Source organism: Flavobacterium sp. ACN6, assembly GCF_002304005.1.
In the GTDB taxonomy this organism is placed as follows: Bacteria; Bacteroidota; Bacteroidia; order Flavobacteriales; family Flavobacteriaceae; genus Flavobacterium.
Window position 1 is genome coordinate 57,672 of the sequence record NZ_MRCQ01000014.1, and the last position, 57,671, is coordinate 115,342.

A 57,671-nucleotide genomic window follows, 5' to 3' on the forward strand; every position below is an offset into this window, starting at 1 on the left:
GTTGCCGCCTCGAGATGGCTGATGTTCTTTGGCTTAAGGCCAATGATAGACTCGTGGGCAGCGTGATACTGCGCGTAACTTCCCTGCCCCTTAAAAATCTCAGGGGTATAATAAACTTCATCACCGATTTTGAAATTTTGTACTCCTGGGCCGACCTCTACTATCTCACCCGATACATCATGGCCTGTTATTACAGGCAGCTGCAATTCATTTTTATAATCCCCGCGGCGTACCTGAAAATCCAAAGGATTGATAGAAGTTGCATGAACTTTGACTAAAACTTCCCTGAATCCGGGCTTTGGGGTTGGTACTTCTACAATTTCGAAATTCTCAACAGGACCGAACTCATTTAAAATTGCTGCTTTCATATGATAATTAGTTATTTAGGGAAATACCTATTTGTTGTTTTAATTTTTATAAATTTTATTGGATGTACTGCCTCCTAAAGCAATCTTTTGATCTGTACAATACATCTAACGGTATCTACTGCCAGCGGCATATTGGGCGCTGGCAATGTCTAAATAATTACTGAACCTCGATATTGACATTTCAATCTTTTTTTTAAGAATGAATCTGATATTTATGCACAAACCTCCTCACCAAATATCACTACGGTTCTCATAACCATTGTAGGAATTCGAAAATGTTTCATTGACTACTGCTTATATACTTTAGAAAATTTCCTTTTTACATAAAGCCATTATCTAACTATCTATTAAAAAAATTCGAAAAAGATGTTTCCGTTTTTGGAATTACGCTGATCTTAACTCAAGATATACTCTTTTAAATGGCGCTTCTTATTGCAATGCCTTTATTATTTGACCGCGAAGAATCATCTAAACTATACTTAGATTTATAAAGTAAAGTTCGGTTTATAACAGCCAATTAACGATGATATAAATCAAAAAAAAAGGTAGATATATCTCTACAAATTATGTCTCTGTAATACTTTAATTTTATAGCCGAAATTAGCGATTATCCAATTCGTTTGCAGTATTACCGCTATAAGCATAACCTCCGTGATCACAGTGCATTATTTAGTACAAACTCTGGATCTCAAAGCTTTGGAAGGGGGAATACACGCTTTGTAAGGTATAAAATGAAAATCTTTTACAGTTCTGCAGTGTTCTATCACCAGGTTTAAATTTAGCGGGCAGCTACCGAATCAATGCAGTCCATATTAACCCTTATTTCTAATAAACACAAAAAAAATGAAAACAATAAATTTTTTATTTATTATAGTTTTAGCTGTCTCCTTTACTAGTTCTGCCCAGGAGATTAGCTGCAACAACCAGATGGAGTTCACATCTGAAAGCCTATTGAGCAGCGTTGGAATGACACATGTAAAAAAGCTTAAAGAAAGTTTCATGATTTTTGAAGACCTGATAAAAAATAAACATCCTGACTTGTTTTTAAAAAATACCGATAAGGACTTTAAGGCTTTTGGCAGTCCTATGGACAAATCGACAGTGGAACATATTAGTTATAGTAAGATCTGCATAGACAGCATAAACACTGCTGATAAAGGTATCTCCAGTATATTTTTTAGCGAGGCTGGTAAGCCAGCCAACAAGATGGTTTTAAGAATAAATCAAAAATTCAAGTATCTTTCATGGGACAATTCAAAACCAGTTTTAAAAAACGATTACCTGAAAGCAGATATAGTAAAAATACCATTAGCTATCCTTATTGACTGGCCTTTCATTAATGGTGAAATCAATGGGGTAAAAGGACGCTGGATGTTTGATACTGGGAACAGCGGAACACTCGCGCTTCACTCTAAAAAAGTATCAGGTGTTGAATCAAAAGTCACAGGTTCGGGATTTGTCGGCAGTGGACAAAAATTTGAAGTTCTTGAGTATCCACTTATTAATCAGATCAAGGTCGGCGGCAACACATATAGTTCTTTAAAAAAAGTAAGGGGTAATAATTATGACTTTCTTGAGCAGATTACCACCGAAGTTATAGGCCAGGTAGGTTTTAATTTTTTTAGGGCCTATGATATGAAAGTGGACTATCTGCGATGTGAACTTACTTTTTATAAACAGAAAGTGCATGTTGACAATTGGAAAGATATCAGAAAACATAAAAATTATATTACATCACTACCCTACTTTACGAGAAGTCTTGACAGCCATCCGATGATTAAAATAAAATATCATGGAATTGATTTTCTGGTAGTTTTTGATTCGGGCGGTGGAAAAGGAACTTTTACCATAGAGGATCAGCAGTTTGAAAAGTTGAAAAACGAAAGGGCTGTCGAAGATTTTTATGACCAGCCGGGTATGCTCTACAATTGGAATAATATTAAAGTCGATGACCATTTAACCATTAACCTCTATGGACTGGACAAAGAAGATAACAGCCCCGCTCATAAGCCTTTACAAATTACCGAAAAGAATACGCTTACTTTCGCCCATTCTTTTTTATCCCAGTATATTACGATATGGGATACTAAAAATAAAGTGATTCACGTACTTGCAAAAAAGTGATTTCGAAATGCTGAGGCACCTATTAGCAAGTTTTAAAAAATTTTACAAAATGATAATTCTAATGCTTTTTATAACTCATATCTTTCACCAATGAAATCATTTATCGATTACCTATTGAAGTTTGGTAACTTAAACAAACAGCAGACAGACCTGATAATGAGCAAAGCAAATCTGATAGAATTGCACAAAGACGAATATTTCTCAGAAGCCGGAAAGGTTCCAAGGCAGGTTGGATTTCTTATTGAAGGGGTTGTCCGCTTCTGTTATTACAATAACAAGGGACAAGAGGTTACCCACCATTTCATAAATGAAAATAATTTTGTTTCAGACCAGCAAAAATTTGAGGCACAGGTTGTGGCTTCCGAATATATACAGGCAGTTAGCAACTGCAAATTACTTGTTTTTTCAAAGAAAGATTGGGATGATATTGGAAACACCATTGTTGGCTGGGACACTATTACGGGACTGATCGTGAAAAATTGTTTGTTAAAAACCATTGAGCGCAGGAGCCCGCTAGTTTCTGAGGATGCAACAACCCGTTATTTATCGTTTATTGAAAATTTCCCTAATCTTGTCAATCGCGTTCCTCTTTCTTATATCGCTTCTTATCTGGGCATTACCCAGCAATCATTGAGCAGGATAAGGAAAAATATCCGTTGAAATCGCTTTTTACCATATGGTAAATGATTTCTTTTTTCTTCTGCTGACCTTTGTATCATTATTTTAAAGTAAAAAAAATGGACAAAAAAGTTGTTTTAATAACAGGTACAAATAGTGGCTTTGGATGGCTTACAGCCAACAGCGTTTCAGCTTTGGGACATAAAGTTTATGCTGCGATGAGAGATACAGAAGGAAAAAATGCTGCTAAAGCAAAAGCCTTATCACAAATAGAAAATGTAACTGTTCTGGATGTGTCGCTAACGGATCAAAAAAGTGTGCAAAATGCTATTGACACGATTATTGCAAAAGAAGGTACAATACATGTATTGGTAAATAATGCCGGTGCAGCAATGTTTGGTGTGGCCGAAACTGCTGCTGCTGCTGATCTGCAGCGACTGTTTGACATTAATGTTATCGCCCCATGGAGATTGATGAAAGCGGCCTTGCCTTATATGCGCAAGCAATCAGAAGGCCTGATCATTAATGTTTCGAGTGGATGGGGCAGATTTGCTGCTCCTTTTACGGTCGCATATGGTGCTTCTAAATTTGCCTTGGAAGGTCTAAGCGAAGGTTTACATTATGAAGTAAGGCCGCTAGGAGTTGACGTTGCCATTATTCAACCGGGCGCTTTCCCTACCGAAATGTCCCAAAAAATTCAGACAGGCTCTGACGTATCAATTGCTGCAGATTATAAAGCCATAGCAGGTGTTCCAGAAAAAATATTCTCCGCCATTGGCAAAATGTTTGAAACTACCAACCCAGATCCACAAGAAGTTGCCGATGCTATAGTACACCTGATCAACACACCAAAAGGCCAAAGGCCATTACGTACAGTTGTTGACCGCCCCACAGGGGAAATTACCAAAAGGGCCAACGATGCCGTACAAGTTGAATTTGAAAATGTATTAAAAGCCTTTGGAATGGAAGACCTCTTAACATAAATCAAGTGCAGTAACTGAATCTCAAAAAAAGCGCCGAAACTTACATCTCGGCGCTTTTTAATTTTCTTTCGCATCAATACATCCACGGATCGTGGTCCTTTACGCTCTTTTTATATACGATAAATCAGAAGCAGTACTAAACGCTATAATTCATAGTGGCATTCTATAGTTTATCGTAGCCTTTAAATTTTTTACTGACTATACGCATCCTTTGTGGATTTCGCTGTATATAGGCACGTACAAATGGGCAGAATGGAAGTAATTCTATTTTGTTTTTATCAAGGTAATGCAGTGTCTTCTCGGTTACCGCGCTGGCTGCCCCTGTTCCAGATAATTCCAGATCTGTTTTGGTATGCACCAGTGCTGTCTGGCTGCCAAATTCTCCATAATTGATAAATGCATATTTACCGTTTACCTCAATTTCAAAACGCGCTTTACTTCGTTTTTCAGCAACGGGATATCTTCAAAAATTGTTTTCATTAGCTGCTATTATAATTGCATTGTTTTCTACTCAGGATATTAGACTATTACAGTTCATCCAATAAATCTGCCAGATCCAGCTGTTTAGTATACATTTCTACAGAACCATTCTCTCTTCTTGGCCATTGTTCCATTGGCCTGTCCCAGTATAGCTCGACCCCATTCCCATCCGGGTCATCAAGGTAAAGCGCATAGGAAACACCATGATCAGCACATCCTGTTAAAGGGTATTGACTGGTTTTCAGCCTGCTGTATATTACAGCCAAATCCCTTTTAGTAGGATATAGTATAGCGGTATGCAATAGGCCTACCGCATTTTTATCAGCTTGAGGGCTGCCTTTACTATACCACGTATTTAAGGCAATATGGTGATGGTAACCGCCTGCCGATATAAAAGCAGCCTCATCGCCGTACTGTCCTGTAATCTCAAAGCCCAGCAAACCGCAGTAAAAATCTGTTGAACGTTTCAGGTCAGAAACTTTTAAATGAACATGCCCTATGCTTGTTTGGGCGGGTATTGTATATTGTAGATCCATTTTAATCATTTTGAAATTGGACTTTTTAAATCCTTCCATTAAAGGGACGTCTTTAATTCGGCCAGATACTGGTGAATCTGGCTTATTGCCATCGAACCTTCCCCGACAGCAGAGGCAACTCTTTTTACAGAACCTTTCCTAACATCACCAACAGCATAGAAACCCGGTATGCTGGTCTCAAGGGACTGTGGGTTCCTTTGCTTATAGATGGAGCACTGTGTCATTGCCTGCTCCGTAACATCTGAACCTGTGAAAATGAATCCCTTGTCATCCATCGATACCATTCCATTTAACCATTCCGTACAGGGTTTTGCCCCTATAAAAGTGAATAAATTGGAAATCCCTATGGTTTGCTTACTGCCATTTGTGTCCAGCACGATAGATTCTAGGTAATGCGCTCCGTTAAGAGCCGTGATATTACTATTTTTGTGCACGATAATATTAGGCGTTGTATTAATTCTTTGTACAAGGTAATCGCTCATTTTGTCTCCCAGGTCATTACTGCGGATAATCACATGAACCTGTTGGGCATGGTCTGCTAAAAATAATGCGGCCTGGCCTGCCGAATTTCCACCTCCTACAACACCTGCCAATTCGTTTTTACACGCTGAAGCATTCATTCCAGTGGCGGAGTAGAAAACCCCGCTGCCTTCAAACTTGTCGATGTTTTCTACCGGCAGGCGCCTGTAATTTGCACCCGTAGCTGCGATTATGGATTTTGCAGTGATGTTTTTGCCATTTGATGCACATAATGTGAAATGGCGTCCATTATATTCAACTTTCTCAGCCTTTTGAGGAATAGATATGGTACAACCAAATTTCTGTGCCTGAATATAGGCCTTATTGGCAAGGTCATTTCCAGAGATACCCGTTGGGAATCCTAAATAATTTTCAATCTTTGAGCTTTTTCCTGCCTGTCCACCCGGCGCGTTCCCATCAATTGTAATAACCGTCAGGCCCTCCGAAGCAGCGTAAACACTAGCTGCTAATCCTGATGGGCCGGCACCGACCACCAGTACATCAAATATTTCGTTCTCAAATTCAATTAGTACACCCGTTTGTCTGGCAAGTTGTGCTATAGTAGGCTTTTTCGAGATCTCGCCGGTAATACTTACAAGGATAGGTAAATCATTGTTCCCGAGACCGAAATTTGCCAGCAGCTGCTGTGCTTCGGAAGATGAATCCGTATCCTGGAAAGTATGCCAGATGTGGTTTTTTTCCATAAAATCGCGCAATGCGTAAGTCTCTTTAGATTTTTCCTGGCCTATCACCTGTATTCCACCATTGAACTCCTTTAGCATTGTTTCCTGCCTCTGGATAAAGGCACTTAAAAGGACATCACATATATCACTGTGCTTTGATATAATCTCTTTAAGGTTTGCACGTGGAATTCGAAGGACTGTACTGCCTTTTGCGGCATATCCGCTAAATGGTATGCTCCTCTCTGATAACATACTGTTATCTCCTGTAAATTCATTTATGCCATGGGACGCCAAAACTTGGTTTTCATGAACGGGATCTTTTATGGATATTGCCCCGTCTAAAATGACATAAAAGTCGTAGGTGCTATCACCAGCTTCAAAAAGTGCGGTTTCATTGTCAAAGAATAATACAGTACCAAATTCTTTGAGTGTGCTTATTTGTTTCTGGGTCAAAACCGGAAATCTTGGATCGGTCATCGCTCTTTACTTTTGTTATTATAAGTTAGGTTCTCTTTTTGGAATATATCAATATTATTTTCTTATGCCACAGGTTAAACTTTACCTTTTTGATGCTTAAGGGTACCATATTTTCCGGCATAAAAATCACGGTATGCCTCTGCTATACCTGAGGAGCTGTTCATTACAAATGGGCCTTCCGCTGCAATAGGCTCCGTATACTCCTCACCCCCGAATAAAAGTAAATCAGTAGCCTGATCTTCATTATTTTGAAGGGTTATCTCGCCTGCCGTCCTGTCAAATTCGATAAATTCTCCTGCCTGAAACTCCAGATCATTAAGTACCGTTTTCCGGCTTGGCAAGAAAGCAGCCACCTCAATTTTATCACCCAGGGAAATTGTAAAATCCGTCCCCGCCTCAAGGTGGATGTGATATAAAAACTGCTCTGAATAATTTGGAATTCTGGAGTTAAGATCCTCATAAGCACCAACAATTACCTTCAACCATCCCTTATCTTCCGCAAACTTCTGCTGCGGGACTTCGCTGCTCTGTATGGCTAAATATTCCGGATCCTCAGATTTTATATTGGAAGGAAGATTGATCCAAAATTGAAAGGCATGCATAAGGTTATTCACTGATTGGGAGTCAGCATTTAACGTTTCATCATGAAGTATCCCATTTCCTGCTTTCATCCACTGAATTCCACCGGAATGAACCCTTTGGTGGTTGCCCCTGCTGTCAAAATGCTCAACCTCGCCATCAAGCACGTAAGTAAGGGTGGCAATGCCACGGTGCGGATGTGCACCTGTTCCGCTGTTTTTTACCCCGTCACTAAGTTTTGGGACTATATGGTCCAAGAATATAAAAGGCCCTACCTTGTCAGCGTATCTATTGGCAAGCATCCGGTAAATTGTAATATTTCCAATATCTGCCTTTTGTCCTTTTGTCGAAAAGCTTGTCTTTTTTTTCACAGGTTGTATCTCTTAATTGATTTATAATAGGACTAATAGGATAACTGCTTAAAGTTTCGATTGTGCAGACCGCAGCTATTCACTGCGGACTCAAGAACAAAGCAACATCCCCTAAAGATTACTGCTATATTAAATATATTTCGCAGCGGTACTTACTCTGCTGCTGGGTACTGGTGCAGCTAATAATTGCAGCTCCCAAGCAAATGCCACCCCGGTGGCCCCTCCATGATCCAAAAGCACTGGACCAAGTTGGTTTGCCGTTTCGGTACGGGCCCAATCGCGCTGCCATTCAGATACAACAGCCATCCAGGTAATAGGGGTAATCCCGTGCTGTAGCATACGGCGTACTGCCATATCGTGCGCCTCAGCAGAAACCGAACCACAGGCATCAGTTACAACGTAAACATCATAGCCTTCCGCGACCGCCTGAATAGCAGGCATAGCCACACATACTTCAGTCCACAAACCTGCAATTAACAATTGCTTGCGTCCAGTTTTTGCTACTACATCAGTAACATTTGGGTCTTGCCAAGTGTTGATCAGTGTTCGGTTAATTGGCTTTTGTTCCGGGAATACCTCCTGAATCTGCTTAATCAGTAACCCGCCGCGCTCTTCAATAACCGTTGTTAGAATTGCTGGGACGTTGAAAATTTTAGCGGCTTTCGATAACCCTGCTGCAGCATTAATGATCATTGCAGGTTCATGGCTGTTCAGGTTCGTAAACTGAAATGGCTGGTGATCGATCAACACAACGATACTGTCTTCAGGACGCAGCAGTGCTTCAAGCCCTGTTTTAAAACTTTTTTGCATGTGATTGTTTAATATTTATGGTTAATAATATAAGATGCCCACTACTCCCCTGGGCGCAATGGCGCGGTCATATGATTGGGAATGATCCTCAAAAAGTCATAGCAATCTATACAAAGTTCCATCTTTGCACGAAAAAAAACGATGACAAATGATAAATAAAGTTATATACAAATGTCTACTTTATGTAGACCAGAAGTTTAATCGCCTGTCGCTATAGTTTAATCTGGGCGCTCACAAACCCATACAAAATGTTTTCTCCCGCGCTTACCTGCTCGAGATAATTGCCGCAGTCAAACCAGCTCATCCCCGCCAGTAAGGTTATATGCCTGTTGGGCTGGCAGATAAATGTGCCAGACAGCTGGCTGCCGATATACCGGGACGCGGCATCACTGGGTTTAAAAATAGGGATCATGATCGGCCTGTAAATCCCATCACCCGTACTGTAGCGCCATAGGAAGGCGTAATCGCAGACAAAGGTTACTGACTTCGAAAAATGCACCGTGACACTGGGATGAATATCCATAAGATTGCTTGGCCCCAAAGGCACCGCAAGGCCGAAATAAGCACCCGGCGAGAAAAGGGGATTAAAGGTCTGATGGCTATTGTCAGCACGGCTTTGGTCGCCGCTTATCAGGTCAGCCTTAAGCCCAGCCTCGGGACTGAATTTAAATCCAGAAAAACGGTACGAAGCAGCCACGCCGGTGCTCCAGGCTGCTATTGTCCGCTCACCTACCGAGCCGAACTGGTACCCAGCTTCCAGGTCATAGCTCCAGTTGCGCATACTGCCAAAAATACGGGCGATAAGGCTGTGCCTTTTTTCTTTTCCCGCACCATCATTAAAGAGGGCCCTGGCATTGTAAAAGCCCAGATAATAAAAATTAAGGTTCAGTTTTGTCTCGGGTAGATGGATCTCTGCAAAGGTACCCCAAAGCCGCATGCCGGGGGACGATGTGTCGTCAAAAATACCGGTCTTGTCTACTACGGTATGCAGATAAAACACATCAGTGGCAATATTTCCTTTTTTATAAATTGCTTTTACACCGTCAAAGGATCTGCGGATATTGGGGGCATCCCGGAGCGAAACAATCCGTTGCGAGCCGTAGGCAACTTCTTGCCGTCCTGCCCTTAACCTTAGGGGAGAATTGGGAAAAAAACTGTAATCGATGAAAAACTGGTGCGGTTCCAGAGGATTCTCCTGCACTGGTACTTTAATGTCCGTGCTATTGGCCTGGCCACCCTGCAGTTCCGCAAAAATCCGCAGCGTCCTTGAGAGGTGAAGGTCCGAATGGAAGAGCCACCTGTTCAGCGTGTAGCCGTCTTTATCCTTCGGAGCTGCGCCCCAGTTCTCATTTTGGATAATCAGGTATTGTGTCCTGAAATCACCGCCAAAGCTAAGGTATCCGCCGCTTCCGATCCTTGTATATTTTACCTTATCATATAGGTCCCTGACGCTATCCTTTACAAGAACAACGTAATCTTCATCGTAGCGAAATTGCTGGAACACTGGAAAATCCTGCCCGGCTGCGAATTGGCTGCAGCACAGCCAGATCATCAGGACAATATGAGGTAACGGTCTTTTTTTACTATTCAACAGCCGGCAGGCAGTAGAGCCAAAGTATACACTTGGCCATGTTTTTTTCAGAATTGCTCTCATCAAAGGATTTTAGGGGAGAAATTGTTTATTATTGTACGCTACTAACAGGATAGCCCAGATCAATAGTTAAACTCTTTTATAGCATTTTCTTTACCAGCGGGCTGACTTTTGTACCGATCAGTTCTATAGACTGCATTAACTGCTGGTGCGTCAGCCCTGCATTATCCATCTGGAAAGTAAACCTGTCGATACCTCCTAGGGCTTTACTGTGCCTTACGAGTTTTTTTGCTACCTGCTCAGGCCCGCCAAGGACAAGTGCACCCCTTGGAGCGGCCAGCACATCAAAGTGCTCACGGGTTACCGCCGGCCAGCCCCGCTCGCGGCCCAGCTTGGTCCAAAGTTCTTTAAAGCCCGGATAATAATCAGCGACGGCTTTCTCATCGGTATCTGCAACATAACCCGGAGAATGCAGCCCCACCCTTAGCTGTCCAGGGGCAAAACCTGCACTGCGGCCTGCTTCACGGTAGAGATCCAGCAGTGGGCGAAAACGTTCCGTTTCCCCGCCAATCACGGCAACCATCAATGGCAATCCCAATGAACCTGCGCGGACAAAAGACTCTGGTGTACCCCCCACGCCAAGCCATACCGGGAGTTTTTCCTGCAGACTCCTAGGATAAATTGGATGCTTGTCAAGAGCTGGTCTGAACTGCCCTGACCAGGTAACATATTCGTTCTCGCGTATCTTTAGAAGCAAATCAAGTTTTTCCTTAAACAGTGCATCATAGTCCTTTAGATCAAATCCAAAAAGCGGATAGGCATCTATGGCTGAGCCACGGCCCACTACGATTTCTGCTCGCCCTCTGGAAATCAGGTCAAGGGTGGCAAATCTCTGGTACACCCTGACAGGGTCGTCGGTACTGAGCACCTTGACAGCGCTGCCCAAAAGGATACGCTTAGTTCTGGCTGCTGCAGCAGCCAGGATGACCTCTGGTGCAGAATCGAGAAATTCTTTTTTGTGGTGCTCGCCGATTCCGAACACATCAAGTCCTGCCTGATCGGCCCTGACAATACGTTCCAGCAGCTGTTCCATCGCATCGACGCTGCTCAGACTATTCTCGCCATACATGGCTGAGGCAAAACTGTCAATTCCTATTTCCATCTTGTTAATTATTTTTAGTTATGTGTTTTTAAGAAAGCAGCTCTGGTTGCGGCCCCGCCAGCCGGCTTGTATTTATCTTCGGCAGCGTTACATCTGCAGCGTTGTCAGGGCGGCAGGATAATGCGTTCCTGTTTTCAATCTTCTCTGGCCTGTTCTATTCATTCTTTACGGCTCGATACGAAATTCTTCCAGATCTGACGCTCTTCAAGGTGTTCGCTCCCCGGCATCATCAGTGCTGCAGCTGCCTTGGAATGAGCAGCTAGTGAACCCCCTTTGAAAACCAGCAGGTTTCTGGTGCTATAGCGGACGCCATTTACCTAGAGGCAGTCCCTTAGGATAAACACCGCACTCTCCCCATACCCATCGAGGGTGCATGTTTATAGAATAAGAAAGAATTGGTATTAACACTGCTGCTCAACGTGCAGCAATCCCTATCCTAAGCTGTTAGAAAGTATCCGCATAAGAAAGAAGTGGTTAGCTCTGCCTGCCTTGTTGGCAGGACTATATCAAGCATAGGGCGATAAGTACGGATCATGTATACTCTTTAAAACGGTTGATAAAAGCTAAAGGGCGATTACAAAAGCCTGCAAGGCAGCCATCTGGCCATCCCTGAAACGCCAGACATCGCAATAGCTGTAAGTGAGAGGTATTCCCTCCGCGTCCTTGATTGTGATTTTCCCTATTGCTACGACATTGTCGTTATCTCCTATTAGTTGCTGCACGTCAAAAACAGGAGGCTCCCTATAGGTTGCTTCAAGATAGTCACGCACTGCTGCCTTCCCCTCCAGCACCCTCTCCCCGATGAATTCCCATACCAGATCCTCTGAGCAAAAAGCCAGAAAACCCTCATGATCCCCTTTTGCTATCTTATCGTTTGCTTCCAAAAGCATTGCTTTATTATCCATAATAGGTCATTTAAATATTTTATGTAAAAGATACTGAAAAAGCACCCTATCTCCCGACCAGTTGCCAGACTTGCAAAGCGCAGTGCTACATGCCATGTTGTCCCGAGCCTCGGCACAACGAACATCCATTGTGCTGCTGAAAAGATATAGATTACTAGCTACACACTTCATGGACCATCCCTCAAATGCGGTGGACCGCCAATCCTGCTGCTCCCTGGCAAAACAAAATCAACCGTGAAGCTTCCCATATCGCCTTTTTATGCCTGCTTTCGTCCAAAGTTTTTCAACAGCCATAGGAAATCGTTACCAGCCCAATCTAATTATAAACACTTCCCAATGCCGGCAGAGTATAGTCCGTACCAGTCAGCCTTCTTTTTTCAACTAATACAGTTGCGGCAAACCACTCGCCGGGAATTTTCAGCAACATAAGCAGGGCCGGCGATACGTAAATCTGCTGGTTCTTATTTACCGGCATACTCGAAGCCCTTGCCCTTCGATCTAAACCCGATCAAAGCTAATAAAAGGCAAAATTACAGAGGTAGACAATTGATAAAAAAAACCGTTGATTTTTATCAACGGCTCTAGATTAATATTGTATTAAATGAGATAAAATAGTTGCTGCAGTACAGGCCGGATCAAACAGCTCAGATCAGGATAAGGTCATTTACACGGTCCATGCCCAATTATTTTTGCCCATAGTAGCTTCCAAAATATTTTATCGGCGACCAATTCGGAATAGGTTCAGGAAGTTGTGGTGCCAGGTCACTATAGGTGCCGGCCCCGTAGACAACCCTTCCACCCACTACAGTTAAAAGGGATGTAATATTTTTAATTTCCTGCGATGGTACCTCGAAGTAATCTGCGCTCAGTAGGGTAAAATCAGCAAGGCTGCCCGGTGCAATTCTGCCCTTATCCTGCTCCTGGGATTCAAACCATGCTGCTCCGGTGGTATATAACCTCAAAGCTTCTTCACGGGTCAGGCGGTTATCTTCTGCTAAGACAACTGAACCAGAAACCGATTTGCCGGTTACCATCCAGCTGAGCCCAGTCCATGGGTTGGCAGGTGAAACGCGGAATCCGTCTGAAGTCATTGACAATGGCACGCCGCTGTTTACTAATGCACGCAGCCTTGGGGTGTACAACGCCTTCTCCCTGCCGTGTGTTTTAGCGAATGCGTCTCCATGGAAAGCCATTTTAGTATCCAGCGCGATGCCGCCGCCCAATCTTTTTACCCTTTCAATGTTTTCGGGTGAGATAGTTTCAGCATGCTCTATGCTCCAACGCATACCATCAAGTGGAGTAGAAAGGATAACTTTCTCAAGCGCATCCAAAAAAGTGGTCATATTTTCGTTATAAGTTACGTGCATCCTGAAAGGAATTCTTTTTTGGATCAGCTTGCGAAGGTCTTCTTGTGCATACTTCATCATGACTTGCTTTGGAATGATAACCGCTGGTTCATCAAAATTCTCGTGGTCATGCAGTTCAGCCCTTAGGAGCTCACCGGTTCCTTCGTATTCATGGCCATGCTCCATTGAAGGATGCAGGTTCTGTCCCGCACTGATAGGTGCTATCTTCGTGACACGGTTAATTTCATTATCTACCCAATTGCTATTGGGGTTCAAGTCTAAGCCCAGGTCCACAAAAGGGAAGCGTACATTCAGTCTGTCCTGCTCAATAAGGGTTCTCAAAGGAGCATGGCCTTCAGGATAGCCTATAATACTGGCACACTCTATCACCGAAGTCACTCCAAACCTATTGAGGTAATTGAAAACATATTCCAGTGAACTCACTTCCTCTTCAGGCGTTGGTCCGGGCGTCATGCCCTCTAATGCAATAAACATAAAGGTATTTCCCGTAATTACCCCGGTATAATTTCCTTTTTTGTCTTGGTGTATAGTTGTGCCTTCGGGCATCTGAAATTTAGCTGTTCCTACGCCCAGCTCTTTCATCGCCGGCTTATTAAGAAACCCCCAATTGTAGGCGTAATGGATCAACAGTGGCCTGTTTGGCACTGCCTTGCTCAGCTCTGCGGGGGTTGGCATCCTGTTCTCAGCAAATTGATAAGGAGACCATCCGCCTGTTACCCTGACCCATTGCCCCTCCGGGGTCCTGGCTGCCTGCTCTTTTAGCATCTCCAGTGCACGCTTGAGCGTAGGCACACCATCCCATCGGACTTTGTGGGTAAAATTCCTTTCGTTCAGCGGGTGAATATGCGAATCCTCAATTCCGGGAATAAGCCTGCTGCCTTGAGCATCGATAACCTTTGTCTGGGAATCTTTCATAGCGAGGATTTCGACATCATTGCCAACAGCGTAAATCCTTCCGCCCTTTACAGCAAGCGCAGTGGCCTCAGGCTGTGCGGCGGCCTGTGTGGTGATTTTTGCATGGAATACTATCATGTCCGCCCCGGCAAGCCTGTTGCCAATCTGGGCATGGAGTCCAAGAGAGAACACAGTCAGGCCCAGTAATGTAATTCTTTTTTTCATAAGTTTTCTTAAAGATTAAATAACTATTTGCACTGTGCACCATTGCGTAATATCAGTGGTGCAATACTCTGTAAAATTGCGACCTATGCGGCCAATCCAACGATGATATTTCATAAAAAAAACCGTTGATTTTTATCAACGGTTTTATAATTATGGCTGGGCAAAACAAAACAAAGAACTATCGTACCGACTGTTTCCTGACCCTGCTTAATGTTTCTTTAGTGATTCCCAGATACGACGCAATCTGGTGCTGCGGGAAGCGGTTAACAAACTGAGGATGATTGGCTGTAAATTCCTCGTAACGTTTCTCCGCACTGCAGCCAATAGATAAATTTACCCTTTTCTGGTTTGCAATAGCATGCCGGTCGTCCATAATACGGAACATCTCTGAAATACAAGGGATCCTGACTGCCAGATCCAAAAAATCCTGTCTGGTAATCATAAGCAGCTGGGTGTCTTCCCAGGCTTCTATACAATATTTTGACGGTGTCATCAGTGTAAAGCTTTCTCTTTCATCGGCCCAGTAATCCTCCACAAAAAAGTTTACGGTCTGCTCTACCCCCTTTGCATCAAAACAACACTGCCGCATCGCACCTTTAACAATAAAGCCGGTGTAACGATTCACATCGCCTTCCTGCAGGAAAAATTGCCGTTTTCTAAGTTTTTTTGGTGTAAAGGCATTTTTAATAAGTTCCTGTTCCTCGATGGTAAGCGAGCAATTGGCATAACGGCATATGTAATTGAAAAGATTCTCGAACATGGTCATTGTTTTTTTGCGTAGGTAAAATTAGCATAAATTTTATTAATCTCCACCTCAAGTGGATTGGTCGCATATATTTTTAAGAATAATTCCATCGATAGATATTGATTTTCTTTATCAATTATCATCGTTGAAGCTGGACTGTAAAATGGATTTTGGCTTTACTTTTTTATATCTACAATTTGACACAGAAACACAAAAAAAGGTAATTCTACTTCTATAAAATTTCTTACTGTTAGTGTCCAGGTTTTTTGGCAAATCGTGGCACAGCGCGTTTTGAAAAATCAGAAACCTTTTAAAATCATGGTTTAAGAAGTTAGGCTTAAAAGTGGAGGGTATACTTTTTTGCCGCTAAAAATTAAGGCTGTTTTTCTAAAATTTAGTACAAAATTTTAAAGCATATGTGTGGATCAAGAATGGGATTCGGAGTTCGAGCCCCTCTGTGTGCAACAGAGAAATAAGCTCACTAGAAGACGGGCACTTTATTTTGCATTATAAATTTGGCAGATTGGTTGTCCTTATTGGGCATTTGTAATTTTGGGGATTGGCGGCCAAATAAATAATTTAAGAAACGAAATGAACCAACATATCAAGTTCAGAAATTTCACAGCTAATAACTGTACTGAAACTGGTATCAATTTTGAAATGACTATAGTTTCGGTTAAAACGTTTTATATATTATACCTCCATTTCTATTTTCGCAATACAATTTAGGATTCCATAGACTATTGTCCTTATTCTTTCTCTAACATCTGGCGCTTTACGCGGCTAAGGGTATCCTTTGTTATACCTAGGTACGACGCTATAATGTGCTGCGGAAAACGCTCAAGGAAATTGGGATAAGCCACCATAAATTCAGAATATCGTTTTTCTGCTCCTGCGCTTATCGACGAGGTAAGCCTCTTCATATTTGCAACAGTATTCCTATCATCCATTACCCTGACCATCTCGGCAAAAGCAGGGCACCTGCCTATTAGCTCTAAAACATCAGTTCTCGTAATCAGCAATAGTTCTGTATCTTCCCATGCATCAATAGTGTACAGCGATGGTTTTGATGTTGTATAGCTTTCGCGATCTCCTACCCACCAATTCTCAATGAATAACTGTACAATGTATTCTGTACCCTTATCATCAAGAGTATACTGACGCATTGCGCCGCTAAGGATAAACCCGTAATATTTGCATATATCCCCTTCCTGCAAGAAATATTGTCTTTTGCGCAGGCGCTTACGGGTAAAATAACTTTCTACAATCTTAAAATCGCTTTCCGTAATGCCATTAGGCAGATAACTGTTTATATAGTCAAATAGTTGTTTCATAAATTTCTTTTCTCAAGACAAAATTAAACTTTTTTTCTTTGTATCTAAAATTTGTCTGTAAGCAAACTCCGCCTTACTGCTCTTTAAAATACAGCACACAAACAAAAACCTATCTTAATCAAAACCATGATTACTTAGTCGTTGCTGCACAACTGAAAGACAACTTGGTTTGAGGGAGAAAATTAATATAGTTCTCCCCTAAGCCAGTGCAGGTCTATAAGGACACCTAATATATTGCTCATAATAAGTAGTGTTTGCCTATTTCGTATACTTGTAGACATTTGTATACTTTATTTATCGTCAAAGATCATTTTTAGTTTCTAAGGCAATCATGAACTTTGTTTAATAATCCTAATGGCTTTCTATCAAAGTATAATTGCAAGAAAGAATACACTGCGCATGAAAACTTTTACTTCATATACGTATCATTCTAAAAATATAGTGATAAAAAAGTAAACATACTTTTCGATAAAGAGACAATAGACAGATTCAGGAAATAGTAGCATTTACCGTATCATCCGTCTTGATACGGGTAAAATTTTGCGTTTTCCTATGATGAAAAATTGAAGCTTCGATTGTCCTGTTCAAGAGTAACTTCGTTCTTAATGATATGGAATTCTAGAAAGGAGAATTGATCGAATTGGACAGGAGCATACTGTCGCGGCTGATAATGACGAGTGTTATTGCCGCGGGAAGACAAATGCTGCCGGCGGTCGGACTACCATCCAATTTTACCATCATAAATAAATAAATAAATAAATAAATAAATAAACCAAAGAACGATACATATGGAAATAGGAATAGACAGTTTTGCCTCAGCCATGTATGGAAGCGATAACCTGAGCAGCGTAGATGTCATGCACCAGCTGCTGGAACGTATCGTCAGGGCCGATCAGGCCGGGCTGGATTTTTTCGGTGTTGGTGAGCACCATAGAGAGGGTTTTCTGGATTCTGCGCCAGAGGTCATCCTGGCCGCCGCGGCCGCCAAGACTAAGCGAATCCTGCTGGGGAGCGCGGTGAAAGTGCTAAGCACGGATGATCCAGTGCGTGTGTACCAGAGCTTTGCCACCCTGGACCTTATATCCAGAGGCCGTGCCGAACTGGTAGTAGGCCGAGGCTCTTCAATTGAAGCCTACCCGCTTTTTGGCTTTGATTTAAAGGACTATGATGCCCTATTTGCAGAAAAGCTGGAATTACTACTTCAAGTACGCGATAACGAATTTACGACATGGTCAGGCAAATTCAGGCCCGCAATGGACAACCAACCTGTTTACCCTAGAGCACTGCAGCAAAAAATGCCTGTGTGGCTGGGGGTTGGCGGTACCCCTGAATCTTTTGTGCGTGCAGGTTCATTGGGATTGCCATTGATGGTGGCGGTGATTGGCGGGGAAACCGAACGTTTCCGCCCCCTTGTAGACCTGTACCGCGAAGCGGGACGTATCGCAGGCTTTGCAGCGGAAGATCTCAAGGTCGGACTGCATTCGCCCGGTTACGTAGCCCATAGTTCTGAGCAGGCTATAGCAGATTATTACCCCGGTTATGCCAAATTATGGACTAAGCTGGGAAAAGACCGTGGATGGCCGCCAGTGACCAGATCGAGCTTTGATGCTTTAATTGCACCTAAAGGCGTATTGGCATTAGGTGGTCCGGAAGAGGTTGTTGAAAAATTACTTAGGCATAGCAAGGCACTCGGTGGTATTGACCGGTTTGCCTTTCAGATGGATAACGCAGGGCTGTCCCATCAGCAATTGCTGCAGGCTACTGAATTGATCGGAACAAAAGTTATTCCGCTGCTAAAGCAAGCATTGCAGCCCATAAATAATGAGACAGCCTGAAGTTTATAAACAAATAATAATAAATAAATATTATGGAAGTAGCTATAATAGAACGCGAAACTGCTGGTTATGCAATAGCACGTGAGAATAAGAAACGAGCTGGTGCAATGACATATTCCATTGCAGGAGAAGAATTGATAATCATTGACCATACTGAAGTGGAACCGGAATACAAGGGAAAAAGTGTCGGCAAAGCAATGCTATACAAAATTGTGGAGATGGCAAGGGGTAAGAACATAAAAATAATACCATTGTGTCCCTTTGCCGCAGCGATGTTTAAAAGCCAGGATGATATTAAGGATGTATTAAAATAACTATGCAATTATGTAAATTATGGAAACTATAAAAGAATATAAAAAAGGGGATTTCTTAGTAATCTGGAAACCAAAACTGTGCATCCATGCTGGTATTTGCGTAAAGACCCTGCCACAGGTGTACAACCCGAAGGCAACACCTTGGATTGAATGTGATAATGCCTCGATAGAGGACTTGAAGCGTCAGATCGAAAACTGTCCGTCGGGCGCATTGTCTTATAAGGAATCCTAAATCAAAAATTTACCCAGCACCCGATACTGGAAATGAATGATGGCACAAAACAATTTATTTGGTCTTTCACACTACTTCCCCTGCACGTCCCCAGAACATTCCTGCGGGTTACTGTTGTAAGTCACCAAACCGCTGTTATTTCTAATGCATAGCTATTTGTCGATTAAATTTTTAGTCAAATGTCATTTTCTAACATTTGGGGGAAAATTAACTTTGAATTTAAGATCCAAGTGCCTTTCAATGCATTACTGGACTACATAAAATTAATTTTTAATCGTAAATTATGAGAAAACTAATTATTATCCTAACAGCTGTAATCAGTATTGCAAATGGCAGAGCACAATCCAATGAACAAGCGGCAGGTGCCGATATGATAGTGTTTAATGCAAAAATCACCACTGGAAGCCTAACCAAACCCGAAGCTTCAGCACTTGCAGTAAGGCGTGGTAAAATTTATGCTGTGGGAACGGACGTTGAGATATTGGAATTAAAAAACAACAGCACCAAGGTTATCGATGCTGATGGTAAACGTCTGATACCGGGTATCAATGATGCCCACATCCATATATTGAATGAGAGGAGCTATAACTACAATGTCAGATGGGATGGCGTTCCGACATTGAAACGAGCATTGGAAATGTTAAGTGAGCAGGCTAAACGAACTCCTGAAGGGCAATGGGTAAAAGTCATTGGTGGCTGGTCACCGTACCAGTTTAAAGAAAATCGATTACCAACAATCGAAGAAATCCGCAAGGCCGTTCCAAACAGGCCTGCGATTGTACAGTATGCGTACAACCGGGCATTTTTAAATGAATTGGCCATGAAAGCTTTTGGAATGGGTACCGATCGCTTTCCAGCATTGCCTGGCACGGTTTTCGAAAAAGACAAGAAAGGCAATTTCACGGGGATTGTCGATGGGTTTACCTTTACGTTTATCGCACTGGAATCCATGGTGCCGCAGCCTTCAAGTGATGAGCAGCTTAGTTCAATTACAAATACGATAAACAGCCTGAACCGCTTTGGAGTGACTTCAGCTCTTGATGGGGCCGCTTTGGTCGGCTATCCTTATGGACATACTCAAATTCAGCAACTGGCCAAGGAAAAACGTTTAAATGTAAGAATGCCATTCATTGATCTTCAATTTGGTGATTCCAACAACGCTAGTCTGGTAGATGCAGAAATTAACGCGGTAACAAAAAAATCCCCTATAAGTCCGGGAGAGAACCTGCACCCGACCATGGCGCATGGTCATGAATATGAAGGTGCCGGCGAATTGCTTCGAGTGGAGCTGCACGACCATGAGAATTTCGACAGACCTGCAGTAGTTATCGATAAGGAAATAATGCACCGTTACATCAAAGAAGACATTACCAAACTTGTTGAGAAAGGAATTCCTTTTCGCATGCATATTAGTTACGATGAAAATATTACGCCTTTTCTTGACGAACTCGAAGCTATCAATAAAAACACACCTTTGGATGGTTTACGCTGGAGCATTGAGCATGCCGAAACAATATCTCTTGCGAATGCTGCCAGGGTAAAAAAACTTGGCGGCGGTATTGCACTGGATACGAAAATGGCCATGCACGGCGACGGGTTTATCAAAACCTACGGAGTGCAGAAAGCATTACAAACCCCAAAATTACGCGAGTTGTATGACAGCGGTGTTCCACTTACAATGACCACCGATGCCTTTAGGGTAGCTTCCTTTAACCCTTGGATTGGTATAAGCTGGATGACGACAGGAAAATCGGTAGCAGGCACTGAAATACTTGCAAAAAATAATCGGTTAACAAGGGAAGAAGCATTACAATTATTTACAGTCGCGCCGACCTGGTTTGAAGACCAAGAGAGAGAAATGGGAAAAATAATTCCGGGACATTTCGCAGATTTCGTCATACTTAACAAAGATTATTTTACCATTGCGGATGACGAAATACAAACCATTTCCTCTTTATTAACCGTAGTGGATGGCAGAGTGGTATTCGGCGCAGATCAATACAGCAGCCTGTCTCCGAAATTACCTGAAACATTACCTGTCTGGTCACCATTCAACTATTTCGGCGGGTATTATCAAGCCAAGAATTAAAATGTACGATTAAGAGTCCATACACATTCCTAACTAACTGATTAGCTAATTTTTGGCCAACTTTCATGAAAGACAATACTAATCAAAATTAGTACTGTCTTTCGACTGCAAAATTCGATATATGAAAACATTTAAATTAACTTTTTTTCTGGTTATGACAACGCTGTGCATTACGGCACAAAATTGGAAAAGCGACCCAGAACATTCGAGATTGGGTTTTAGAATAGAACATATGCTAATCTCAGAGGTAAACGGCATCTTTAAAAACTTTGAGATAGACATTAAAGCAGCAAAGCCGGATTTTAGTGATGCTACTATAGAATTAAGGGCTGAAACCGCCTCTATTGATACAGAGGTAGAAGCGCGTGATAAACATCTGAAAGATAAGGATTTCTTTGATGCGGAAAACTATCCTACTATCCAGTTTAAAAGCAAATCCCTGACAAGAATCATTGACAATAAATATTCCGTTACCGGAGTTTTAACGATGCATAATATAAGCAAGCAGGTTACCGTAGTACTGGTACACAATGGTAACCTAAACAATCCAATAACAAAAAAAAGAACGGCAGGCTTTCAAATTACCGGTACGATCCATCGTTCTGATTTCAAAATAGGCAGCAAGTTTCCTGCGTCATTGGTCGGAAATGACGTTTTTATCATCGTAGATACTGAATTACAGCTGCAGTAAGCTGCAATGTAGCTGTAGCGGATACCTATTTTGCCGCAAAAAATTAAGGCGGTTTCTTAAAGATATTATTCCTATAAAGTTTTGCTGCAGAAACTTAGTACACAACTGATGGATTTAATATCAATTCTTCCACAAAAACTACGGCTTTTTCTAAAAATACTGCACAAGTTTTAAGTTTTGTGGCAGAATCGTGGCACAATGTGTTTGGAGTGGATACCTTTTTTGCCACAAAAACTTAAGGCTGTTTTCTAAAAATATTTTACAGGCTGAAGTTTCGTGGCAGAATCGTGGCATACTAATATTCTAAAATAGAAAACGAGTTATGGTAGCCGATCCAACTGTTAGGTTCGAATCTGCAGCTAATCATTAATATTTAATTACAGGTGCAGTAAGTCACTATCCAGCATTCATTCGTATTAAGCAGTCATCAGGTACAAATAAGGTACAAGATTAAAACCTGCAAAATTAATGCAGTTAATGAGAAAGAAAAACCACTTTACAACACCCCCTTGATTTTATGAAGTCCCTTAATTATATAATGCTCTCCATCAGGCAGTAAGGTCTGCCCTTTGGTAATCCAGGAAACACCAAAGGCAATTACAGCAATGGATTCAAAAATAAAAACAAAAGGGAACTTTTCAAATTTCCATTCCGCAATAAAATAGATCCCCATAATAAGCAGACAGGCAATAATCACCCAGCCGCATATCTTAAAAACAATATTGCGCTTTCCCTTCTGGGTCAGGGATCCATCAGCTGATCGAATCGGAATTTTTTCATCTTTCTTTACAAAAAATACCAGCGACATTACAGCCAGACAGCATAAAAAAACTGCGGCCAAAACAAAATGCTGCCACCTTCCCGAAATAAAATCAAATACTCCACCAGTGCCGGTATGCACACTGTACTTACACTCCAGGCAGTCTTTCACAGTAGGCACAAAGGCAACTCCCATACCGCAGATCCCTGCAGTGAAAGTCAATAACTGTTCCTTCCAGTCGTAGCCTTTATAGGTAATAAGCAGTGTTCCTAAAACGCACAGCACTACCACTAATATGTCACCGCGGTCTGTATAATAATAATCACTAATGGAGGGTTCAAAACCGTAATAATCAGAAGGCCGTCTGGGAAATACCGACAAAACCACCGGAAGAAGCAGACCGCTGAATCCAATAAGATTTCGCAGTGTCAGGTACGAGAATACCAAATCATTATGCTGTTCCTTAAATTTATCAGAGGAATCATCTGCATCGGGGGTATCGACTTTGGCCATAGTTCAGCTATTTTAAGTTACAGAATATGAAATTTGAAAACAATAAAAAAAAGAGCCAATAACTTAAGTATAAGCATCATTGGCCCTTTGTAAAAAAAATCATAACGATCACTAAGATACACAATATTAACAAGATACAGCGTTTAAACGCAAAAAATATTACCTTACTCCCCACTATTTAAAATTGTGATTTAAATCTCTTATCAACCTCCTGCCGCATCTCATTTACAGTCTTAATCCGCCCTGCCTTAATCCAGTCCAGCAATTCAGATCGCAGAAAATACAGCTTCTTGCCCTGCTTGCTGACCGGAATCTCGTTTCTGCATACCTTGGAGTAAATGGTAGCCACCGAAAGCTTCAATAGTTTAGATGCCTCGATAATACTCATCAGCCCTGCATCTGCAGGCTCAGCGCTTTGTTTTTGCTGTATCTCTTTCAAAAGCCGCTCCATATTCTCCATCCGCATGGAAAGCGTCCCCAGGATATTAGGAAGATCTTCAAAGGTAAAGGGTTTCATAACAGTTCAATATTACGCAGTTCAAAATCAAAAAAATAAATCCGGCTGCCTCTTGTCTTTTTAAAAGAAGGCTCATAACGCAGGTAGCCGTATTCATGCAGTTCATGCATGCATTTATGGTAGGTGTATTTGGAGGATATCTTGGCAATCGGTGCAAGTTCCTGCCGGAATACTTCAACAGGATTGATAAAACCCTTAAGGGATCGATACCGAAGCAGTGCCGCATAAATGGCAATATGGGTACTGCTGATCCGGTAATCCTGTTCAATCACCGAAAAGAAATCCGATAAGGGTTTTATACTTTCCATAAGTGTCACATGGATTGGGATTTCACCTTTCTTTTTTTACTTTCCTTCTGCCCCGCGGCTTCAGGCTCACCGTCCAGATCTTTCGCCTGCTTTTTGGATACCGATTTCTCCTGCCCCTGCTGCAGCTTCTCCTCTTTGCTTTCACGGTGGTTAATGCGCTGCATATTTGTATCATACACATTAACGGTTTTAAAACGCGGATTGGCTTCCACATAGTGTTTACTCTCGACACCAGACACCACAAAAGTAACGGACTGCAGGTTTCCTTTTTTCAATGAATTTAAAAGATCTTCCTTGAATTTCGGGGTCTCCAGCTCTTTGATCGAATGTTTAGACAAAGCGGCTTCTAAATCAAATCCATAGTTCTGGTGGTAATGGTTCATCTTGAAGTTCCCATTAGGCTCAGCGTCCTTGAAATCCAATTGAACATAGGAATTATACACCTCTCCCTGCTTGTTTTTGAGATCTTTGTTCACCGCTCTTCCATCCAAAAGGTTAAAGGCTTCTTTCATGGTAAAGGTATTGTCCTTACTGACATAAAAAATCTGCTCGGGTGCATGCGCCGCGCCTTCTTTCTGCAGTACAGCCTTATAGGAATTAAAGAAATACAAATCACTCTGGTCTGACTTTTTAAAAGACAGCTCCGAAGACAAAGTCCCGTTGTCAAATTTCGCTTCATGCGGGATGGTAAATTCCTTTTCTCCTTTTTCCATTTTCTCTTTCAATACCCCCTGCAGTGTTTCTCCAAAGCCGGTGTATTTAATCTGATCGGCTAAAAATTCTAAATTTTTCTGATTCATAACGTTTGTATTTAAATTGTTTTCTACTATTTCACTGCTGTCCCGCAAAAGCCTTGCATAGGACGTAAGATCCAATACCAATACCTCATTGGAGGTGGTAATACCGCTCTCTATAACTATTTTTAAATCACCTCTCATAGAAGCAATCGGCATCCATTGATACTGCTCCACAGCATTCGACTTCTCTAAACAGCATTCTCTTGCTTTCAATGGCGTTTCAAAAAACTCAAGGGTCCCAAAATCCGATATCTGATGCAGCGGAAAAACGGTATACTGATACCCTATGGTCTGCTTGTCTGCAGCAATAGCTGCCAGTATTTCTAAGTCACTACTATTTACAATCATGATAGAACTAAAAAGGCTCAGTGCTGAATTCCCCTATAGGAATAACTTTATCGGTCAGACTATTACTAACATTGAGCTCCAAATGACGACCGCCGTTCTTCTCAATGAGCTGCAGTGTCAAATACTTATTCTCCGGGATGGTAAATTTCTCCAGTGCATAAACTTTAATGACTTTAGACTCATAAGGAATCACCAAATCAGATGCACTGTCATACAGCGGCTCCAGTTCAATTTCCTGCGAGGCGGTGCGTTTTGATTTTCTCTGGTCCCTGATAAAAAAACGAAACTGATCAACATCATAGTTAATCTTGGATTTATTCTCCAATACAACGCGCAGATACAATACATCCCCATTAATAAAAATACCGTTGACCTCCAGACTGATCTGATACTTTGACTTTTTTAAACCGCTGGTCTTTTTCTTTTTCAATACCGCAAGGGAAGCCAGCTGTTCTATCTGCTTTTGATTATCGTTCTCCAAGGAAAACAATACCTCTTTACTCGCTGCCAGCACATTTACTGCCTTTATATTTAAATCGGGGCAGTCTTCATTATAGTTCAGCAAAAAGACATATAATTTGGCGTCTGCGGTTACAACCGTGAGATTGGTATGCAAAAAATACTGCTTCGCGGCTTTAACCAGCAGTATGTTCTCCACGCCGCCCGCTTTCTGCACCAACACATCGGCACTTCCCTTATCGATGCTTTTAATTGGATAAGGAAAAACGATGCTGGTCGTCTTAGAATATCCAATCTGGAGGTTCTGGTACTGGTCTTCATTAAAAACACCCTCCCTGGCTTCACCCTGTGGGCGAGCTGACACAAAAACCAGCAGTAAACCCCATACAAACAAATGATTCATTCTTTTCAACAATTTCATAGCAGCTCTTTTTAAGATTTTTAAAAATTTAATTCTTTTGTTTTTCATCGTATAAAAGCACCTGGTATCCTGCTTTGACCACCACTTTTATGAGTTTTACCTTTTTACTCATCAGACTCTTGGCCGCCTCGATTCCCATTCCCGCTGCCTGCGCTCCCCACGAGTCTGAAATCCCGGAAAGCCCCACCGACTGTATCGAGCGGTCAGCAGAGGCTTTGGCGACATCCCTGCCCAAAGCTCCTGGAATGTAAATCCCATTAATGCCGTCCCTGTCATAAAGGGCAAGGGCAACAGCAAAAATGGAATTCCTGAATTGGATGTTAGCAATTTTAACCTCAAGTCTTTCCCCTTTTAACATGGCTGTTCCAAAAAGAAAAGTGTTTTTCGGGATTACAGTTCCCTGCAGCACAATATCATGGGTCAGTCTTAATTTCACCACCGATCCGTTAACAAGGGTCTGGGTCTGATGAACGACCGCCTCAAGAGCATTCTGCATTTCTTCAGGGGATGGCTCTTCATCCAGCGCATAAAAGGCATTCGATTTTAAAGAATGGACAGCATTAGCATGCTCCTGAAGTGAGCTGACCGTATGCTCCTGTTTGTTTTTCTGGACCGAGTATATCTTCCCTTTCGTGCTCTCTGAAGACTGCTTGAGCCTTTGCTCTACCCGCGAAGGATGTTGAATGTCCAGTATATTCTCCAGCATGCCTCCAAGCTGCTGCAGTTCGGGATCAGGTTCCTGCACCGAACCCAGAGAAGACATCATTTTTTCCAAGTTCTTGATCTCTGGACTCTCAGAGCTGTAATGTTCAAACTCCCGCATATCCTGCCCGTAACTATTTCCCGAAGCAGGCGCACTGATTGCCTTTTGAAGCGCTTGCAGTTTAGCATACACCTTCTGCTCCTTTCTGTCCTGAAGAGCTATTGGATTCAGACCTGAAGTCCCAGTACCAAAACGACGCGCCTGCAAATCAACAGACGTAAAATCCAAAGAATCAACAAGCCCCACCCGTAAATAATTAGGATCTTTTTTAATCTGTTCCTGGCGCTTAATGGAATCCACTGCTGCCTGATCGTAATAACTCATTTTATCCAGCGCAGCATCTTCCTGAAACTTGGGAATGGGAAGCTTAAAATTGAAGCCGCCGTGCAGCTGCTTTTCATCAAACTGTGCCTCTGCCCTGCCTCCTCCGAGTATGTAAAATAAAAAAGTAATAAAAGGCAGTGTAATCACGGGAAGCACCAAAAGCAGTTTGCGCTTTCTGGCTTCCTGTATAGAAATTGTTTTTTCCATGATAGTATTATTTTGAATTGATCGATTTAATTTTTAATATAACCGTTTTATAACCGCCTGAAGAACCAGCTTCAGAGAACGATATATAAACAGTACAGAGAAAGAAACTCCCAGACAGCACTACAAACAAAACCAGCAGCCAAAGCAGTGTCCTTCTGGAAAATCCTTCTGTCCAACTTCCTAACTGTTCTGCCCATCTTTTTTGAGCAGCAGCATACCAGGAAGAACTAACCACAGCCTTACGCTCTTCCTGCTTGTTAAACATTGAGTTCATATCCTATCATTTTACTTTCTGTTCTCCACCCCTAAATCCCTATTCTCCAAAGTCGTCCAGCGCTCAATTAAAAACCCGTGCGGGTTATTATCGCTTCTTGATACATTACGCAGGCTTCCCTGCGTGATCAGGCTTCTTTTTAAAATGCTGGTGGTTCGAATAATATGCTGGCGGGCATAACAGCTGAAACGATACGGATATTCCCCGATATCAACCGCCACACTGTCAATTTGAACGGTCTGGCTGATATTCCCTGATATAATTCCCGAATAAAAACCGTTTTCTTTCAGATCATCATACACCCGCTTAGCGCTGTCATCTGCCAGATAAAGGGCTTTGGTTACATTGGTTTTAATGACCTTGTCATCAGGATCAAGACTGAAAAAAAGCTTGTGAAAGGTTTTCACATGATCCCGCGCTTCCACCGCTACATTATCCTTCCGCTCTGAACCATACGCTTCTAAAGCTTTGCCATTGGCCAGTATATACACCTTATCCTGCATCAGGGTTACCGATTCAAAGCTTTTATAAAGCGTAAAACAGCAGATCACAACACATCCTAAAACTACCAGCAGGGTAAAGCCCCTGATATATCTAAAAGCAGTATCTATATTTTTCATTTTGGTAAACATGAGCCGTGTTTTTTAAATTGAATTTATTTGGAATTTCCCCTGAGCTTATCGCTTTTATAATCTCCCTGCTCCTTAAAATAAGGACTGCTTCCAGCGGTAGAGGCCATGCTTTGATTCATCCTCGCATCAGCATCTCCCATCATATCTTTAACCATTCCGGCTCCCTGTGCGGTTTTAGAAACCACTGATGCAGCCGAACCGGCAAACAAAGTGGTTACTTTCTGTCCCAATGCACTGCCTCCTCCAGCATGCACTATGTAATTGGCTACCGAAGGCACTGTGAAGTATCCTATAATGCCGATTATCATAAAAATCAAAAATGCAGTATCGGTCCTGCTGAAAAAAGTATCACCCGTGCTCTGCACCTGTGATAAATCCAGTTTGAGCATGAGCTCCTGAATCTTTCCAATAATGCTTCCAAAGATATTGGCCACGGGAAGCCAGAGGTAAATATTGATATACCGGGCCAGCCATACGGTAAGGGTATGCTGAAAGCCGTCAAATACCGCCAGTCCAAATACGAGCGGTCCCAAAATGGAAAGCACCACAAGCTGGAATGTCCGAAGCGTATCAATACACAAGGCCGCAGCTTCGAACAAAACCCGAAGCACCTCACTTAGCCATTCCTTAACGGAATTTCTAAAATTATAAGAAGCTTTCTCCATCGCAAACTTCACATCATTGCCAATTCCTGCCAGCATACTTTCATCCGATGGATCTTCATCATGGGTATATTTGTACCACCTGTCGCGATCTCCTGTTCCGGTGACCCCTACATACATTTTCCACGGATCGGTCTGCTTGACGGCCTTTTCCTTTTCTTTCAAAAGCACCGCCACTGCATTATTGGATCCCGCCACCATAGCACCAGTTGCCGTTACAGTGGGTTTCATCACCCCGTTAATCAAAGCCAGCACAGAAGGAAAAATCAGGATACAGAACCCGATTGCAAAAGGACGGAACAAGGGATAAAAATCTATCGGCTCTGCATTGGCAATATGACGCCAGACACGAGAAGCGATATACCAGATCGTTCCAAATCCCGCTATACCCTGCCCCACTGCAATAAGGTTACTGCATAAAGGCATCATCTCCTCATAGAGCTGGTCTAATACCGAGTGCAGGCTCTGCATCTCCTCCCCAAGTCCCTGCCCCCGCATCAGACAAGGCACCAGCAATAAGACAAGCAGGAACAAAAATCTCTTTAAAAAAGTATAACGATCCATCCCTTTAGTTTTTTAATTCCTGAAAAGATCTCGAAGCATAAACCTCTGCTGTCTCCTTGGCTCTCTGGAGCACCAGCACGCTGGATTCCCGATTGAAAGTGCGAAGGAATAACAGTTTGTCCTGCATCTGCAGATAAATGTTATCCACGGCCTGGAGCCTCTCATCATCTGACATCCGGAGCTTGTCGGCGGTGACCACCATCAGAAGCTCATCAAGATTGCGCAGGCTCTGGCTTAAAAGATTCGCATATACCTTTTCAAAATAATTGATCTCCTGCACTGAAAAACTCCCTGACTTAAAACGCCTGAGTCCACTTTTACTTTCCCTTGTCAATTGAATCTGAAAATCTGCTATCTCTGCCACTCTTTTATAATTCTTCACCGCAGGGCTGACCTGCATTAGGGCATCTAAAAAAGTTTTATGCAGACTGAAATTACCTTCGGACATATCCTTAACGGCTTTGTATCCTCCCGAGAGCAGCTCATAGCCTTTTTTCATATCACTTAAAATCTTTTTAAACTGCGACAGCTTTTCAATGTTTAAAAGCAGCTGCTGGATCTCCGCGGACTGTGCCCCTGCCCTGTTGGTAAAACATCCAAAACCAATAAGCATCATAATCATCACTATCTTTTTCATCTCTTTCCCTTTATAATCCGTAAATACCATTCAAATCCCTGGAATCTTTTTGATCTCCTGCTTTTGAAATCCAAAGCAGTCTGGCTTCCTTACTAAAAGCAATACAGAAATTATAATCCGCAAGCATCATTTCATAAAGCGCATCAATACGCGCTAAGCGCTCATTATCCTTAAGTTCCACTTTGGAATCGCTTGTCATGACCAGCAGTGCATCAAGTGTCCTGCTGCAATTCTCAAGCAGTCTTTCAAATGACCGCGCAATGTACTCCAGTTCACTGCCGTGAAACAGGTCACTGCCCTTAAGATCGGTATAGGTCTTTCTGCAGGCTTTTATAATCTGAAACTGCAAAGCAATAATCTCGGCTGTCTTCCAATACTGCTGAACTTTAGGGTTAATCTTCATAAGAGAAGTAAAATAATCTCCGTGCAGTTTCACTTCCCCTCTCTTGGCATCACCAATAAAATGCAGCCCTTTGGATACCGCCGAGTATCCTTTAGTGGCATAATCCATATACACCTGAAGCGCCCCAATCTGAAGCAGCAGTTCCTTTCGCTGCTTGGCCTGCGATAAAACGGCCTGCTGCAAAAACAGCAGTACCATCAAAACTAAAATCACTTTTTTCATGCTATTTCCCCTGTATTATGGAATTCCGTAAAATTGTTTGACCTGATTTACATCAGCAGCAGTCTTTGCCCTTTGCAGGCTCAGCAGTACATGCTGCTGGTTGAACAAAATCAAATCATCGTAGTTCGAATCAATCTGATCTGCGGCTTTGTTTATAATCTCCAGCCTTTTGAGATCACTCATCTGGGTGGTAAAAGAATCGAGTATCAAAAAGATCTGATCGATATTCTTCAAACTTTCTTCCAGTATGCCCGAGTACACCTTTTCCATATACTGAATCTCATTACCGCTAAAGTGAGGATCCTGCTGAAAAAGCTTCCAGGCTCTCTCGTATTCGGCAACCAGCCGGGTCTGCTTCTGGGTAATTTCTTTTATCCTCTGGTAGTAGGTTATAATTGATTTTACCTTCGAAAGTTCTTCATAATAGCCCCTGTACAGCTCTTTCTGCTTCTGGGTCCAGTCTGAGATTTCATCGAGCTTTAATTTAGAGAGCACATTCTCCACCTGCTTCTGGGCATTCTGAAGCCAGATGGTTTTATTCTGCAGTTTCTGAATCCGAAGATCAATAGCCTTGATTACTTTTTTGGTTACCGTTTTTACGATTTCCAAAATGGGAATCACCGCCTTACTATTGGCTGGTCTTGCCGGAGTACCAGCCAGCAGCAGACAGACCAAACTGATAACAAATTTCCTTTTCATATTCACTTCCTTTTTTTTAAAAAAAACTCCTTACTTACCATTTCTCATCTCATCAGCCAGTGCTGCGATGCCTTTTTTAATATCACCGCCAAACTTCGAAGCATAGGCATTCATCTTCACTTTCTCGCTTTCCTCAGTGGTATAGGCCAGATATTCTTCGAGTGACACTTCAACACGGTACACCTTGGATAACATACTGCCCAACGAAATAAATACTTCCTTGTATTTCTTATCGGGATCATTGGCCTTGTTAACCGATAACACCAATGCTTTTTCTTTTTCGGTAAGCCCCAATAGCTCCTGGATCTGGTCAAACTTATTCTGGTATTTGCTCTGATCCAGAAGGATCTTGCAGTCGCTGTTATTGATGATAGCCTGCTTGACTACAGGGGAAGAAATAATATCTTCCACCTCCTGGGTTACCACTATAGCCTCCCCAAAGAACTTACGCACGGTCTTAAATAAATACTTGATGTAATCGGACATACCCTCCTTAGCAATAGCCTTCCAAGCCTCTTCAATTAAGATCATTTTACGAATGCCTTTGAGCTTTCGCATCTTGCTGATAAACACCTCCATGATGATAATGGTCACCACGGGAAAAAGAATTGGATGATCCTTGATATTATCAAGTTCAAACACAAGAAACCTTTCCTGCAGCAGATCCAGATTCTCCGTGGCATTTAAAAGGTAGTCAAACTCTCCTCCTTTGTAATACGGACGCAGTACATAAAGAAAGTTGCTCATATCAAAGTCCTTTTCCTTTACCTTATCATCCGATAAAATCGATACAAAATCCTCTTTCAGGAATTCATAAAAGCTGTCAAAACATGGAAAAATAGCACGGTCAATATCCAGCTTTTCAAAGTATAACTGCAGCGCATTGGACAGCGCCACGTATTCACTCCTGTTAAAAGTTTCATCATCTTTTTTCCACAGTGCTAAAAGAAGGGTCTTAATACTTTCTTTTTTCTCGGTATCCAGCGTATCGCCTTCCGAGATATAAAAAGGATTAAACCGGATCGGGTTCTTTTCATCATAGGTAAAGTAATACCCCTTAACCATATCGCATAAACCTTTGTAACTGTGGCCGACATCTACCAGTACAATATGGGTTCCCTGCTCGTAATAACTTCTGACCATATGATTGGTAAAAAAAGACTTACCGCTTCCAGAAGGACCTAGTATAAACTTATTGCGGTTGGTGCAGATCCCCATCTTTACCGGCTCATCACTGATGTCCACATGAACGGGTTTTCCCGTCAAACGGTCTCCCAGACGAATCCCTACCGGACTCAAAGAAGAACGGTAGCCTGTTTCCATATTCAGAAAACAGACCGCCTGCTCCACGAACGTATCAAAAGTATCATTCATTGGAAAATCAGCGGCATTGCCCGGCATTCCTGCCCAGTAAATCTGGGGCGCCCCGACCGTTTCCTGCTTCCCTGCCGCATCCATCTGTGCCAGTGCCGAGGATACTTTGTTCTTGATATCCTTCAATTCTTCCTTACAGCTGCTCCAGGCCAGCAAATTGAAATGCGCCTTAACAGGCAGGCGCTGCTGGGACACCGCTTCATTGAGAAAATCATTTGTAGCATCCCTGGCGGTTATATTGGCTCTGCTGTAAGCAGACAAGGACTGCAGGCGGAGCCTTTTACTCTCGAGCTTCTGAATGGTCTTCTGCGCATCTTCTATAAAAATATACTGATTGTAAATATGATTACACGATAAGAGCTGTCCGAGTGTGGAAGCAAAACCCACACTGAATTTGGTCTTATCGGTGCAGTAGCGGTCATAATTAATCCTGGAACCGCACAAAGAAGGCAGATCCGCCGCATCTCCCAAAGTAAAAAGCTGGCAGTGTTTATCACCCACTGAAAGTCCTTCGTCAAATTTGATATCCTTAAAAACAAAGGATTCGTCCTTCTCGGAAAGAAAGCAGTACTTTTCAATAAGCCCCATACTTCGGTTCTCACTGGACAGCTGACTGCCCGGCACCCTGGAAAGCTTCACAAAACCACTGTCTTCCATGATTCTTTTAAACTGCCCCGTACAGTCTATAAAGTCCTGCACTAAATTTACTTTTAAAGTCTGTTCAGGCACCAGATTACTTCTAATAAGGCTGGAAAATAACGAGCTGGAATTTTTCCTGCCCGAAGGTTTCTTGGTCAGCATGATATAACAGGAATGCTCCAGAAATGGCCTTTCATTAAAAAACCGCTCACTGCTCCGCGTTAAAAAACTGCTGTCAGCACTTGAAAAATCTGCCTTATACCCTTTTTCTAAAAACCAGTCCTGCTTGTGAAATACACAATGTTTGGGAAGCACTTTTAAAGCCTTGATCCAGCACTGGTGAAAAGCTTCATAATCCTGATCCGACAAGGTAAAAATCTCCGGCAGCTCTGCCTTAAATACCACGGTTATATCTCCCTGCTTCGACACTATACAATCATGCTCCACTGCCATAATCGGCAGTACGTCTTCCATCCTCTTCTCCATCTCCCTCTTTTTAACTAATTAACGCTCTACAGCTATAGCTTTATAAATACAGCCCTGCTGTACACCTTAATGCATTTTGGAAGCTGCTTGAAAGCAAGCGCTTTCATCATGCCATGCTCACCGTACTGATTGCTCATTCGATAGATCTTAAATACCAGAAAACCTCCCGAAGCTCCAATTACAAATACACACAAAAGCGACGGCAGACCGATGATATAGAGCACAGCAAATAGAATTAAAAGCCCTACAACACCGCCGCCTAAATACCAGATATACTGTGCTTTTAACCCCTTGAATTCAATGCTTTGATTAATACCTTTATTAATCGAGTAAACACTTACCATTACACGCCGAAGAACGATTTGATCACCGTAGCCACCACTACTAAAAACACACAGCTTCCAAACCAGGCTGCCGCTACTTTACCCGTATCGGGATCCCCTGCATTCCATTTTTGGTATACTTTAACAGCCCCGATAAGCCCCAGTATAGCTCCCACGGCATACATCAGTTCAGTTCCTGCATCAAAATAACTTCTAACTTTCTGGTTGGCTTCATTAATCCCCGCCACACCATCCTGACTGTAAAGAGCAGTACTAAAAAACAAACCCAGCACTAACGAAGCACCTACTCGCTTTATCCTTCTCCACAAACTCTTTAATTTCCAATTCCATTTTTTCATCTCACATTTTTTTATTAAATTGTTACTTGAATAAAAGCAGAGAAATACCGCTGTTTCAAACTCTATCTCCTTGTCACTTCCGCCATACCGCACTAGACTGAACAGGGGATATTCCTCTGCTTATTTTTTATACTTCTTCCTCCCACAAACTGTCCATCTCCGATAAAGTCAACAGCAGTTCAGGATATTTTGCACTTTCCAAAACCACAAGTGAATTGATTTTACCGCGAAGCGCAGACTGCTTTACAAACGGATATTCCAAAAGGATAAAGCGGATGTAATTCTTGAATGCCGCCTTGGATAATCCTCCAGCATCACTTTCAGTAAATACCGTTAAAAGCTTATCATACAATTCCTCTGCATCTTCCAGAGTACTAAAAGATTCCTTGAATTCAGAAAACGGACCTGACTTCGATTTCAAATCCTTTTCTCCAAAAGACTGTTTCATCTTTCCTTGGAAAATATTCTTAAGATTTCCCAGATAATATTTATAGATTAAAAAGCCGTACCAGACTGCAGCAAAAATTACAACAGCACTTAGGTAACTGCTCCATGAAATATTGGATAGCATAATTTTTAGATTTATTAATTGAACATTAAAAAAGTTTAAAAAAATCATCCTGTACATTTGATTGATTATAGCACAAAGAAACAGCGTATGCGGCCACACTGCAAGTACAACTTTTCCTGTACCCTTTTGTACCTTTGGTACATCTATAAAAAAAGGACGAACAGTAACTGTTCATCCTTAAATCTATAAAGTATAGAAAGCTTATTTATTTATCAATTTGAATCTGCTATGAAATAAATTCCAATCCCAGCTGCTTTCCTGCCTATTTTAGGAACATCCTGCATTTATAAGTGAAGCAGGGGAAAAAAGAAATCCTGCAGAAGGTTTTATAAAGAAGCAGAGATGCTTTTTGGACTTATTACAATCATCCTAACAGCTCTCCAGTTATAAGAAAAAGAAGGAGAACAGTATTGTTCTCCTTCTTTATGGATTATGTTACAGACTGCCTGAAAACAATCCTTACTAAACCTGTTACACGTTATTTTAATCTGCTCAGTGCATCCAGTAAAGGATGTTTTTTAAGAGACACAAATTTCGTGGTATAAATCAATGTTCCCTTATCGTCTGGATAGGTAGTTGTCATTTTCAGTACCCTTCCCTTAAATCTCTGTTCTATAACATCGTAAAAAATGGGAAGCCTGTCTTTTGATGAATACTGCTCCAGCAGTATATCATATTGCTCCCTGTTGTCAGCAGTATAGCTAATGTTTTTCAAATTCTTTCCTTCCCAGAGGGTATCCTTTACTTTAAAATTTTCATTAAAATGCAGATCAGCCCGGAAGTTAGTTCCATATTTCTTCTCGCTGAGACCTTTCCACGGGATTTTTTCGGTCTGCTGTTCCAAATCGCTTCCTATATCTTTAAAAAGCCCTCTATTAAAATCAATAAGATAATACCTATCTACAGACTGCGTGAGGCTGACCTTTCCATTAAAATCGTTTTGATCCAGCCGCATTATCTGCTGAATGGCTAGCTCTCCACTGACAAAAATACTGTCTTCAGGAAACTTAAAAATTCTCTGGCCATTATGCCAGCTTTCAAGAGAAATGACATATGCTCCTTTATTGGTGCTTTCTTGAAACCCTGTCTTAAGAAAAAAAAATGCAGCAATCACAGCGACAGCGGAAAAAATGGAAATTAAAAAAACTTTCATCTTAGTACCCCACACTATAAGTCCCATTTGAATAGACAATTGAATTGATGTTGCCGTTTTTGTTTTTTGCGAGAGGTAATCGACTATTACCTTGCATTAATTCTCCGGCTGTGTAAAACCAAAAATAATTGTTTGTATATACCACATTTCTGCCAGTTTCTGACCATCCTAATCCACCTGAATTACCAGTTAGACCACTGCCGACATGATATGCAGATTGTATATTATAGCTGTAATTATAAGCTCCCAGTGGGCCGTTATTATAAACTGTAAGGTTCTCATAAGACATGATATCAAATAACCCTAATAGATTTTGAGCGAGCGTCCATCTGTAAATAAGCCTTTCAAAACCTCCAATGCCAGTAATCTCTATACTGCCTCCAAAATCCGGACCACCTTCCGGAAACACCCTAACCATCATATATTCTCCTGGAGTATAGTCAGCTGTTTTGGCCGTGATTCGGGAATTCGGCTTAACTTGATGACTGTCTGCTGCATATCCCTCCGGCATCAGATATTTAACATCCAGCGGGTTCTTTTCCAGATGTTCCAAAATTGATTTACGCTCAGCCAGACTCAAACTGTTTTTATCAGGTGTCTTCATAAGCCTGATAATTGCCGCATCAGCAGAAGCCTGCGGCGATTCAGTTTCACTAGTACAGGAAAATAACATTCCTAAAACTAAAATCGAAATAATTCTCTTCATAATGTTTTAAAATTAGTAATTGGTTATTGCAAATTACACTATGTAATTTGTAAGTAAGAGTGTGAAAAATTAAAAATGGGTGGAACAAAAACTCAAAAAAAAAGTCTATTTTGTAAGTTTAATATGTAGTCTTTTAATTACGAGACAGTTATAAAAACGATATTTTTCAATGCATTATGCTGCTTACTGCTTTGCAAAGCAAAAAACAAGCGTAACTAATACACTTTATATGCGCCATACTTGTTAAAATGACCTAAAAAAAATGATGTACTATATTCCAGCTTAAAATTCAGCTGTAAAATAAAAGCCTCTGCAGACAGGTATTGTCCACAGAGGCTTCATTAGGTTAGTAAAATATATTTACCTCGATTTTATAGCCTTAATAAGTCTGGTATTCCTTCTGTCCGCTCTGGAATTCTGCAGAGATACCACAGCCCAGATGGCAGCAGGTATCCAGCCAATAAGTGTGGCCTGCAGGATCAGACACAGCAGGGCTGTCAATATCTTTCCTCTTAAAAGAAAAGACAGCGATGGAAAAAATATTGCAATAAGAGTCATCATAGTTCTTTATTTATAGTTTATCGTTATCCAGTGATCGTACCAGAAACAGCTGGATAGTTTGTCATTCACGAAAGTTTTAATTCCAGTAATTTAAATATTAGACTATCCAAAAGTGTTTTTGTTTCAATCCAAATCAAAAAAAATTACACAAAGTTCAATACGATCGTATTTTTTTAATCATTTTCTCCAGGGTCAGAATAGCCGTGTTCTTGTCGGTTTCCTCCGCATTATAAGACTTACTCCTCACCGACTGATACGACAAATCCCTTTTAAAAGCAGTGGACAGATGAGGTACTATCCTTTGGAAAACAAGACTCATCGATCTGGATTTCACTACGCGCGCCTCATCTGCAGCCCTTAGGATAATTCCGATCTGATCGGCCGACAAATCACACTCGAGTTTATTTTCCACTGTCCCTTTAGAAGCTAAAGCGTCACTGCGCTCCATTTTCTTTTCCAGATACAGCATCTCATATTTAAGCCACTGCTCCAGCACCATTTTAAGATGCTGTGCAGCAGGATTAAAAGTGATCGCATAATTGGAATCAATCTGTCCCAGTTCTTTAGAGTAATAAGACAACGTATTGAATTTCTGCTCCACACCTTCTCCTACATCAAGCTTACTAATGAGCCTTTCTTTGAGCAGGTTTACATACTGGGCGCTGTTAAAATTCAAACTGATAAGCAGGCGGTCAAAAGCGGAAAACACAGCTGAAGCATTTTCTGAATGTTCCAGACTCAGCACACTTTTCAAAAGCATTCTCTCATACCCAAGCTGGCGGAAAGTTACCCTGCTATTGGTATCACAAAGCCCTGCATTAGATAGCTCCTCAATTACAATCCCAAGTACAATCTGGTCCTGCTCGCTCTCACATTTGCTTTTTTTCAATTTTTTCAGTTTGAGTTCAAGCTCATTTCGAGACACCATCAGATAGGTTATCGGAACCCTTTCATCAAGACTTAAATAGTTAGAATAACGATTCTCCAAAAAAGACAGCAGTTCGTCAAGACAGCCGATAATGAGTTCAGCAGTCTCTGCCAGACCTGCAGCCTCAAATGCAGCAGTTTTACGGTTATCCACTACCGCATCCAATAGAAAAATTAAAGAGGAATGGTACTTTCGAATCAGAAGACGGATCTCCCTTTTCTTTCGAAGGGAGAATATTTCATTTTTAATTCGAATCTGAATCCTCCCGGATTCCTTCACTACATTTTCTGAAATAACTGCCAGATCAGTTTCTGACAATTGGCTGATAGCTGTTCTATTGGGATTAAGATGCTCCAATATCAAATTATCCAGCCATTCTAAAGGATAGGTTTTTCTCATCATCATTTTCATATTTTCATGGTAGTTAATAACCGAGGCTAACGATTCTTAAATCTCTGGGCAGTTTTCGAACGATACTCCGAGGGGGTGCAGGACATAGCTTTTTTAAAAAAGATACTGAACGAAGATGAAGAACTAAACTCCAGCTCATCTGCTATTTCAGCAATGGTATAATTAAAATCATCCAGCAGGTTTACAGCCTCCGCCAATACTGCTTCCGTTATAATTTTCTTAGCCGTCTTGCCTGTCACTTCCTTCACCATTCTATTTAAGTACTCAGAATTAACATACAGTACTCCTGCATAAAATTTCACACTATGATGTTTGCGGCAGTGAATGGATAAAATCGTTAAGAACTGCCCTGCCAATTTTTCGGCTTTTGAAATATGGAGCTCAGTGGCAGTAAAATACTTTGTATAAATAAGTTTCAACTCAAAAATCAGTAGATTAGAACTGATACGCCTAAGTTCCATTTCAAAATCACTCGGTCGCTCATTTTTTGCCGCTGCATAAAGCAGCCTGCAGACTAGTGAGAGTACTAAATAATCGCTTTCTTCCAGACTGATCTTTATAGCTTCCTGACCACTCAGATTTAAAAAAGAAGCCATCTCCTGCAAAGGAATACTTATTCTGTCTTTTTCTGAAGAAAACCTAATCAAATAAAACTGCGGCATATCCTGCGAATCCAATTCGACAACATTGCTTTTTTTGTACAGGATTAATAAATCGTGCGCAAATAGATCTTGAACTGCTTCTTTAGTTTGTATTTTTAATCTGCCAGACTTTATCAGTATTACAGCTGAATTACTTACTATAAAAGATTCTTTTTGACTAGATTTCACAATATATTTTTTAATGATATAAACCATTACTCCCATAAAAGGTGGTTCATTCATTTCGCTGTTAATCAAATCTTTCAGCATAACTTCTTATGGTTGAGGGATAGTTTAAAGAAACTGCCAATGCTAGTCATCAAAAAAATTTCGTACTGCGATATAGAATAAACAGTAAAGATTTAAAAGCATAGTGATATAGAGCAGATAGACCATAAACCTGGCATGCCCGCTTCTGGATCCGCTTAACAAAAAATCTTCTATTCCATTCCAGCTAAAAAGTCCTACAATATAATAAAGGCTTAAAAGATTAAAGAGGACAAGCAGTATATATAATATAATCGGCAGTTTCATTTATAAGCTAATCAATGTTAATTAGGTAATAAGCTAGATAAGCCTGTCCAATAATGCGATTATTGAAATAAGGGACACTTCATTAATCTCAAAGAAAGGCTTTGCATTTTTACTCCCTATAAGTATGTCCCAATCCTTATCCTTACGATCTTCTTCAGAATACAGCGAATACCTTGAAATTGAAGCTACTGTCAAAATAGTTTCAGTTTCTTCAGTGTTTAAAACCGCATCATCCAGTACATCTGCTTCATAACCTGTAATATAGTTGTTGGTGATACTGAATTCCTGCTGTCTATTAATTATAAGCTGTTGCAGAAAACTAATAAGTTTATTTTTTGCATAATGCTGCAAAACACTATTCTGGACAATTACGATCATACTGTTATCAGGATCATCCATTATAGCCTCCACCATTTCATCGGTGAAAGGTATTAGCCTGCCTGTTGTACTTCCGCTCTGAAATATATTTTCAGAAACAAATCTAATCTGAGCAGTTAGTTCAGAAACTGAATTAACAGGGTCGTACTTTTTACAGTAAATATCCAGAGCCTCATACAGTTTCTTGCCTTTTAAATCAAATGGGTTAGCTCGATTTGCAGGATACTGATTTTCAACAGCTGTTTGTTCAGCTGTACTTAATAAATTTTCTGCTGTTTCAAAATCTGCATTAGTAGAACATGAAATAAGAAAAACTGATGTGATAATGCATAATAAAATGGTTTTCATGATTAGTGGTTTGAATGTGAACAGGAATTTCTTCCCGAGTCCCTTTCATCCGGATAAGCAGAACTTTTCTCCAGCACCCTGCTGGAGGTTTTTGCTTTTGAATTCATGACAAATCTATCCTGCTTAAAAATCTCCCGCAAGTCTATATCTACGGATTTTCGGCATTTTAAGTACGGATTTTCGAGAAATCCATAGTACATTTCTCATAAAAACAAACTATTTTTCAATCGTTTATGTTATTTTTATATTTATTTAAAGTAAACTAATTCCGAGAATTATCCATTGCGGTTATAGAATTATCCCTGCATAATCTCCCTAACTCCCATACCAATGAAGAGACAAAATTTACTTTTATTATTTCTATTGTTTTATGGCGCAGTCTCGGCACAGAAAAGCACTTACAGCGCGCCCGATTCATTAAAAAATAAAGATTATGACTATCTGGATGATCGATTTTATGAACTTAAAAGAGACAGTTCGCGTGCATCCGTTTATGCATTTACTTTTTTATATAAAGCAAAAAAAGAGCAGAACTGGAAAGAAATCATAAACGGTTACCAAAACCTTATGCTGATCTCACCTGAAAAACTGAGGTTGACTTATACCGACAGCATGATTTATGTCTCGAAGAAATCAAAAGATGATGCACTTATCGGCTCTGCATACCTCAGCAAAGGCACTGCCTATTATGGAATGAAATTGCACCAGCAGGCGATGGATAATTATCTGACTGCAAATAGCTACATATCAAAAACTAAAGATCAATATCTTGTCCATAAAGTAAAATACTGTATAGCACTGACTAAATTCTATATTGGTTTTTATGACGAAGCAGTCTCACTTTTGCAAGAATGTATCGAATACTATAAAGAAAGAAATCCAAGACCTTATCTAAACACGCTTCATTCCCTTGGGCTATGTTACAACAAATTGGGAAATTACGGAAAGTGTACTGAAATAAATGAGCTGGGCTCAGTAGAAAGCAAAAGGCTGAAAATAGAAGAAATGATTCCTTACTTCAATCACTCCGAAGGAATCAATGAGTACTTCAAAAAGAACTACGGGGCATCCATTAAACATATCGAATCGTCAATGGAAACCATTAATAAAAATAATGATTTTGCAAATGAAGCTATTGGATACTTTTATATGGGAAAGAGTTACTGGTCACTGCAGCAAAAGGAAAAAGCTGCGCAATACTTCGTGAAAGTAGATAAAATCTTTAATGATAAAAAATATCTAAGACCAGATTTGAGACAGTCTTTTGAACTCATGATTAGCTATTATAAAACCAAAAAAGATATAGATAAGCAGTTATATTACATTGACCAGCTCTTGAAGGCCGATACACTTCTAAGAGAAACTAATCAATACATCATTGGTAAAATTCACAAACAGTATGATACAAAAGAACTCATACTTGAAAAAGAAAGAATAGCAAAAGAAAATGAGAGCATTACTGCAGAGCTGCTCTGGGAAAAATACTATGACCTTATTTTTGCAGGCATAATTTTGATATTGTTTATTGTCACAGTAACAATTACTTATCGTCACTACAAAACCAGAAAAACATATAGTAAAAACTATCAGATGCTTATGCAAGAGCTTGATACAGCCAAAGGCAGTACTAAAGCCAAAATAAAAAAAGCTCCCCTTAAAAATATAAGTCCAGATACGACCGCCCATTTATTAAAGCATCTGGAAAATTTTGAGAAGGAAAATAGGTTTCTGGAAAAAGACTGGAATCTCACCAGTCTATCCACTGCTTTTAAAACGAATCCAAAATATTTAGCCAGTGTACTAGATCATTCTAGGGACAAAGGTATAACCGAATATATTAACAGCCTTCGGATTGACTACATTTTATATCTGTTACGAAAGGAGTCAAAATTCAGGAATTACACTTATGCAGCACTAGCAGAAGAAGCAGGTTTCAGTACTACAGAGCGCTTTACTAAAGCTTTTTTGGCAAGTACAGGTATATCTCCAACATATTTCATTGAAAAACTCAAAAAAGAAAAACTCTAAATCTCCTATATAATAATGGCCTAGATTCAATTTACTTTTTACTTTTGCGCTGTAATTAAAAAAAACAGAAAACCATGAAAGATCTATTAGCAAAAATTGTTGCTGAAATCGAAACATTCAAAACAGAATCTGAATCATTATCAGAAAAAGGAGTTAAAGCTGCAGGAGCAAGAGCCCGCAAATCATCTTTAGAAATTGAAAAACTTTTAAAAGAGTTTAGAAAAGTTTCGATCGAAGAATCTAAAAAATAGTTTGTTTTTTTAAAAGTCCTTCCAATTTGCGAAGGACTTTTTATTAATATTCTATTTTTAAGATGTCGCTTTTCAAAACTTTATTAACAGATTAAAACTTTTTATATTTTTACAGGAAATTCGTAAAAAAACAATATGCAAAGAAAATTACTCTTTCAAGTTATAACTATCATTATAATCCTGACCAATTATAGCATCTCATCTGCTCAATGCTTTCAAGGAATAAGTGCAGGATATAATCATACCATCGCTTTAAAAGCAGATAATACAATTTGGGCATGGGGAGCAAATGTCTATGGAAATGTCGGTGACGGCACTACAATTGAAAAAAATAAACCGATACAAATTGGCAGTGATGCAAATTGGATTAGTATTACCTGTGGATGGTACAATACTCTTGCAATAAAATCAGATGGTACGTTATGGGGCTGGGGAGATAACTATTTAGGCCAGCTGGGCGATGGAACATATACCACTAGAATTTTACCGACCCAGATTACAAAAGATAGCGACTGGTCTAAAGTCAGCACACAGCAAAGACATACAATCGCGATAAAAAACAATGGAACATTGTGGGGATGGGGCCAAAACTATAACGGACAATTAGGAAACGGAACCCGAGATGATGAGAAAGTACCTATTCGAATAGGTTCAGCAGCGAACTGGTCTAAAATCAGCGCCGGTTATGAATCTTCTTTTGCTATTAAAATAGATGGAACACTTTGGGCCTGGGGCGGAAATGGTAATGGTCAATTGGGAGACCGCACCAATACCTTCAAAAAAGTACCAACTCAAATAGGTACAGATACTGACTGGAATATAATAGATGCTGGCTATGCTCATACACTAGCTATAAAATTAGATGGTACATTATGGAGCTGGGGGTTTAATCAAACAGGACAGCTTGGCAATGGAAGCACTAGTCTTGGAACTAATAGGCCTACAAAAATTGGTATTGCAAACGATTGGAGTAAAATTAGCGGAGGCTGGTCTCATAGTCTTGGAATAAAAAATGACGGAACTCTTTGGGCATGGGGACTAAACAGCAGCGGTCAGCTGGGAGACGGAACAAATAGCGACAAAAACCGCCCCATACAAATTGGAACGGAGAGGGACTGGGAAGAAATTAATGCAGGATGTTATTACAGTACAGCCAGAAAAAAGGATGGATCTCTTTGGGCATGGGGGCTTAATAAAAACGGGCAGCTTGGTGATGGCACCGCACTTAATAAAAACATACCGACGCTAATTAGCTGTCCCGTAACATTATCCGTTCCCTCCTACATTATTAAAAATAATGAAAGTATCAAATTGTATCCTAATCCTACTCCTGATAATTTAAATATTGATTCACAATATAGTATAATACAGACCGTGCTTTTTGATTCTAATGGCAAGATGATTAAAACAGAATCGCAGAACGCTCTTAAAGCGACTCTTAAACTTGAAGATCTCCCTACAGGAATCTACTTCCTAAAAGTCACAACCGATTTTGCATCTACTAGCCATAAAGTAATAAAAGAATAATCTAAAATAATTAAACTAAAGAATTTGTTTGCCTGTGTGATGAGGCATTTCAACTTAATTTGCAATTAAAAACTTGTAGAAGAGTAAAAAGCTCTAAAGAATCTAAAATAAATTTTATACCTAACATTACAATAGAATGATATTTTTTAAATAATTTTTATTGACCTATTAACTTAAAAAAATCTGAAAGCTTGACATTCTTTGCCTCACATATTTTATTTAATGTATTCACTGGAATATTATAGTTAACGTTTTCCCTATTAAGAGCAGTATTCTTTATTTTTCTTACAATACTTTCTTCTATCCCGTGATCTAAACCGAAGGCGCGCTGAGACTTATAAGATTCAATCCAGTTCTTATATATATAATTACATATTATTTTATTAGCATCGGTCATTATCGCAAAGAAAAGGCAATGCAAAAAAAATAATGCGCACGAAAATACGCGTTTTAATTTTTTTTGTTATATTTGTAATGAAATACATATTTTTGCGATACTTCATGAAAAATATTTGAAGCATTCGCTTTGAAACTTGCATTAAAAAACTGGAAAATTTTTAAGCGCGCAAGATGATAAGTGCCAATGCTCACGCCATATAAATATTGGCGTGGGCTCACTTGTTTGCGCGCGGGTCATTCCAGTACCTTTAATGCATTATGAGTCGAGAACAACCCACGCCATATATTTTTTCTACTCTTCTTTTCTTAGCAATTCTTCTTTATTTCTAATTTTCGTAGTCATCGTTTTTAAACCATGAAATATTACTGCCTGTGAAGTAAATTATTAAATATCTTTTTAAGCACAAAAAAGCCCTCTACCTCGTCGCCAAACTAGTATAGAGAGCCTTTAGCCAATTAAATTCCATTTAACTAACCAATCCCAATATTATGAATTATTTTTCATTTTACAAGGATGGAAAAGCTCTTTATTGCCTAATTTTTACAGGCATCCTGCTGTCTTTTTCACCTTTATCAGCCAAAAACTCCAAACGGATTTTCAAAACTTTTTTAAAACAGCATCAGATTCAGGGAACTGTCACTGATGGTAATTCGCCATTGCCTGGTGTTTCAATTACTGTAAAAAGCAGAACCAATTCTTCTGCAGTAACAGACTACAACGGGCAGTTCTCCCTCACTGCTAATTCCAACGATACGCTTGTCGTTTCGTTTATCGGATTTAAAAAAGCCGTGGTTCCTTTATTAGGAAAAACTAAAATTAACATTGTACTTCAGTATGATACTACAACTCTTCAGGAAGTACAGATAAATGCAGGATACTATTCGGTAAAAGAGAAAGCGCGTACCGGAAGCATTTCAAAGATCACCTCAAAGGATATAGAAAAACAGCCGGTCGGAAATGTTCTTGCGGTTATGCAGGGACGTATGGCAGGTGTTGAGATCATTCAGGACAGCGGATCTCCAGGCGGTGCTTTCCAAATCAAAATCAGAGGGCAGAACAGTCTTCGTACTGATGCCAATCAGCCGCTTTATATTATAGATGGTGTTCCTTATTCGACAGAGACTATCGGTTCCACTTTAACATCGGGAACCTTACCCACTATGACCAGTCCGCTGAATTCTATAAGCCCATCCGAAATTGAAAGCATTGAAGTTTTAAAAGACGCAGATGCAACAGCTATTTATGGCTCAAGAGGTGCTAACGGAGTAGTATTGATTACAACAAAAAAAGGAAAATCAGGCAAAACAAAGTTTAATATTAACTCTTCTACATCAATTGGTCATGCAACAAAGATGATTTCCCTGATGGACACCGCGCAGTATCTTGACATGCGAAAACAGGCGTTTGTAAATGACGGCATTACAATTTATCCTGCCAATGCATATGATGTCAACGGCACCTGGGATCAAAACCGTTACACTGACTGGCAGAAAGAGCTTATTGGGGGAACAGCACAAATCCTAAACCTTGAGGCTTCAGTTTCTGGAGGCACAGTCAAAACACAATATCTTTTAAGCGGTAACAGCCGAAGCGAAACTACTGTAGTTCCAGGTGATTTCAAATACAACAGAAGCACTGCCCATTTCAGTTTTAATCATATCTCGGAAGATGATAAATTCAGACTTAATTTTTCAGCAGTATATACCACACAGAGAAACTTTCAGCCCGGAACCGATCTTACACGAATTTCACGCCTTCTGGCTCCTAACGCTCCCGCTCTATATGATGCAGATGGAAACCTGAACTGGGAAAAGAACAGCTGGCAGAATCCTTTGGCTGCAAATGAATCTGAATTCAAAACCAAAATAAATGATTTGAATGCCAATGCACTGCTTTCCTATAACATTACTCCCGGCCTGCAGCTAAAATCAAGTTTCGGATATACCGACCTGCGTAATTATGAAACCATAACCCTGCCCTCAACAATGAATAACCCGTCATTAGGACTTGGCAGTGAAAGTTCTTCCATATACACCAATCTAACACTTAGAAGTTCGTGGATTATAGAACCCCAGCTAAACTGGAGTTTTACTATCGGAAAGGGAAAATTTGAAACATTGGCGGGCGGTACTTTTCAAAATCAGACTACTGACAGATTATTTCAGTCTGGGTTCGGATTTTCCAGTAACATTCTTATCAATGACCTGGCATCAGCGTCAGTAAAAGTTGTCGATTACAGCGATGTAACCATTTACAAGTATCAGGCTTTTTTCGGCAGGATCAATTACAATTATAACGACCGCTATATTATAAATGTTACTGCGAGAAGAGACGGTTCCAGCCGTTTTGGGCCAGGAAAGCAGTTTGCTGCTTTTGGTGCCGTCGGCGCTGCATGGGTATTCTCTGAAGAAACCTTTCTAAAAAACAATTCTTTATTAAGTTTTGGAAAATTAAGATTCAGTTACGGTATTACAGGCAACGACCAGATTGGTGACTACCAGTTTCTGGATACGTATGTTTCTTCTGCAAATCTTTATCAAGGAATTACAGGACTTCGCCCCACCCGTCTTTTCAATCCTGATTTCGGCTGGGAAACTAACAGAAAATTCGAAACAGCCGTTGAAATTGGCATACTGAAAGATCGGATTTTTGCTACAGGCGCTTTCTACTTGAATTCATCCTCCAATCAGCTGGTGGGTATACCGCTGCCTGGAACAGCCGGATTTACAACCCTCACTTCTAATCTGGATGCCGCGGTTCAGAACACTGGACTCGAATTTACCCTCAGAACAGTTAACTTGCAGCGCAATAATCTGGAATGGACATCCAGTTTTAATATTTCCGCTAATAGAAATAAACTTGTTTCTTACCCTGGACTTGAAATTTCATCCAACGCAAACCGCTATCTGGTAGGTGAATCGATAAAAATTACCAAACTGTACCGATTTACAGGCATCGATCCTCAGACAAATGCCTACACTTATCTGGATTTCAATAAGGACGGACAGTTCACAATTGCGGATAGGATGGATCTCGTGGATTTAAATCCTAAATATTTCGGAGGATTGCAGAACCAGCTGACCTACAAAAACCTGCAGCTTGATTTCCTTTTTCAGTTTGTCAGCCAGAAATCATTTTCATACACCCCAGCCACTCCTGGTACAATGTTCAATCAGCCGGCCGATTTAAATTATTTCTGGCAGCAGCCAGATAATACGGCGGGTTACCAGAATCTGACCACCGGAAGAAACAGTGTACTGAACACAGCATATTCCCGCTTCACCACTAGTGATGCAGCGGTGGAAGATGCTTCTTATATCAGACTTAAAAGCATCTCATTAACCTATAAGGTTCCGCAGGTTTTTTCTAAAGATGTGAAATGTGTCCTATATCTTCAGGGGCAAAACCTGCTCACCTTTTCCAAATTTAAGGGCGGAGATCCAGAATACAAGTTTGCAGGATACCTCCCTCCATTAAAAACTTATACCGCAGGAATACAATTAACATTTTAAAAGATAAGCAATGAAAAATATAATCCGAACTTTTATGGTCTGCTGTTTCACATTTATACTGCTGAACTGCGATAATTTCGTTGATGTAGAACTGCCTTCTTCGCAGCTTACAGGGGTGAAAGTCTTTGAGAACATTAAGACTGCCGAGGCAGCTATGGTCGATATTTATTCCAAAATGCGGGACACTGGCATGTTCTGCGGACTGTCATCAGGCCTGTCTGTCAATATGGGACTTTATGCCGATGAGCTCACTAACTATACTACTGCTGTAGAAACGGGAGCTATTTATGCCAATGACATGCTTCCCACAGCTGGAGCAACAAGCACATTCTGGAATGACAGTTATCATCAGATTTACTGCAGCAATGCCGTTATTGAAGGACTTGAGAAGTCTATGGGAATCCCTGAAAAAGAAAGTGGCAGATTAACTGGAGAAGCACTTTTTACACGCGCTTTAATCCACTTTTATCTAGTTAATATTTTTGGTGACATCCCTTATATTACTGTGACAGATTATGAGAAAAATAAACGTGCAGAAAGAACCGCTTCAGAAATTGTTTATACAAATATTATTAAAGATCTGGTCAAAGCTGTATCGCTGCTTCCGGCAGATTATATCTCTGCAGATCGTGTCCGTCCTAATAAAGCTGCCGCCCAGGCTCTGCTTTCCAGAGTTTATCTTTACCATGGAGACTGGGCAGAGGCATCCAATGCAGCATCAGCTGTTTTGAACAATCCGCTGTATGTATGGGAAAGCAATCTCGATCTTGTATTTTTAAAAGGAAGCCCTTCCACTATCTGGCAGCTCATGCCGAGAAGAACAGGGAACAATACCGATGAAGGCATAAGTTTTATATTTAATTCGGGACCTCCTGCAACCAGAACACTTAGCACTCAGCTGCTCAATGCATTTGAAATAGGTGATCTCCGAAAGACAAAATGGACGAGAACAATCAGCTCCGCTTCAAGTTCATGGACGCACGCCTATAAATATAAAAAAAACAGCAATACAGGAAACAGTGTAGAATATTCAATCGTTCTAAGAACTGCCGAACAGTATCTCATCCGCTCTGAAGCTAGATCTAGACAGGGAGATTTAATAGGAGCCAAAGAAGATTTAAACAAGATTAGAAATACTGCGGGACTTGGTGATACTCCTGCAACCGATAAAGAAGCTATAATAAAAGCAGTCCTCAATGAAAGACGTGTTGAATTTTTTACCGAATACGGGCATAGATTCTTTGATCTTAAACGCACTGGAAATCTAGATGCTGTTTTAGCAGTTTCTAAATCAGGATGGAATTCTACAGACAGCTTGTGGCCGATTCCCGAAAAGGAGCTTTTATCAAATCCTTTTCTGAAACCGCAGAATCCTGGCTATTAAAAAAATGAAAAAGTATATAAAATTTGTTTGCAGCAACATTTCTGTAATCATGTTTGGATTAGTAACCTGTCCCGCTCTGGGGCAGGATCTAATTCAAAGACAGCTTACCAAAGAAGATTATAAATTATGGAGCAGGCTTCAGTCTGACAAAATCTCCAGCCAAGGCAAATGGGTTAGTTACTATCTCAAGTATGAATCCCGCTATGACACTCTTTTCGTTAGAAGTACTAATTCGGATATCTCATATTTTTTTCCTGAATTTTATGACGGCAGATTCGCAAATGATGAATTTTTCGCCTGCCTGAATAAGAACAAAGAACTGCAACTATTGAATCTTGTTGACGGAAACAGCCGTAATCTTTCTGGTGTAAAAAAATTTGGTTTTGATTCACATGGGAAATTTTTAATTACACTGGAATACCTTACCGATAAGTCTTCAGCTCTGTGTATCCGTACAAATGCAGGAAAACTCCTGAAACAAATTGAAAATATTATCGATTATCAAATAAGTCCGAATGGAAGAACAGTACTGTACGCAGTACGGAGGAATAAGCTCTCAAGCCTAGGACTTATTCAATTATCTCCTAAATTAGGTGTGGAAAAAATAATCACAGCTGATGTTACCGCAATTAAAAGTTTCACGTGGTCAAAGGATGGAAATGCCTTGGCATTTTATACAATTGACAAAAGCAACACAGCTGTCTGCTTTTATAGTGTCTTTGAAGCAAAATCTTTCTTTTTGACAAATCTGCCTCAAGCCAGTTTTGAGAATAAAAAAATATATGAAGATAACATCCTTCCTTTAAAAATCTCAGATGATAATTCAGCTGTATTTTTCAGCTGTAAAGACACCCTACCTAAAAAAGTAAAAACTGATATTGCAGAAATATGGAAAACCGATGATAAATACCTTTTTCCAGAAATTGTACTTGCACAAAACTTTAAAAAGTCTTCTCTAGCCGTATGGCAGCCTCACACCAAATACGTAAATTTATTAAGCACTGAAAAATTACATTGGATTGCTTTAACTGGTGCACAGAAATTCGCCGTAGTGGCAGATCCTACCCAGTACGAACCACAGTTTGACCTGAATGCTCCGATGGATTATTATCTTATGAGCACAGCTGGCGGAAAAAAGGAATTACTGGCTTCTAAGCAGTCGGGCCTATCTTATCATATGAATTTTTCGCCCTGCGGGCGTTATATCTGTTATTACAATAACAGCAGCTGGATACTTTACGACATTAAGGAAAAAAAACACACTAATATAACAGCAGGAATTAATAGTAATTTTCAAAGCATAATTGAAGAAAGCTCAAACAGAAAAATAATACCATATCTTTTTCAAGGCTGGTCTGAAGATGTTAAATCAGTATTGCTTTGCGACCAATATGATATCTGGCAGATCAATCTCGATGGAAAACCAGCAGTCAGACTTACAAATGGAAGAGAAAAACAAATTAGATACCGTCTAGTTTCAGCGACAAAAAAGAACTCAGATAGAACAAATTACTATGGATCAAACAGTGACGTTTATGATACAAGGAGTAAGATAATTTTAGAAGTTTATGATACTAAAAGCGGGAGTTCAGGTTATGGTGTTCTTGATAAAAAAAGAATCAAACTGCTGTATTTTAATAATGAGAAAATCAGCCGCATCATTAAGTCCGCAGAGAATGATTCTTATATTTTCGAGTCCGAAAAATTTAATCAGCCTCCAAGAATTATATTCAAAAAGGCAGATAGTAGCGAGCCCTCCGTCTTATTTCACAGTAATGAGCAACAAAAACATTTTTATTGGGGAAGTTCGGAATTTATTACTTTTGAAAATTCAAAGAAACAATCGGTTAAAGGCGCATTATTTTATCCTGCTCAATATAATCCGTCGATCAAGTATCCTATGATCGTATATATTTACGATAAGCTGGCACAGAAAGTTCATACCTATGAGAATCCGAGTTTCAAAAGCGGTTTTGGATTTAATATCACGCACTTCACGGCAAACGGTTATTTTGTGCTACTTCCCGATATAGAATATGAAATAGGCAATCCCGGCTTATCCGCTTCAGACTGCGTAGAAAGTGCCGTAAAAAGCATTAATCAAAGAAGATTAACCGATCCTAAAAAAATTGGATTAATCGGACATTCCTTCGGCAGCTACGAATCCAATTGCATTTTAACCGAAAGTGGTATTTTTGCCGCTGCGGTAAGCGGCGCAGGGATTTCGGATAACATCAGGGGCTATTTTACCGTAAACAGCGAGTTTAATAATGCAGAGGCGTGGAGATTTGAAAACCAGCAGTACAGGATGGGAAGTTCATTATATGAGAATAAGGAGGCTTACATCAGAAATTCTCCTCTTCTCAATGCCGAGAAAGTTAATACTCCCATTTTACTCTGGACAGGTAAAAATGACAACAATGTACAGCCTGAACAGTCGACAGCTTTTTTTCTTGCCCTTAGGCGGTTAAATAAAAAAGCCATCATGCTGCAGTATCCAGAAGAAGGTCATATTATAACATCCCCCGCTGCACAGCAAGATCTAAACCATAAAATTATGCAATGGTTTGATTATTATTTAAAAGGAGATAAAGCAGATGACTGGATGTTTATTACTGATAAAGAAAAAACTAGTTTTATGCATCAATAAAATAATATGCGGCCTACAAGGCCGCATACTTTAAAATGATTGAATTAATCAGGTTTATACAGTGTAATACTGCATTGATCCTGCGAATTTAGACGAAAAACTTGATTGTTTTGATCGTCCATACATAGATGCCCATTATTAAAAGTGGTACAATCAACTGGAACTTCCTCACAGTCTGAGGACGAATTATTAATTTTAATTCTCTCAATAGTTACTGCTCTTTTTAAAGCAGCATCTTTATCTGACTGGGTGCTTATTGCACCTGCGCTGGCAAGTACAAATACTGCCGCAGGCAGAATCATTTTTGCAATTGTATTCATAATAAAATAGTTTTAGGTTTGATCTACTCTTTTATACAGGTTTTCAATCGTTAGCCCTGCTATCGGCCAATAGGCTATTATGGTTTAAGTTTAAGTTTAAGATTTCTATCGAGTTTATAGCGGTACAGTGTCATGCCCGCAATTACATATACATTGTTTCCTTCGACCAGCATATCACTCATCTTAGAGCCGTCCTGGTCATAGATATAAAAACTGGAGACATATGATTTTTCTTTAAGATTATAAACATCTACTATAGATGCAATATCCCACATTTCTTCCGCTTCATACCTCCCCATGAGAGATGAGTTAACAAAAAGCTGATTACCTCTTACTGCAAAGATTCTATTACCGGCAGTTACTGCTGAGGCGAGTTTACGTACTCCAGTTTTTTTAATCAGAACAGGTTTTACAGCAGCCTTTGAAATTGTATCAATAGTTTTTCCCCTGAAACGTAAACTGAGATCAGAATCTGTAACTATAAATTCATTGCGGTAGTAGTAGACATAAACAAATGTACCGCTCTGCGCACTATAGCCCATCATACCATCAGTGTCAAAAAAACCGTCAATCTGTTTCTGCAGCAGATCAGTGTGAAGCATGCGCTCCATGCCTTTTTGACGGAACGAAAACAGTCCAAGCTCGTTCTCACCTGATTGTCTTAGCTGTGTCCTGAAAGCTATGCTGGATGAGTCAATTACTGCAGCTTTGGAAAAGTAATAACCGTTATCTTTCATTACTGGTTCTGCTTTCCAATCTGCTATTTTACCTCTGTAGATTATCGGTACTGTACCGTCCATAACAAAGAAGTAAGGAGCAGCTATCTTTACCTGAACCGACTGGAATCGTATGTTGCTGCTTTCCAGCTGGATCTTAATTTCCTTTCTGTTTTTCAGTGCTGAATCATAAGAAAACAGATGCAGTGGAGCAAGACGGTCTCCAATGTAAATGTTCCCTCCGCTGCTACCTGCAAAGTATAGCGTATTATTATGGAGCTTTGCTTCATTTACCTTATCACAGGATCTGTTTACAAATCTTCGTATAAAGGGATTTTCTTTATAAATCAAATAATCAGAAGACCATTTCATCACGGATAGCACTACAGCCACAGTACAAAAGATCACCAGCAGTTCTAAACTTGTCTTTTTTAAATCGCTACGATGCAGCAGTAATCCAGCAGCTGCTACTACAACGCACATAATGTTAAACACTAGATGTTCTTTCCATCCCATCTTTTCTAGAATACCGCCACAGGAGCATGGAATGCTAGGACTAAAATTTAGAATAATAAAAATATAGACCGTAAAAGATGCCATTAATATAAAAGCAAAAATTAAAGCCACCGACCTGTATTTTGGAATAACGAGTAGAACAGCAACTGCAAGTTCCGCTGTTAAAATTCCGTATGATACCAGTCCCGCATAAGCCCCTATAATGACAGACTGTCCAAGCTGCGCCTGAAAATTATCAAACTCCAGTATTTTACTTACCGCCGCGTAAACAAACAGTGAAGCAAAAAAATAACATATTACTTCGATGATTATTTTTCTTATACTTGTACTCCACTTCATAGTCTTTGATTTAAAATAAAGAGTTCTATATCACTGTTTCACTAATGCTATACAAATTTAAAAACGTAAGATTTATCATTCGTTATCCAAAACAGATATAAATTTTTCAAAAACAGACTTAATGAAATAAAAATAGCTGTAAAATATAAACGCGCTGTAAATCGGCTAGATTTGCAGCGCATCCAGCACAAAAAAATACAGACAGCCTAAACTGCCTGTATTGAAATCTAAAAAAAAAATCAATTCTGCACTACGTAAGAACTAAACCCTTTAACAGCAAAATCAAGACATAAATTAAATGCTGCCTGTCCGCGCAGCTGAGCAGTTCCGCCCATAAGGATGGAGGATAGTTTTGCCTCATCATCTTTATATTTCCTTACATTCTGAAAATATCCCGTCACGCCATTATAAGCGCCAAAAACAGTTCCTTTTGTAGTATCAGTTTGCTGTGTGGGATGGCTCATAGCATATTCAAAAACATTATCTACCATATTATTAAAACAGGCCGATAACTGCTCATTTCTTCCTTCCTGCAGTTTTTTCAATACTTCCCTGCTGGGTGCCATTGCATGCTGGATAAGTTTTTTAACTTCTTTATCTGCTATGCGGCTTCTTGTCCAGTAATTAAAAACGGCTTCAATACTGCCAGCCATTGTATCACAAATACCCATTACTTTATGCGCCTGCGCCAACCTGTCTTTTCCATTTGAAGTATGGCGAATACGCACCGTATTGGTTTTAGACTGCATGGCTGCGTTAAGTGTGTTGGCGCATACAATTCTAATTGGAGTAAAAGCTGCCGTAATGCTCCCGCTTCCGTCATGTGAGGTGGTAAGGAAAAGATACTTTTCAATCAGATCATCTTTTCCTACGCGGATATAGTCAGGCAGTTTTGCAGTGATAAAAATTTTCTCGCCATTTCCCAAAGCCCCAGCGGTTTCGTATAAAATCCCGTCACCGCCCACTATACTGTCAAAAAAAGAAAAAGCATCCCTGTTCTGCACGATATGGTAATCTTTTCCCACCACACCAAGCACCGTATCATTATCAGTGCGTACCGTACTGCAGTAATCTGGTATATCAAGCCTCCCTGCAGTAATAAAGTCCTGCGTTACAATTGGAGCAGAAGGCGTAAAAAGCCTTCTTTTCTCCACTTCAAAATCCAATCCTGCATGCGCTATTGCTTCGGCGCTTGTCGGGTACTCTTCCACTAACTGCCCAAGATTGTGCCATGGTTTTTCCTTCACGCTGAAAAAACTGTGTCTCCCTGTCTGATCATTAAAATAAATATGATGTGCCATGATTTCTGATTTTTAAGTTAAACATTCATTAAAAAGGCACTTCTTCTCCAGCCTTATTATTTCCCTTCTTAACAGCACTTCTGCTGTTTCCCTTCTGCACTTTAACCGCACTTTCATCAGCATCAACAACTGCTTTATCACTGCTTCTTTTTGCAAAAGCAAGAATATTGATTGCATTAACATGAAAATCAATGCTTCCGATCGGATTGCCTTCATTGTTGATATACACATGCATACCTAATCTTCCATTTAAAAGCACCACCGCCCCTTTTTTAATCCACTGCCCCGCTTTCACAGTAATCCAATAAGAGCAGTTAATAAAAGTCGTCACCTGTTTAAATTCTGAATCTCCTGCTGTCTTATAACGGTCATTAACCGCTATACTGAAACTCAAAACTTCTTTTTCTCCCACTCTGCGCACTACTGCATCTGCCGTAACTCTTCCTGTAATTTCCATAACTTTAAAATTTAAAAATGAATAAATATTTAACCACCGATTAACACTATGAATAGTTTTAAATCATATAAAACATAATCAGTAACGATTGATCCGCTGTTCCCCTTACTCCCGCTCCGCTCCCTTAAAAAAAATTGTTTTCAAAAGAAAAAACGAAAAAAAAGAAAGCAGAGATCAAGCGGTAGTTAAAGGATGCGGAGTGCTATAAGTCCCGAAGGGCTGACGCAAGGAACTGGAGTCTGTTATGCGCATGCAGCAGACAGCTGGCGCTATCTTGGCTGCCCTTTTTAGCCGTTTTGAATGAAAACAGTACATTAACAAACGGCTCTTTTTTAAACAGTATTCACGCTTACTGCCATTCAGACAAGCATATTTAAAATCCAGCCTTAAAATAGAACCAGTCCTGAAAGTCTGAAACAATATGCGCCTTCAAGTATCTGCTCGCCGGAAAAGGGTTAAAAAGCCGAAAACTAATTTTCGGCTTTAGCATGCTTCCTGCTTTTCAGGCGTTTTTTAATCTGATACAGATTCTCATTGAGAAGTTTCAGAATCTTTTTGTGATGCGGTGACGATTTATTTTTATTTCCCCTGCACTGCACGATTTCCAGTGAGGGCAGCGCCACTTCTATAGTCTCGACAGGAATATTTTCATATTTAGCCGAAAGAATAAGCGAGCTGCTCTTTTTATAATATTCATTTGTAAATACGCAGTGGCGCAGCGTATCGCCCTCGTTGAGAAAATCACGCACGCTTTCTATTACATTGATGCTGAGATTTTCCTTTGTGAACTCCAGTCCGAAGAACTGCTTCTTATCCTGCTCATAAGAACCCTGCGCCTGCTGTATTTCAGCCCGAAGCTGTTTAATATGCAGGCGTCTCTGAATAATGCGTTTCCTGTCCACTAGCCTGTCATGCTCCTGCTCTAAATTTTCGGGGCAAACATTACTGGCGTTATTCAAATCCTTTTTAAACCATCTGAGCAGACTGATGTAATCTTCCCACATGGTAAAATCTGTTATCTTATAATTGTTCTTCGCGCAGGTTTTTACCGCCTGCCAGTTCTTTATGATATACTGCGAGTGCGACACCAGATAATGATGCAGAAAATCGGTCTGACCATTCTTCAGCAGTGTTTCAGCATGCGAATCTTTAAGCAGCGCCGTAAAAAGAACCTGCGGTGCTATGCCGTAAAATTTTCCTTTGAAACCGTTTCTCTTAATCACAGGAAGTGCCTTTGTGCAGGAATAAATCTTAAAAGGATTGATGCGGTATTTGGGAGAACTTTCAAAAGTTTTAGGTTTAATTTCAAGAGGGCTGTAATATTTCCATGCATCAGAACTGCTTGAAAAAACATTGGTGCTCAGCGAAAGGGTGCGCACCTCCCCTTTTGGATTAATCCAGTGCTGCATGACTTCC

The 57,671-nt window shown here is 40.4% G+C and carries 53 protein-coding genes and 1 pseudogene (2 of these 54 cut by a window edge); 15 read left to right on the plus strand and 39 right to left on the minus strand.

The window, feature by feature from the left end; all coding sequences use genetic code 11:
* Window positions 1-368 carry the 5' portion of a zinc-dependent alcohol dehydrogenase family protein gene (locus BSF42_RS18460; RefSeq protein WP_095954581.1) on the minus strand. Its footprint begins 598 nt before the window's first position, so only the first 368 of its 966 coding nucleotides appear in the window; it begins with the start codon at window positions 366-368; its stop codon lies off the left edge, out of view.
* 843 nt (window positions 369-1,211) lie between these two features.
* Between BSF42_RS18460 and BSF42_RS18465 the strand changes: the two genes are divergently transcribed.
* The 3 genes from BSF42_RS18465 (at window position 1,212) to BSF42_RS18475 (ending at window position 4,093) form a co-directional block, all read left to right on the plus strand.
* Window positions 1,212-2,492: a hypothetical protein gene (locus BSF42_RS18465; protein ID WP_141248480.1), complete on the plus strand. Its 1,281-nt coding sequence runs from the start codon at window positions 1,212-1,214 to the stop codon at window positions 2,490-2,492.
* Window positions 2,493-2,582: 90 nt separating this feature from the next.
* Window positions 2,583-3,152 (plus strand): Crp/Fnr family transcriptional regulator, encoded by a 570-nt coding sequence (locus BSF42_RS18470; RefSeq protein ID WP_095954583.1) that lies wholly within the window; start codon window positions 2,583-2,585, stop codon window positions 3,150-3,152.
* Between the two features lie 77 nt (window positions 3,153-3,229).
* Complete coding sequence (locus BSF42_RS18475) at window positions 3,230-4,093, plus strand: SDR family oxidoreductase (protein ID WP_095954584.1); 864 nt, start codon at window positions 3,230-3,232, stop codon at window positions 4,091-4,093.
* A gap of 163 nt (window positions 4,094-4,256) precedes the next feature.
* Here BSF42_RS18475 and BSF42_RS18480 read toward each other — a convergent pair whose 3' ends face one another.
* From BSF42_RS18480 to BSF42_RS18530, 11 genes are all read right to left on the minus strand, one after another.
* Window positions 4,257-4,514 carry a GNAT family N-acetyltransferase gene (locus BSF42_RS18480; protein ID WP_371616240.1) on the minus strand — a complete coding sequence of 86 codons (258 nt, stop codon included), beginning with the start codon at window positions 4,512-4,514 and terminating at the stop codon, window positions 4,257-4,259.
* A gap of 106 nt (window positions 4,515-4,620) precedes the next feature.
* Window positions 4,621-5,148, minus strand: a complete 528-nt coding sequence (locus BSF42_RS18485) for a VOC family protein (RefSeq protein WP_253251117.1) — start codon at window positions 5,146-5,148, stop codon at window positions 4,621-4,623.
* Window positions 5,148-6,788: a cyclic nucleotide-binding domain-containing thioredoxin-disulfide reductase gene (locus BSF42_RS18490; protein ID WP_095954585.1), complete on the minus strand. Its 1,641-nt coding sequence runs from the start codon at window positions 6,786-6,788 to the stop codon at window positions 5,148-5,150. The genes BSF42_RS18485 and BSF42_RS18490 overlap by 1 nt, the downstream gene beginning before the upstream one ends.
* A 74-nt stretch (window positions 6,789-6,862) precedes the next feature.
* Window positions 6,863-7,738, minus strand: a complete 876-nt coding sequence (locus BSF42_RS18495; protein ID WP_095954586.1) for a pirin family protein — start codon at window positions 7,736-7,738, stop codon at window positions 6,863-6,865.
* Between the two features lie 129 nt (window positions 7,739-7,867).
* On the minus strand, window positions 7,868-8,548 hold the full coding sequence (locus BSF42_RS18500) for a hydrolase (protein WP_095954587.1): 681 nt from the start codon (window positions 8,546-8,548) through the stop codon (window positions 7,868-7,870).
* Between the two features lie 211 nt (window positions 8,549-8,759).
* Window positions 8,760-10,202: an alginate export family protein gene (locus tag BSF42_RS18505; protein ID WP_095954588.1), complete on the minus strand. Its 1,443-nt coding sequence runs from the start codon at window positions 10,200-10,202 to the stop codon at window positions 8,760-8,762.
* Window positions 10,203-10,278: 76 nt separating this feature from the next.
* Window positions 10,279-11,301, minus strand: coding sequence for an LLM class flavin-dependent oxidoreductase (locus BSF42_RS18510; protein ID WP_095954589.1), 1,023 nt, complete (start codon window positions 11,299-11,301; stop codon window positions 10,279-10,281).
* A gap of 563 nt (window positions 11,302-11,864) precedes the next feature.
* Window positions 11,865-12,206, minus strand: a complete 342-nt coding sequence (locus tag BSF42_RS18515; RefSeq protein ID WP_095954590.1) for a nuclear transport factor 2 family protein — start codon at window positions 12,204-12,206, stop codon at window positions 11,865-11,867.
* A gap of 683 nt (window positions 12,207-12,889) precedes the next feature.
* Window positions 12,890-14,692: an amidohydrolase gene (locus BSF42_RS18520; RefSeq protein ID WP_095954591.1), complete on the minus strand. Its 1,803-nt coding sequence runs from the start codon at window positions 14,690-14,692 to the stop codon at window positions 12,890-12,892.
* Window positions 14,693-14,870: 178 nt separating this feature from the next.
* A complete protein-coding gene (locus BSF42_RS18525; RefSeq protein WP_095954592.1) occupies window positions 14,871-15,452 on the minus strand; it encodes a Crp/Fnr family transcriptional regulator in 582 nt (193 codons plus the stop codon).
* 734 nt (window positions 15,453-16,186) lie between these two features.
* Window positions 16,187-16,771: a Crp/Fnr family transcriptional regulator gene (locus BSF42_RS18530; RefSeq protein WP_095954593.1), complete on the minus strand. Its 585-nt coding sequence runs from the start codon at window positions 16,769-16,771 to the stop codon at window positions 16,187-16,189.
* Between the two features lie 788 nt (window positions 16,772-17,559).
* Between BSF42_RS18530 and BSF42_RS18535 the strand changes: the two genes are divergently transcribed.
* From BSF42_RS18535 to BSF42_RS18555, 5 genes are all read left to right on the plus strand, one after another.
* Window positions 17,560-18,606 (plus strand): LLM class flavin-dependent oxidoreductase, encoded by a 1,047-nt coding sequence (locus BSF42_RS18535; RefSeq protein WP_095954594.1) that lies wholly within the window; start codon window positions 17,560-17,562, stop codon window positions 18,604-18,606.
* A gap of 32 nt (window positions 18,607-18,638) precedes the next feature.
* Window positions 18,639-18,920, plus strand: coding sequence for a GNAT family N-acetyltransferase (locus tag BSF42_RS18540; RefSeq protein ID WP_095954595.1), 282 nt, complete (start codon window positions 18,639-18,641; stop codon window positions 18,918-18,920).
* A 19-nt stretch (window positions 18,921-18,939) separates the two neighbouring features.
* Window positions 18,940-19,152, plus strand: a complete 213-nt coding sequence (locus tag BSF42_RS18545) for a (4Fe-4S)-binding protein (RefSeq protein WP_095954596.1) — start codon at window positions 18,940-18,942, stop codon at window positions 19,150-19,152.
* Window positions 19,153-19,435: 283 nt separating this feature from the next.
* Complete coding sequence (locus BSF42_RS18550; protein WP_095954597.1) at window positions 19,436-21,241, plus strand: amidohydrolase; 1,806 nt, start codon at window positions 19,436-19,438, stop codon at window positions 21,239-21,241.
* A 121-nt stretch (window positions 21,242-21,362) separates the two neighbouring features.
* The gene (locus tag BSF42_RS18555) at window positions 21,363-21,932 is read left to right on the plus strand and encodes a YceI family protein (protein WP_095954598.1); all 570 of its coding nucleotides are present in this window, start codon (window positions 21,363-21,365) and stop codon (window positions 21,930-21,932) included.
* Window positions 21,933-22,428: 496 nt separating this feature from the next.
* Here BSF42_RS18555 and BSF42_RS18560 read toward each other — a convergent pair whose 3' ends face one another.
* The 22 genes from BSF42_RS18560 to BSF42_RS18665 form a co-directional block, all read right to left on the minus strand.
* Complete coding sequence (locus BSF42_RS18560; RefSeq protein ID WP_095954599.1) at window positions 22,429-23,205, minus strand: hypothetical protein; 777 nt, start codon at window positions 23,203-23,205, stop codon at window positions 22,429-22,431.
* Window positions 23,206-23,383: 178 nt separating this feature from the next.
* Window positions 23,384-23,722, minus strand: coding sequence for a helix-turn-helix domain-containing protein (locus BSF42_RS18565; protein ID WP_095954600.1), 339 nt, complete (start codon window positions 23,720-23,722; stop codon window positions 23,384-23,386).
* The gene (locus BSF42_RS18570) at window positions 23,719-24,030 is read right to left on the minus strand and encodes a hypothetical protein (protein WP_095954601.1); all 312 of its coding nucleotides are present in this window, start codon (window positions 24,028-24,030) and stop codon (window positions 23,719-23,721) included. The genes BSF42_RS18565 and BSF42_RS18570 overlap by 4 nt, the downstream gene beginning before the upstream one ends.
* A gap of 5 nt (window positions 24,031-24,035) precedes the next feature.
* The gene (locus tag BSF42_RS18575; protein WP_253251119.1) at window positions 24,036-25,175 is read right to left on the minus strand and encodes a hypothetical protein; all 1,140 of its coding nucleotides are present in this window, start codon (window positions 25,173-25,175) and stop codon (window positions 24,036-24,038) included.
* A gap of 7 nt (window positions 25,176-25,182) precedes the next feature.
* Window positions 25,183-26,103 carry a conjugative transposon protein TraN gene (gene traN / locus BSF42_RS18580; RefSeq protein WP_253251121.1) on the minus strand — a complete coding sequence of 307 codons (921 nt, stop codon included), beginning with the start codon at window positions 26,101-26,103 and terminating at the stop codon, window positions 25,183-25,185.
* A complete protein-coding gene (traM, locus tag BSF42_RS18585) occupies window positions 26,084-27,349 on the minus strand; it encodes a conjugative transposon protein TraM (protein ID WP_095954602.1) in 1,266 nt (421 codons plus the stop codon). Before traM ends, traN begins: the two co-directional genes overlap by 20 nt.
* A gap of 7 nt (window positions 27,350-27,356) precedes the next feature.
* On the minus strand, window positions 27,357-27,623 hold the full coding sequence (locus BSF42_RS18590) for a hypothetical protein (RefSeq protein ID WP_095954603.1): 267 nt from the start codon (window positions 27,621-27,623) through the stop codon (window positions 27,357-27,359).
* 11 nt (window positions 27,624-27,634) lie between these two features.
* A complete protein-coding gene (traK, locus tag BSF42_RS18595; RefSeq protein ID WP_253251122.1) occupies window positions 27,635-28,243 on the minus strand; it encodes a conjugative transposon protein TraK in 609 nt (202 codons plus the stop codon).
* 35 nt (window positions 28,244-28,278) lie between these two features.
* Window positions 28,279-29,415: a conjugative transposon protein TraJ gene (gene traJ, locus BSF42_RS18600; protein WP_371616242.1), complete on the minus strand. Its 1,137-nt coding sequence runs from the start codon at window positions 29,413-29,415 to the stop codon at window positions 28,279-28,281.
* A 70-nt stretch (window positions 29,416-29,485) separates the two neighbouring features.
* Entirely contained in the window at window positions 29,486-30,118 is a 633-nt protein-coding gene (locus BSF42_RS18605; RefSeq protein WP_095954664.1) for a hypothetical protein, read from the minus strand.
* Between the two features lie 10 nt (window positions 30,119-30,128).
* Window positions 30,129-30,743 (minus strand): hypothetical protein, encoded by a 615-nt coding sequence (locus BSF42_RS18610; RefSeq protein WP_095954606.1) that lies wholly within the window; start codon window positions 30,741-30,743, stop codon window positions 30,129-30,131.
* A gap of 15 nt (window positions 30,744-30,758) precedes the next feature.
* Window positions 30,759-31,442 carry a conjugal transfer protein TraI gene (locus BSF42_RS18615; protein WP_095954607.1) on the minus strand — a complete coding sequence of 228 codons (684 nt, stop codon included), beginning with the start codon at window positions 31,440-31,442 and terminating at the stop codon, window positions 30,759-30,761.
* Between the two features lie 30 nt (window positions 31,443-31,472).
* On the minus strand, window positions 31,473-33,941 hold the full coding sequence (locus BSF42_RS18620) for a TraG family conjugative transposon ATPase (protein WP_095954608.1): 2,469 nt from the start codon (window positions 33,939-33,941) through the stop codon (window positions 31,473-31,475).
* 32 nt (window positions 33,942-33,973) lie between these two features.
* Window positions 33,974-34,285, minus strand: a complete 312-nt coding sequence (locus BSF42_RS18625; RefSeq protein ID WP_095954609.1) for a DUF4133 domain-containing protein — start codon at window positions 34,283-34,285, stop codon at window positions 33,974-33,976.
* Window positions 34,285-34,623, minus strand: a complete 339-nt coding sequence (locus BSF42_RS18630) for a DUF4134 domain-containing protein (protein ID WP_095954610.1) — start codon at window positions 34,621-34,623, stop codon at window positions 34,285-34,287. Before BSF42_RS18630 ends, BSF42_RS18625 begins: the two co-directional genes overlap by 1 nt.
* A 127-nt stretch (window positions 34,624-34,750) precedes the next feature.
* Entirely contained in the window at window positions 34,751-35,194 is a 444-nt protein-coding gene (locus tag BSF42_RS18635) for a hypothetical protein (protein WP_141248481.1), read from the minus strand.
* A gap of 478 nt (window positions 35,195-35,672) precedes the next feature.
* Window positions 35,673-36,374 (minus strand): hypothetical protein, encoded by a 702-nt coding sequence (locus tag BSF42_RS18640; RefSeq protein ID WP_141248482.1) that lies wholly within the window; start codon window positions 36,372-36,374, stop codon window positions 35,673-35,675.
* On the minus strand, window positions 36,349-37,053 hold the full coding sequence (locus tag BSF42_RS18645) for a hypothetical protein (protein ID WP_095954613.1): 705 nt from the start codon (window positions 37,051-37,053) through the stop codon (window positions 36,349-36,351). The genes BSF42_RS18640 and BSF42_RS18645 overlap by 26 nt, the downstream gene beginning before the upstream one ends.
* A 360-nt stretch (window positions 37,054-37,413) precedes the next feature.
* Complete coding sequence (locus BSF42_RS18650; protein ID WP_216360291.1) at window positions 37,414-37,614, minus strand: YqaE/Pmp3 family membrane protein; 201 nt, start codon at window positions 37,612-37,614, stop codon at window positions 37,414-37,416.
* 154 nt (window positions 37,615-37,768) lie between these two features.
* Window positions 37,769-38,947, minus strand: a complete 1,179-nt coding sequence (locus BSF42_RS18655; protein WP_141248483.1) for a hypothetical protein — start codon at window positions 38,945-38,947, stop codon at window positions 37,769-37,771.
* A 32-nt stretch (window positions 38,948-38,979) separates the two neighbouring features.
* A complete protein-coding gene (locus tag BSF42_RS18660) occupies window positions 38,980-39,864 on the minus strand; it encodes an AraC family transcriptional regulator (protein WP_095954615.1) in 885 nt (294 codons plus the stop codon).
* Window positions 39,865-40,161: 297 nt separating this feature from the next.
* Window positions 40,162-40,854, minus strand: coding sequence for a hypothetical protein (locus BSF42_RS18665; protein WP_095954616.1), 693 nt, complete (start codon window positions 40,852-40,854; stop codon window positions 40,162-40,164).
* A 330-nt stretch (window positions 40,855-41,184) separates the two neighbouring features.
* On the opposite strand from BSF42_RS18665, the gene BSF42_RS18670 reads away from it, so the two are divergent.
* The 7 genes and pseudogenes from BSF42_RS18670 (at window position 41,185) to BSF42_RS18700 (ending at window position 52,606) form a co-directional block, all read left to right on the plus strand.
* Complete coding sequence (locus tag BSF42_RS18670; RefSeq protein WP_095954617.1) at window positions 41,185-42,882, plus strand: helix-turn-helix domain-containing protein; 1,698 nt, start codon at window positions 41,185-41,187, stop codon at window positions 42,880-42,882.
* Between the two features lie 74 nt (window positions 42,883-42,956).
* Window positions 42,957-43,133, plus strand: a complete 177-nt coding sequence (locus tag BSF42_RS18675; RefSeq protein WP_095954618.1) for a histone H1 — start codon at window positions 42,957-42,959, stop codon at window positions 43,131-43,133.
* Between the two features lie 135 nt (window positions 43,134-43,268).
* Window positions 43,269-44,660, plus strand: a complete 1,392-nt coding sequence (locus BSF42_RS18680; protein ID WP_095954619.1) for a T9SS type A sorting domain-containing protein — start codon at window positions 43,269-43,271, stop codon at window positions 44,658-44,660.
* 967 nt (window positions 44,661-45,627) lie between these two features.
* A pseudogene (locus BSF42_RS22855) lies at window positions 45,628-45,672 on the plus strand (hypothetical protein); the annotation flags it as partial.
* A gap of 11 nt (window positions 45,673-45,683) precedes the next feature.
* A complete protein-coding gene (locus BSF42_RS18690; RefSeq protein ID WP_371616244.1) occupies window positions 45,684-48,572 on the plus strand; it encodes a SusC/RagA family TonB-linked outer membrane protein in 2,889 nt (962 codons plus the stop codon).
* Between the two features lie 10 nt (window positions 48,573-48,582).
* Entirely contained in the window at window positions 48,583-49,956 is a 1,374-nt protein-coding gene (locus tag BSF42_RS18695) for a RagB/SusD family nutrient uptake outer membrane protein (protein WP_095954622.1), read from the plus strand.
* 4 nt (window positions 49,957-49,960) lie between these two features.
* A complete protein-coding gene (locus tag BSF42_RS18700; RefSeq protein WP_095954623.1) occupies window positions 49,961-52,606 on the plus strand; it encodes a prolyl oligopeptidase family serine peptidase in 2,646 nt (881 codons plus the stop codon).
* A gap of 44 nt (window positions 52,607-52,650) precedes the next feature.
* Here the strand turns inward: BSF42_RS18700 and BSF42_RS18705 are convergent, their stop codons facing one another.
* The 5 genes from BSF42_RS18705 to BSF42_RS18725 all read right to left on the minus strand — a co-directional run.
* Window positions 52,651-52,926, minus strand: coding sequence for a DUF6520 family protein (locus tag BSF42_RS18705; protein ID WP_095954624.1), 276 nt, complete (start codon window positions 52,924-52,926; stop codon window positions 52,651-52,653).
* Between the two features lie 77 nt (window positions 52,927-53,003).
* Window positions 53,004-54,497 carry a DoxX family protein gene (locus tag BSF42_RS18710; RefSeq protein ID WP_095954625.1) on the minus strand — a complete coding sequence of 498 codons (1,494 nt, stop codon included), beginning with the start codon at window positions 54,495-54,497 and terminating at the stop codon, window positions 53,004-53,006.
* A 239-nt stretch (window positions 54,498-54,736) separates the two neighbouring features.
* Entirely contained in the window at window positions 54,737-55,798 is a 1,062-nt protein-coding gene (locus BSF42_RS18715; RefSeq protein ID WP_095954626.1) for a DUF932 domain-containing protein, read from the minus strand.
* Between the two features lie 28 nt (window positions 55,799-55,826).
* Complete coding sequence (locus BSF42_RS18720; protein WP_095954627.1) at window positions 55,827-56,255, minus strand: single-stranded DNA-binding protein; 429 nt, start codon at window positions 56,253-56,255, stop codon at window positions 55,827-55,829.
* A 470-nt stretch (window positions 56,256-56,725) separates the two neighbouring features.
* Window positions 56,726-57,671, minus strand: partial view of a PcfJ domain-containing protein gene (locus BSF42_RS18725; RefSeq protein ID WP_095954628.1) — the 3' portion only. Its footprint extends 371 nt past the window's final position; the window shows 946 of its 1,317 coding nt (coding positions 372-1,317); its start codon lies beyond the right edge, outside the window; it ends in the stop codon at window positions 56,726-56,728.

What these genes read in the sequence shown, in the direction of transcription:
- BSF42_RS18465 (WP_141248480.1), top strand. Translation starts at nt 1,212, where the DNA reads ATGAAAACAATAAATTTTTTATTTATTATAGTTTTAGCTGTCTCCTTT.
- BSF42_RS18470 (WP_095954583.1), top strand. Translation starts at nt 2,583, where the DNA reads ATGAAATCATTTATCGATTACCTATTGAAGTTTGGTAACTTAAACAAA.
- BSF42_RS18475 (WP_095954584.1), top strand. Translation starts at nt 3,230, where the DNA reads ATGGACAAAAAAGTTGTTTTAATAACAGGTACAAATAGTGGCTTTGGA.
- BSF42_RS18485 (WP_253251117.1), bottom strand. Translation starts at nt 5,148, where the DNA reads ATGGAAGGATTTAAAAAGTCCAATTTCAAAATGATTAAAATGGATCTA.
- BSF42_RS18490 (WP_095954585.1), bottom strand. Translation starts at nt 6,788, where the DNA reads ATGACCGATCCAAGATTTCCGGTTTTGACCCAGAAACAAATAAGCACA.
- BSF42_RS18500 (WP_095954587.1), bottom strand. Translation starts at nt 8,548, where the DNA reads ATGCAAAAAAGTTTTAAAACAGGGCTTGAAGCACTGCTGCGTCCTGAA.
- BSF42_RS18505 (WP_095954588.1), bottom strand. Translation starts at nt 10,202, where the DNA reads ATGAGAGCAATTCTGAAAAAAACATGGCCAAGTGTATACTTTGGCTCT.
- BSF42_RS18510 (WP_095954589.1), bottom strand. Translation starts at nt 11,301, where the DNA reads ATGGAAATAGGAATTGACAGTTTTGCCTCAGCCATGTATGGCGAGAAT.
- BSF42_RS18515 (WP_095954590.1), bottom strand. Translation starts at nt 12,206, where the DNA reads ATGGATAATAAAGCAATGCTTTTGGAAGCAAACGATAAGATAGCAAAA.
- BSF42_RS18520 (WP_095954591.1), bottom strand. Translation starts at nt 14,692, where the DNA reads ATGAAAAAAAGAATTACATTACTGGGCCTGACTGTGTTCTCTCTTGGA.
- BSF42_RS18525 (WP_095954592.1), bottom strand. Translation starts at nt 15,452, where the DNA reads ATGTTCGAGAATCTTTTCAATTACATATGCCGTTATGCCAATTGCTCG.
- BSF42_RS18530 (WP_095954593.1), bottom strand. Translation starts at nt 16,771, where the DNA reads ATGAAACAACTATTTGACTATATAAACAGTTATCTGCCTAATGGCATT.
- BSF42_RS18535 (WP_095954594.1), top strand. Translation starts at nt 17,560, where the DNA reads ATGGAAATAGGAATAGACAGTTTTGCCTCAGCCATGTATGGAAGCGAT.
- BSF42_RS18540 (WP_095954595.1), top strand. Translation starts at nt 18,639, where the DNA reads ATGGAAGTAGCTATAATAGAACGCGAAACTGCTGGTTATGCAATAGCA.
- BSF42_RS18545 (WP_095954596.1), top strand. Translation starts at nt 18,940, where the DNA reads ATGGAAACTATAAAAGAATATAAAAAAGGGGATTTCTTAGTAATCTGG.
- BSF42_RS18550 (WP_095954597.1), top strand. Translation starts at nt 19,436, where the DNA reads ATGAGAAAACTAATTATTATCCTAACAGCTGTAATCAGTATTGCAAAT.
- BSF42_RS18555 (WP_095954598.1), top strand. Translation starts at nt 21,363, where the DNA reads ATGAAAACATTTAAATTAACTTTTTTTCTGGTTATGACAACGCTGTGC.
- BSF42_RS18560 (WP_095954599.1), bottom strand. Translation starts at nt 23,205, where the DNA reads ATGGCCAAAGTCGATACCCCCGATGCAGATGATTCCTCTGATAAATTT.
- BSF42_RS18565 (WP_095954600.1), bottom strand. Translation starts at nt 23,722, where the DNA reads ATGAAACCCTTTACCTTTGAAGATCTTCCTAATATCCTGGGGACGCTT.
- BSF42_RS18570 (WP_095954601.1), bottom strand. Translation starts at nt 24,030, where the DNA reads ATGGAAAGTATAAAACCCTTATCGGATTTCTTTTCGGTGATTGAACAG.
- BSF42_RS18575 (WP_253251119.1), bottom strand. Translation starts at nt 25,175, where the DNA reads ATGATTGTAAATAGTAGTGACTTAGAAATACTGGCAGCTATTGCTGCA.
- traN (WP_253251121.1), bottom strand. Translation starts at nt 26,103, where the DNA reads ATGAAAAACAAAAGAATTAAATTTTTAAAAATCTTAAAAAGAGCTGCT.
- traM (WP_095954602.1), bottom strand. Translation starts at nt 27,349, where the DNA reads ATGGAAAAAACAATTTCTATACAGGAAGCCAGAAAGCGCAAACTGCTT.
- BSF42_RS18590 (WP_095954603.1), bottom strand. Translation starts at nt 27,623, where the DNA reads ATGAACTCAATGTTTAACAAGCAGGAAGAGCGTAAGGCTGTGGTTAGT.
- traK (WP_253251122.1), bottom strand. Translation starts at nt 28,243, where the DNA reads ATGAAAAATATAGATACTGCTTTTAGATATATCAGGGGCTTTACCCTG.
- traJ (WP_371616242.1), bottom strand. Translation starts at nt 29,415, where the DNA reads ATGCGGGGGCAGGGACTTGGGGAGGAGATGCAGAGCCTGCACTCGGTA.
- BSF42_RS18605 (WP_095954664.1), bottom strand. Translation starts at nt 30,118, where the DNA reads ATGAAAAAGATAGTGATGATTATGATGCTTATTGGTTTTGGATGTTTT.
- BSF42_RS18610 (WP_095954606.1), bottom strand. Translation starts at nt 30,743, where the DNA reads ATGAAAAAAGTGATTTTAGTTTTGATGGTACTGCTGTTTTTGCAGCAG.
- BSF42_RS18615 (WP_095954607.1), bottom strand. Translation starts at nt 31,442, where the DNA reads ATGAAAAGGAAATTTGTTATCAGTTTGGTCTGTCTGCTGCTGGCTGGT.
- BSF42_RS18620 (WP_095954608.1), bottom strand. Translation starts at nt 33,941, where the DNA reads ATGGAGAAGAGGATGGAAGACGTACTGCCGATTATGGCAGTGGAGCAT.
- BSF42_RS18625 (WP_095954609.1), bottom strand. Translation starts at nt 34,285, where the DNA reads ATGGTAAGTGTTTACTCGATTAATAAAGGTATTAATCAAAGCATTGAA.
- BSF42_RS18630 (WP_095954610.1), bottom strand. Translation starts at nt 34,623, where the DNA reads ATGAAAAAATGGAATTGGAAATTAAAGAGTTTGTGGAGAAGGATAAAG.
- BSF42_RS18635 (WP_141248481.1), bottom strand. Translation starts at nt 35,194, where the DNA reads ATGCTATCCAATATTTCATGGAGCAGTTACCTAAGTGCTGTTGTAATT.
- BSF42_RS18640 (WP_141248482.1), bottom strand. Translation starts at nt 36,374, where the DNA reads ATGGGACTTATAGTGTGGGGTACTAAGATGAAAGTTTTTTTAATTTCC.
- BSF42_RS18645 (WP_095954613.1), bottom strand. Translation starts at nt 37,053, where the DNA reads ATGAAGAGAATTATTTCGATTTTAGTTTTAGGAATGTTATTTTCCTGT.
- BSF42_RS18650 (WP_216360291.1), bottom strand. Translation starts at nt 37,614, where the DNA reads ATGATGACTCTTATTGCAATATTTTTTCCATCGCTGTCTTTTCTTTTA.
- BSF42_RS18655 (WP_141248483.1), bottom strand. Translation starts at nt 38,947, where the DNA reads ATGATGATGAGAAAAACCTATCCTTTAGAATGGCTGGATAATTTGATA.
- BSF42_RS18660 (WP_095954615.1), bottom strand. Translation starts at nt 39,864, where the DNA reads ATGCTGAAAGATTTGATTAACAGCGAAATGAATGAACCACCTTTTATG.
- BSF42_RS18665 (WP_095954616.1), bottom strand. Translation starts at nt 40,854, where the DNA reads ATGAAAACCATTTTATTATGCATTATCACATCAGTTTTTCTTATTTCA.
- BSF42_RS18670 (WP_095954617.1), top strand. Translation starts at nt 41,185, where the DNA reads ATGAAGAGACAAAATTTACTTTTATTATTTCTATTGTTTTATGGCGCA.
- BSF42_RS18675 (WP_095954618.1), top strand. Translation starts at nt 42,957, where the DNA reads ATGAAAGATCTATTAGCAAAAATTGTTGCTGAAATCGAAACATTCAAA.
- BSF42_RS18680 (WP_095954619.1), top strand. Translation starts at nt 43,269, where the DNA reads ATGCAAAGAAAATTACTCTTTCAAGTTATAACTATCATTATAATCCTG.
- BSF42_RS18695 (WP_095954622.1), top strand. Translation starts at nt 48,583, where the DNA reads ATGAAAAATATAATCCGAACTTTTATGGTCTGCTGTTTCACATTTATA.
- BSF42_RS18700 (WP_095954623.1), top strand. Translation starts at nt 49,961, where the DNA reads ATGAAAAAGTATATAAAATTTGTTTGCAGCAACATTTCTGTAATCATG.
- BSF42_RS18705 (WP_095954624.1), bottom strand. Translation starts at nt 52,926, where the DNA reads ATGAATACAATTGCAAAAATGATTCTGCCTGCGGCAGTATTTGTACTT.
- BSF42_RS18710 (WP_095954625.1), bottom strand. Translation starts at nt 54,497, where the DNA reads ATGAAGTGGAGTACAAGTATAAGAAAAATAATCATCGAAGTAATATGT.
- BSF42_RS18715 (WP_095954626.1), bottom strand. Translation starts at nt 55,798, where the DNA reads ATGGCACATCATATTTATTTTAATGATCAGACAGGGAGACACAGTTTT.
- BSF42_RS18720 (WP_095954627.1), bottom strand. Translation starts at nt 56,255, where the DNA reads ATGGAAATTACAGGAAGAGTTACGGCAGATGCAGTAGTGCGCAGAGTG.